The organism is Azospirillum lipoferum (assembly GCF_024170005.1).
GTDB lineage: Bacteria > Pseudomonadota > Alphaproteobacteria > Azospirillales > Azospirillaceae > Azospirillum > Azospirillum lipoferum.
The window spans coordinates 283,900-340,807 of sequence record NZ_JALJXJ010000011.1 but is presented as its reverse complement, the minus strand read 5'-3'; the positions used below and the strand labels follow the sequence as shown (position 1 = coordinate 340,807).

Below are 56,908 nucleotides of genomic sequence, written 5' to 3'. Positions count from 1 at the left end.
GGCTGGCCGGCCATCCTGGGGGCGGTGCGGGAACTGGCGCAGGTGGATTCCTCGCTGGCCCACCTGTTCGCCTTTCATCACCTGATGGTCGCTTCGGTCCTGCTCTATGGCAACCCGACCCAAAGGGCTGGGCTGTTAACCGCCACCGCCCGGCGTGGCCTGTTCTGGGGCAATGCGCTGAACCCGCTCGACCGCCGCACCCACCTGACACCGGCCAGGGAGGGGGCTGGCGAGCGGGCGGAGGAGAGTGACGAACCCGAAAGCTGGATCCTGAACGGCACCAAGAGCTTCTGCTCCGGCGCCAGCGATTCCGACCTGCTGCTGGTCTCGGCGGATGGGCCGGACGGCGTGCTGCGGGTGATGGTGCTGCCGACCGACCGTGCCGGCATCGCCGTGCTGGACGACTGGGATGCGATCGGCCAGCGCCAGACCGACAGCGGCACCGTCACTTTCACCGACGTGGCGGTGTCGGCTGTCGACATCCTGGGACCGCCGGGGCCGTTCGGCGACGTCGCCTCCAGTCTGCGCCCCTGCATCGCCCAGTCGATCCTGGCCAGCCTCTATCTCGGCATCGCCGAAGGGGCGCTGGCGGCGGCGCGCGGCTTCACCCTGACGGAGGGGCGGCCGTGGCGGGCGTCGGGCCTGGCCAGCGCCGCCGAGGACCCCTATCTGCTGCATCATTTCGGAGAGTTGCAGCTGGCCATCGCCGCGGCCGACGCGCTGGGCGGGGTGGCGCTCGACCGGCTGCAGCGGGCATGGGAGCGCGGGCGATCGCTGGGGGCGCAGGAGCGGGGCGAGACCTCGCTTGCCGTCGCCACCTTCAAGGTCGCCGCCGCCCGTGCCGGTCTGGATGCCGCCGGCCGGCTGTTCGATATCACGGGCGCGCGGGGGGCGGCTGGGCGCTATGGCTTCGACCGCTTCTGGCGCAATGTCCGCACCCATTCCCTGCACGATCCGCTGGACTACAAGCTGAAGGAGCTGGGCGTCCATGCTCTGACCGGGGCGTTGCCCGAGCCGGGCTTCTACTCCTGATCCGCCCTGGCGATCCGGCGTGACCGGGTCGCCAGGGCTATCGCCTTCAGAGTGTCAGGAACAGCGCAGAGGTCCACACCCGCGACTGGTCGCGCTGGCGGCCGGTGAGGAACAGCGGATGTTCGCGGCCGTCTGCCAGTTCCAGCCCGGCGAGCGGGATGCGGCCGGCAAGGTCGCGGGGCAGCGGCGCCTCGGTGACGCGCTCCACCGTCACCTCCAGTTCGGTTCCAGGCAGCACGCGGGTGACGGTCCCTGCGGAGGATTGGGCTTGGTCGAGCAGCGCATCGCCGTCGATCTCCAGCGCCGCCTCAGGTGCATGGGGGTTGGGCGGTGGCGTCAGCGGGTTGCCGACCTTCACATAGGTGCCGATGTCCAGATGCACCCGGATGCGGGTGCCGGCCAACTGCGACAGCGTCAGCTCCACCCCGTCTGTGTCGCCATGGGTGACGGTGCGCAGAGCCACGGTGGTGGCGTCCTGCCGCCAGCAGCCCTGTTCGGGATGGTCGAAGCCGAAGGGTTCGGCCCGTTGCACCGCCGCCCCGGTGACGGTGATGCCGCCGCTCCAGTAGGCGCCGCGGTAGCGGTCCTTGATGCGGGCGCCGCCCAGCCGCAGGCGGATGCGGCGTTCCGACAATCCCAGTTCGCGGTGCAGGTCGCGCTCCCACAGCAGAGTCTCGCCATCGTAGAGCCTCAGGCTTTCCCAGCCGCGGTCGCCGAGCAGCCGGTAGTCGAGCATATCCGCTGTCGACGCCGTTACCACCTCGCCCATCCAGGTGTCGCCCAGCCGCAGGCTGGCGAAACTGCGCTCGCCAGTGGTGGCGAAGGTGCGGCGCGCCCGCAGCGCGCGCCCGACGGTGGCGCGGTCGAGCCGGTCGGCCAGCACCCCGGTCAGCCCGCCGCGCGCGCCGAACACTGCGGTTGCCGGCGCCCCGCCGCCGCAGCGGCCCTGATGCTCGTCGCTGCTGGCCGAGGCGCCAAGCCGGTAGCCGCGGGCCAGCGCCTCGGCATAGACCCAGTGGAACTGGCCCCAGGCGGAGCCGATCTCGATCAGCCGCTCCAGCTCGGGATGGTGCCAGTCGAGATTGCAGCGCCGTCCGCCGACATGCGGGATCAGCAGATGGCCTTCCGGGTCGTCCTGATAGGCGGCATAGAGATCGTCGAGCGGCCAGGCGCCGGGGCGCAGCTTGCCGCGCGTGGACTCGTTCCATTCAAAGGAGCGGACCGGCTGCCCCCGGCTGTCGGTGGGGAATTGCGGCACGCCGTCGCGCAGGAAGACGACATTGTGGTCGCCGCCCGCCGCCGAGTTGCCGCACCATTCGGTGCCGGGATAGCAGACGAAGCGGCCGGCCTCGTTGAAGCGGTCGATCAGCCCGACCGCCTCGCTCCAGGCGCGTTCGGTGATGTTGAAGTCGTTGGCGGTATAGCCCAGCACGTCCAGCCCGGCGATGTCGCGGCCGTAGGACAGGTTGTAAGCGGTGTCGTTGGTGCCGACCGTGTCGTTGGAATGGACATGCAGGTCGGCATAATAGGCGCGCGGCGCGTTCTCCTCGACGGTGACGAAGGCCTCGGCCGGGACCAGCCCGTCGGCCGTGGCGGCGATGCGCCAGTCTCCCTCGGACAGCGCCGTTTCCTGGCGATGGACCAGCCAGCCATAAATGTCCGGGTTGGGTGAGAGCGTCAGTTTCCGCGTGGTCTCCCCCTGCGGTCCGGCCAGCGCCAGGGTGGCATCGATTGAGCCGCCGGTGCAGCAATTGCCCCAGACGTCCTCGGCGCGCAGCAGCAGGCTGGCCGGGCCGGGTGCGGTCAGGCGCGGTGCCACCAGACGCAGGGCGGCCGGCGCGCCGGGAACGATGTCAAGCACGCAATCGCCCGGCACCTCGGCATATTTCTGGCTGCCGAGCGGGTCGATGAAGACGCGGAAGCGGAATCCCTGCTCGACGAAGCTCTGCACCCGGGTGCCCGGCCCGCCGCGCCGCCGGTCGCCCAGCCTAATGACGATGCGGTCGCCGGGGTTGAGGTAGCCGTCGATCACGTCGATGACGATGGCCTTCTGATAGGGGCGCTCGTGGCCCTTCTGGTCGAAGCGCACCTTCAGCGCCTGGATCGTCGCCGGGCTCTGGCCCGGCACCAGCGGCCCGGCCTCATACTCGGCCGAGACATAGTTGGCGGCCTGCGGGTCGCTGGTCTGGAACAGCGCCCAGTCGGAATAGAACTTCATCGCCAGTTTGATGCCGGCCCCGTCGGCGAGGCCCGACGCGCCGACCTCGTAGACCAGTTGCAGTTCGGTCCATTCGCCGGCGACCAGCCGGCGGTGCGAACAGCTGGTGGAACCCAGAAAGGGGCGGTCCTTGTTGCGCTCGTACAGCCCGACGGGGGCGATGTGTCGGACAAGTTGCGTGGCTTCGGACATGGCGGCGTTTCCTCCGGCTTTCTGTGAGTTATCGGGTCAGGCGAGATGCCAATGGCGGTAGCGCCGCTCGATGCGGCGGAAGACGAGGCCTTCGGTGATCCAGGCGGTCATGCCGATGATGGCGACGCCCAGCAGCACCTGGGTGGCGTTGCCGATCTGGCCGCCCATGGCGACCATCCAGCCGATCCCCTGCGAGGCGCCGAGCATCTCGGCCGCCACCAACGCCCGCCATGCCTGACTGAAGCCGATGCGCAATGCCGCGGTCAGGAAGGGCAGCGAAGCCGGGAGATAGACGTGGCGGATCAGCTGCCAGCGGCGGGCGCCCAGCACACGGGCGGCGCGCAAATTGCCGTTGCGGATGGCGAGGAAGCCCTCCTGCACCGTCACCGCCATCGGGAACAGGGCGGCGACCACGATCACCATGGTGATGGCGACATAGCCCAACCCGAAGAAGATCATCGACAGCGGCGCCCAGGCGATCGGCGGGATCGCCATGAACAGGCCGGTCAGCGGGGCGGAAAAGGCGCGGAAGCCCGGCGACAGCGCACCGGCCAGTCCCAGTGCCAGCGCGCCCAGCACGGCCACCGCGAAGCCGCCGGCTTCGCGCAGCAGGCTGGCGCCGACATGGGCGGCGAGCTGGCCGCTGTCGAGCCAGCGCACCGCCTCCGCCGCCACCGCCCAGGGCTGTGGCAGGACATAGGGCGGCAGGTTCCAGGCGGCGGCGCTCCAGACCAGCAGCAGCGACGGGAAGGCCGCCCAGCCGTAAAGCCGGGTCCGCATCAGCGCCCTGCCCGGTGGAGATAGGAACTGTCGACGATGTCCGCCGCCTTCATCGGCGCCGGGATGAAGCCGAGCGCCAGCGAGCTGTCCATCAGCCGCTGGATGAAGGCGAGGTCGCTGTCCTCAAGCCGGTCCGACCAGCCCAGCCGCTTGCGCGCCTCCGCGGCTACCGCGGCCGGGGCGATCTCCGTGCCGTCGGCCCGCTTCGCCGGCTCCAGCTTGAACGCCTCGGCGATCAAGGCATCGCCTTCGGCCGGATGGTCGGACAGCCAGGCGATGGCCTTGGCATGGGCGCGCAGCAGCTTCACCACATCGTCCGGCCGCTCTGCCAGCGTCTTCTTCGGCGCCATCACCACGTACCAGGGATAGCCGGGCAGCGCTTGGTTGACGTCGAACAGCACATGCGCGCTCCCCCGGAGCACCTGCTGGCTGATGAAGGGTTCCCAGGTGAAGGCGGCGTCCATCGTGCCGCTGTCCAGGGCGGCGTTCATGTTGCCGACCGGCATCGACACTACCGACAGGTCGCGGTCGGGGTCGAGGCCGGCGGCCTCCTTCAGCACGACGCCGCGCAGCAGCACGTCCATCCCGCTGCCGCGCGCCACCCCGGCGACCTTGCGGCCGCGCAGGTCGGACAGCTTGACGATGGCGGGGTTGTTGGCGATCACCGCCGCCTGCCCGTAATTGACCTTGGCCAGGATGCGGCTGTCCAACCCGCGCGCCGCCCACTGGTAGACCGGCGGCGTGCCGATATAGGCGACATCCAGCTCACCGGCGGCGAGCGCCTGCTGGATCACCGGCCCATCGCCGAAGGGCTTGGCCTCCACCGCCAGCCCCTCTTCGGCATAGAAGCCCTTGCGGTCGGCGACCAGCGCAGGAGCGTTGGCCATGGCGAAGACCCAGCCAACCCGCAGCGGCCGGCTGTCGCCCGTGGCGGCGGCTCCGGCCGGGGCGATGCCGGCGAGCAGGACGATGGAGCCATACAGGGCGGCGGACAGCGCCGCGGCGAACATCCGGTTCATGCGCGAAATCCTTTTGGTCGGGGGCTGGCAGGGGGATGGTCCCGGCCGCGGCTCAGGCCGCGGCGACGATGGCGGAAATCCGCTCCAGCAGCGTGTCGGTCAGGGTGGTGAAGCGTTCCAGCCGCCGCGTCTCGCGCAGATGGCGCGGGCGGGGCAGGTCAATGGCCAGTTCGCTGTGGATGCCGGCCGGGGCAATGCCGAGCAGCACGACGCGGTCGGCCAGGAACACCGCCTCTTCCACGTCGTGGGTGATGAACAGGACCGTCTGGCCGAGCCGGCCGCACAGCCGAAGCAGTTCCTCGTTCAGGGTGGCGCGGGTGATGGCGTCCAGCGCGGCGAACGGCTCGTCCATCAGCAGCAGGCGCGGTTCCAGCACTAATGCGCGGGCCAGCGCCACCCGCTGCTGCATGCCGCCCGAAAGCTGGTGGGGGAATTTGCCGGCAGCGGCCTCCAGCCCGACCAGCGACAGCACCGCCATCGCCTTGTCCCGCTGTTCCGCATCCGGCAGCCGGCCGGCCATCCGCAGGCCGAAGCGGACATTGTCGAGCACGTCCAGCCAGGGAAACAGCTGCGGCGACTGGAAGACATGGCCGAGGGCAGGCATTTCCGGCGTCACCGTCTCGCCGTCGATGGTGATGCGACCGGAGTCGGGCGGCAGGAAGCCGGACAGCAGGTTGAGCAGCGTGGTCTTGCCGCAGCCCGACGGGCCGAGCAGCGCCACGAACTCCCCCGGACGGGCTGACAGTGTCAGCGAGCGGAACATCGGGAGCGCACCGTCATAGGTGAAATCCACGCCATCGACGCGGAAGGCGGCTCCGCCGGGGCGATCATTGGAAAAATCACCGAGACGGTTATCAGAAAGAGATGTCGGGATTTCACAGTCCATATCCGTTCTATCCCTCCGATCAACCAACGCAATTAGATAATACAATATAATACATATTATAAAATACGGGGCAACTAGGGAATTGAAGCGGATTCACGCAACCGGCAACGTGGCGGCATTGAGGCTTGAGCCGTCCCATCGCCGGTGGCATCAAGGCGGCCTCGATCCGTTGGTCGGATCAATCAGGGAGGGAAGCCAGGGTGCCCGTGGTGCGAGACAACGCGACGGCGCTGTACCGGCAGATCGCCGACCGGCTGCGCGACGAGATCGCCGCCCGTCTGTTCGAGCCGTCGGGACGGCTGCCGACGGAAAGCGAGATCGGCGCCCGCTTCGGCGTCAGCCGGGTCACCGTCCGGCTGGCGCTCGACCGGCTGGAGGCGGACGGGCTGATCGAGCGCCGCAAGGGCAAGGGCACCTTCACGGCGGGCAAACGTGTCCAGCATCCGCTCGACCGCCTGCGCAGCTTCCACGAATCCCTCCGATTGCAGGGGCTGGACGCCACGATGCGGCCCTTGTCGGCGCGGGTCGTCGCGACGCCGGCAGACCTGCGGGAGGATTTCGGTCCCCGTTGCCTGGAGGTGTGCCGCCTGCATCTGGTGGATGGCGAGCCGGTGGCCCTGGGCCGCAGCCTGCTGCCGCCGGCCCTGGAATCCATTGACTGGCAGGCGACCGGGCACAGGCCGATCTACGGCATCCTGCAGGATGTCGTCGGCAAGCCGGTCGGCGGCGCCGACATCGAGGTGAAGGCGGCGGCGGCCGATGGGGAAGTGGCGGCGGTGCTCGGCCTGCCGGGCGGCGCGCCGGTGCTGGTGATGGACCGCCGCTCCGTCTTTGTCGGCGGCGGCTGTGCCGACCGTTCGGTGTTCCACGTCCGGTCCGAACGCTACAGCTTCGTCCTCTCCCACCGCTGGGAAGGGTAGGGGCGGACGGAAGCCGGCGCCGTTCCGGCAATCGTCTCGGCCACTCAAGGCGCTACACGACACCACCAGCAGAATGTCGTGCAACGGGTACATCACCTTGCACGCTTGGCGCGGCGCTCGTCGCACTCGATCCGGCGCAGGCGGTTCGATCGCCTTCCGGTCGGCCGCCTTTGCATCGGCGGCATATAAATCCCCTATATTTCCGGGCTTCACGTCCCCCATCGCATTTATACGCAGGACAGCCTTCTTCTCAGGGAGATGCCGGTCGCCGGCCGGTCATTGGATTGCGAGGTTGCCATGTACGGTAAATCGCCTCATGCGCTGCTTGATCGGGCTGCACTCCCCCCGGCGCAAATGGATGGACATGATCCGCAGGCGTCGGCCGAGGCTTCCCGTGAGGTGTTTCCCTCTCCGCGCGCGGTGCTGGGCGAGGCGGCGTTCACCGTCGCCGCCTTCCTGCTGGTCGCACTGGCGCTGCAAGTGCTGGTCGCCTGGATCGGCGCCTGAGTCCGGCGACGGCACCCCTGGGAATGGCGGATGCGACGCCCTCGACGGGCGGGATCTGGAGATGTCCCATGATCGTCGATTTTGCCCCGGCCGCGATCCTGTTCGCGTTGAACGGTGCCTGTATCGGCCAGCGCCCTTGGGTGGCATGACCGGCCGCAGGCGCATCGCTCGCCAGGTCGAGTGACCGGTGGCTTCATATATGCCGCCTATATTTTCCGGTATCGGCACCCCCCATCGAATTTATACGCGGCTCCGGCACATCCTCACGGGGTCGGATCTTTCCCAAGCCGCTACGGCAGCGGACAGGAGTTCCGGCCCCGTTCCGTTTGACCCGTGGCCTTCCGCCGTGCCGAGCCGGCGTGGCGGGCCAAGAGGGCGCAATCCCGGAGACCCGAACCATGCTCGACCTTCTGTTCCTGGCGCTCACCGTCGGCTTCTTTGCCGCGGCGGTCGCCTATGTCCATGCCTGCGACCGGCTGTGAGGGGGACGGCGCCATGACCCTCGACTATGCCCTGGCCGGTCTCGTGACCGCCGGGCTGCTGGCCTATCTGGTCTATGCCCTGATCCGCCCCGAACGGTTCTGAGGAGTTCCATCCCATGACCGCCAACGGCTGGATTCAGATCCTGGTCTTCCTCGCCCTGGTCGTCGCGGTGACGCGGCCCCTGGGCGGCTTCATGACGCGCGTCTTCACCGGCGAGCGCACCCTGCTTTCCCCCATCCTCGGCCCGGTCGAGCGCGGACTCTACCGGCTGGCCGGCGTGAATGAGCGGGCCGAACAGCATTGGGTGACCTACGCCGTGTCGATGCTGCTGTTCAGCGCCGCCGGCATGCTGCTGCTCTATGCCCTGCAACGGCTGCAGGACGTGCTGCCGCTGAACCCGCTGGGCATGGCGGCGGTGCCGGCCGACCTCGCCTTCAACACCGCGGCCAGCTTCACCACCAACACCAACTGGCAGAATTATGGCGGCGAGACCACCATGGGCCATCTGGTGCAGATGGCCGGGCTGACCTTCCACAACTACGTTTCCGCCGCCACCGGCATCGCGCTGGCGGTCGCTCTGGTCCGCGGCTTCGCGCGCAGTTCTGCCCGCACGGTGGGCAATTTCTGGGTCGACCTGACCCGCTGCACCCTCTACGTCCTGCTGCCGCTGTGCATCGTCTATGCGCTGTTCCTGGTCTGGCAGGGCGTGCCGCAGACGCTGGCGGGCGCCGTCGACGCCACAACGCTGGAGGGGGCGAAGCAGACCATCTCGCTCGGCCCCGTCGCCTCGCAGGAGGCGATCAAGATGCTGGGCACCAACGGCGGTGGCTTCTTCAACACCAACTCGGCGCACCCCTTCGAGAACCCCAACGCGCTGACCAACCTCGTCCAGATGCTGTCGATCTTTGCGCTGGGCGCCGGCCTGACCAACCTGTTCGGCCTCATGGTCGGAGACGAGCGCCAGGGTTGGGCGATCCTCGCCGCCATGGGGCTGCTCTTCGTTGCCGGCGTCTGCGTCGCCTATTGGGCCGAGGCCCAGGGCAATCCGGCTTTCGCCGCCTTCGGCATCGATGGCAGCGCCGGCAACATGGAAGGCAAGGAGACCCGGTTCGGCATCGCCGCCTCCGCCCTGTTCGCCACCGTGACCACCGCCGCCTCCTGCGGTGCGGTGAACGCCATGCATGACAGCTTCATGCCGCTGGGCGGCATGGTGCCGATGATCAACATGATGCTGGGCGAGATCATCGTCGGCGGCGTCGGCGCCGGCCTCTACGGCATGCTGCTGTTCGCCATCGTCGCCCTGTTCGTCGCTGGCCTGATGGTCGGCCGCACCCCGGAATATCTCGGCAAGAAGCTGGAAGCGAAGGAGGTCAAGATGACCATGCTCGCCATCCTCTGCCTGCCGCTGATGATGCTGGGCTTCACCGCCGTCGCGGTGGCGCTCGACACCGGCACAGCGTCGATGGCCAATGCCGGGCCGCACGGCTTCTCGGAGGCGCTCTACGCCTATGTCTCGGGTGCCGCCAACAACGGCAGCGCCTTCGGCGGGCTGACCGGCAACACGCCCTGGTACAACGTCACGCTCGCTGTTGCCATGCTGGTCGGCCGCTTCCTGGTCATCGTGCCGATGATGGCGATCGCCGGTTCGCTGGCGGCCAAGGCCCGCGCACCGGTCTCGGCGGGCACCTTTCCCACCCATGACGGGCTGTTCGTCGGTCTGCTGGTCGGCGTCATCCTGATCGTCGGCGGCCTCACCTTCTTCCCGGCTCTCGCCCTCGGCCCGGTGGTCGAGCATCTGGCGATGACCGCCGGCACCCTCTTCTGATCGGGAACGCTCCCATGCATGCCAAAAGCAAACGGTTGGGCCGGTCTTCAGCCAGCACCCTGCTGGACCCCGCCATCCTGGTGCCGGCCATCGGCGGCTCCATCGCCAAGCTTTCCCCGCGCCAGATGATCCGCAACCCGGTGATGTTCTGCGTCGAGGTGGTGGCGGCGCTCACCACCCTGCTGGTCCTGCGCGATGCGGTGAGCGGCGCAGGTGTCTCCGGCTTCGCCGTCCAGATCGTCGTCTGGCTGTGGTTCACGCTGATCTTCGCCAACTTCGCCGAGGCGGTGGCGGAGGGCCGCGGCAAGGCCCAGGCCGCGAGCCTGCGCAAGACCCGCACCGAGACCAGCGCCAAGCGGCTGGAGAACGGCACCATCCGCACGGTGCCCGCCACCGATCTCAAGCCCGGCGACCTCGTGCTGGTCGAGGCCGGCGACATCATCCCGTCCGACGGCGAGGTGGTGGAGGGCGTCGCCTCGGTCAACGAGGCCGCCATCACCGGTGAATCCGCCCCGGTCATCCGCGAAAGCGGCGGCGACCGCTCGGCGGTCACCGGCGGCACCCAGGTGCTGTCCGACCAGATCACGGTGCGGATCACCGCCGCACCCGGCTCGACCTTCCTCGACCGCATGATCGCGCTGGTGGAGGGTGCCCAGCGCCAGAAGACCCCCAACGAGATCGCGCTGAACATCCTGCTGGCCGGGCTGACCATTGTCTTCGTCATCGCGGTGGCGACCATTCCCAGCTTCGCCGCCTATGCCGGCGGCTCGGTCGGCGTGCTGGTGCTGGTGGCGCTGTTCGTCACGCTGATCCCGACCACCATCGGCGCGCTGCTGTCGGCCATCGGCATCGCCGGCATGGACCGTCTGGTACGCTTCAACGTGTTGGCCATGTCCGGCCGGGCCGTGGAGGCGGCGGGCGACGTCGACACGCTGCTGCTCGACAAGACCGGCACCATCACGCTGGGCAACCGGCAGGCCGCCGAGTTCCTGCCGGTCGCCGGCGTCAGCGAGGAGGAACTGGCCGACGCCGCCCAGCTCGCCTCGCTGGCCGACAAGACGCCGGAGGGCCGCTCCATCGTTGTGCTTGCCAAGGAGGAGTACGGCATCCGCGCCCGCAGGATGGAGGAGATGCACGCCACCTTCGTCCCTTTCACCGCCCAGACCCGCATCAGCGGCATTGACACCGGTGGCACGGTGATCCGCAAGGGTGCCGTGGACGCGGTGCTCGCCCATGTCGGCGGATCGCAGCGCGTGGCGGTGGCCGGTGGGCGCGGTGTGACCGCCCTGCACCCGGCCGCCGGCCCGGCGGAGCGCGAGACCCTCGCGATATCCGAACGAGTGGCCAAGAGCGGCGGCACGCCGCTGGCGGTGGCGCGCGACGGCCGGCTGCTCGGCATCATCCATCTGAAGGACATCGTCAAGGGCGGCATCCGCGAACGCTTCGCCGCGCTGCGCCAGATGGGCATCCGCACGGTGATGATCACCGGCGACAATCCGATGACCGCCGCCGCCATCGCCGCCGAGGCCGGGGTGGATGATTTCCTCGCCCAGGCAACGCCCGAAGCCAAGCTGCAGCTGATCCGCGACGAGCAGGCGAAGGGCAAGCTGGTCGCCATGTGCGGCGACGGCACCAACGACGCGCCTGCGCTCGCCCAGGCCGACGTCGGGGTGGCGATGAACACCGGCACGGTGGCGGCGCGCGAGGCCGGCAACATGGTCGATCTCGACAGCGACCCGACCAAGCTGATCGAGATCGTCGAGATCGGCAAGCAGCTGCTGATGACCCGCGGTGCCTTGACCACCTTCTCCATCGCCAACGATGTGGCGAAATATTTCGCCATCATTCCGGCGATGTTCCTCGCCTTCTACCCGCAGCTCCAGGCGCTGAACGTGATGGGGCTGCACAGCCCGGAAAGCGCCATCCTGTCGGCGATCATCTTCAACGCGCTGATCATCGTGGCGCTGATCCCGCTGGCGCTGCGCGGCGTGCGCTACCGCGCCGTCGGTGCCGCCTCGCTGCTCCGTCGCAACCTGCTGATTTACGGCCTTGGCGGCCTCGTGGTGCCCTTCATCGGCATCAAGGCGATCGACCTGATCGTCACCGCCGCCGGCTTGGTTTGAGGAGTCTTCCATGATGAAGGATCTGCGTCCCGCCCTGGTGATGACCGTCGCGCTGACCGCGATCACCGGGCTCGCCTACCCGCTGGCCGTCACCGGCGCCGCGCAAGTCCTGTTTCCGCATCAGGCCAACGGCAGCCTGATCGAGCGGAACGGGACAATCGTCGGCTCCAGCCTGATCGGACAGGATTTCACCGGCGAAGGCTATTTCCATCCCCGCCCGTCGGCCACCACCGGCGCCGACCCCGCCGATCCGGCCAAGACCGTGCCGGCCCCCTACAACGCGGCGAACTCGATGGGCTCCAACCTTGGTCCGACGAGCAAGGCACTAATCGACCGCGTGCAGGCCGACGCCGAGACGCTGAAAGCCGAGAATCCCGGCACCCCGGTCCCGGTGAATCTGGTGACCACATCCGGCAGCGGCCTCGACCCCGACCTGTCGCCGGCGGCCGCCGACTTCCAGGTGCCGCGCGTCGCCAAGGCCCGCGGCCTTCCGGAGGACGCCGTGCGCAGGCTGGTCGCCGAAATCACCGCACCGCGTCCGCTCGGCTTCCTGGGTGAACCGACCGTCAATGTCCTGGCGCTCAACCTCGCCCTGGATCGGGCGGACGGCAAAGCGGCAGGGGGCAAGTAGCCGGCCGGGGCTGTGCAAAAGGACTGTCGGAATCGGCTATCCTCCGCAACGGCCGGCGGAGTAATCCATAGCCGGGCTTGAGGCCGGGTTTGGGACAGCATCTGGAACGGCGGGGAGCGGAAAGGGACGATGCCATGACCGACGAACAGGGCGACCGCGCCGGCCGGCCATCTCCCGACGCGCTGCTGCGCCAGGCGGCGAAGGAGGCGCAAGGACGGCTCAAGATCTTTCTCGGCGCGGCCCCCGGCGTCGGCAAGACCTTCGAAATGCTGCAAACCGCCCAGGCCAAGCGCCGCGATGGCGTCGATATCGTCGTCGGGGTGGTGGAAACCCATGGCCGGCGCGAGACGGAGGCTCTGGTCGCCGGGCTGGAGATGATTCCGCGCCGCAAGATCGAGCACAAGGGCCATCTGCTGACCGAGATGGACGTGGACGCCATCCTCGCCCGCCACCCGAAGATCGTGCTGGTCGACGAGCTGGCCCACACCAACGCCGACGGGGGCCGCCATCCGAAGCGTTATCTCGACGTTGAAGAGCTACTGGCGGCCGGCATCGACGTCTACAGCACCCTGAACATCCAGCATGTCGAGAGCCTGAACGACGTCGTCGCCAAGATCACCCGCGTCCGGGTCCGCGAGACGGTGCCGGACTCGATCCTCGACCGGGCCGACGACATCGAGGTCATCGACATCGCGCCCGACGACCTGATCCAGCGCCTCCAGCAGGGCAAGATCTATCTCCCGCGCACGGCCGAACGGGCGATCCGGCATTATTTCTCCCCCGGAAACCTGACGGCACTCCGCGAACTGGCGCTGCGGCGCACCGCCGACCGCGTCGACGAGCAGCTTCTGACGCACATGCAGGCGCATGCCATCTCCGGTCCCTGGGCCGCCGGCGAGCGGCTGCTGGTCTGCATCAACGAGGACGCCAGCGGTGGCGCCCTGGTGCGCTACGCCCGGCGTCAGGCAGAACGTCTGCGTGCCCGCTGGGGCGCCATCCATGTCGAGACGAGCCGGGCGCTGCGCCTGAGCGAGGCCGACCGCGACCGCATCGCCGACACGCTGCGTCTGGTGGAGCGGCTGGGCGGCGAGGCGGTCACCGTGCCCGGCAGCGATGTCGCCGACACCGTCGTCGACTATGCGCTGACCAACAACGTCACGCACATCGTCATTGCCAAATCCACGCGTCCGCGCTGGTCCGAACTGCTGCACGGGTCCGTGGCGCACAGCCTGATCCGGCGGGCGGGTGACATCAGCGTGCATGTCATCGCCGCCAGTTCCGGCGCCCCGCTTCCCGCCAAGACGGTCAGGACGGAAGCGGCGCGGCAGCGGGCCTTCGCCTGGTGGCCTTATGTCGCCAGCACCGGCTATGTCGCGGCGGCGCTGGGTGCCGGGCATGTGCTGCATCGGGTGCTGGCCCTCAACAACATGGCGCTGGTCTTCCTGACCGCCGTGCTGGCGAGCGCGGTCACCGGCGGGCTGGCTCCGTCGCTCTATGCCAGCGTGATCAGCGTTCTCGCCTTCAACTATTTCTTCCTGCCGCCGCTCTATACCTTCACCATTTCCGATCCGGAGAACATCGTGGCATTGCTGGTCTTCGCCGTCGTCTCGGTGATCGCCAGCAACCTGACCGCCCGTGTCCGCGCCCAGGCGGTGACCGCGCGGCTCCGCGCCAAGACGACGGAGGACCTCTACCAGTTCAGCCGCAAGCTGGCCGGCGTGGTGACCATGGACGACCTGCTGTGGGCAACCGCCTATCAGATCGCCGCCATGCTGAAGGTCCACGTCGTTCTGCTGCTGCCGCAGGACGGCCCCGGCGAAGGCCACGTGGCGGTCCGGGCCGGTTACCCGCCCGAGGACGTCATCGAGGACGCCGATCTGGCCGCGGCGGTCTGGGCATGGGAGAACAACCGGCCCACCGGCAAGGGGGCGGATACGCTGCCCGGCGCCAAGTGGCTGTTCCTGCCGATGCGCACCGGGCGGGGGGTCGTCGGAGTGGTCGGCATCGACACCGGCGGTGGAAAGGGGCGGACCGGCGGTTACCTGACACCGGATGAACGCCGGCTTCTCGACGCGCTGATCGATCAGGCCGCCCTGGCGATCGAACGGGTCACGCTTGCCGAGGATGTCGACCGCAGCAAGCTGGCGGCGGAAACCGAGCGGTTGCGCTCGGCCCTGCTCACCTCGATCTCGCACGACCTGCGTACGCCGCTGGCCTCCATCCTGGGCTCGGCGACCAGCCTCGTCGGCTATGGACCGATGATGGATGAGGATGACCGGCGCGACCTCGCGGCGACCATCCAGGAGGAGGCGGAACGGCTCAACCGCTTCATCGCCAACCTGCTGGACATGACGCGGCTGGAATCCGGGGCCATCCGGCCGCGCACCGGTGCGGTCGACCTGTCCGAGGTGGTCGGCAGCGCATTGGAGCGGGTGTCCCGCATTCTCGCCGGCCATCGGGTCGAGGTCGATCTTTCCGCCGGTCTGCCGATGGTGGACATCGATGCGGTGTTGATCGAACAGGCGCTGTTCAACCTGCTCGACAATGCCGGCAAATATGCGCCGGCCGGCTCCCTGATCACCGTGCGGGGACGGCAGGACGGCGGACTCGTCCGCATCGAGGTGCTGGACGAGGGCGGCGGCATTCCGCCCGAGGATGTGGAGCGCATCTTCGACAAGTTCTATCGTGTTCACGCCCAGGACCGGCAGCGCGCCGGCACCGGGCTTGGACTGGCGATCTGCCGGGGGTTCGTCGAGGCGATGGGGGGGACGGTCACGGCCGGCAACCGCCGCGACCGGAGCGGCGCCGTCTTCACCCTGACCCTCCCCAAGGCTGCCGATGTGTCCGGATATGAAGAGGAAGCCGCCGCATGAAATCGGACTCCATTCCGTTGCGGGTTCTCGTCGTCGATGATGAACCGCCGATCCGGCGCTTTCTGCGCACCAGCCTGACGGCCCAGGGATACGACATCGTCGAGGCGGAGGATGGGACCAAGGCGCTGGAGGAGGTGCGGCGACGCTCCCCCGATCTGCTGGTCCTCGATCTCGGGTTGCCGGGCATCGATGGGCTGGAGGTCATCCGGCGCCTGCGCGGAAGCGGCGTGACCCTGCCCATCATCGTGCTGTCCAGTCGGGTGGACGAGGCCGGAAAGGTCGAGGCGCTCGATCTCGGGGCGGACGATTATGTGACCAAGCCTTTCGGGGTCGAGGAACTGCTGGCCCGCATCCGCACGGCCATGCGCCACAAGCTGCAACAACAGGGGGAGCGGCCGCTGTTCCGCAGCGGCGACCTGACGGTCGATCTGGTCCGGCGCATCGTCACCGTCCGCGGCGAGGATGTGAAGCTGTCGCCGCGCGAATACGACCTGCTGCGGCTTCTTGTCGGCCATGCCGGCAAGGTGTTGACCCACCGCTTCATCCTCAAGGAAGTGTGGGGCGGTGAAACCGACATCCAGTATCTGCGGATATACATTCGCCAGCTGCGGCAGAAGATCGAACCCGATCCGGAACGACCTCACCACATTCTGACCGAGACGGGGGTCGGCTACCGGCTGCGGACACCGGATTGAAGCAGATAGGTCTTCTTTGGGGTTGCTCCGGCCTGCCGGATGGGTGCCCGTAGGGGCAATTGTTGCGGGCAATTTCATCTGCTTGGCCGGCCGCACCAACAATCCCGGAAGGGGTTCACTCCACAGGCCCGTCTTCCCGCGTCTTGCTGGAACGCTGCTTGCGAAGTGGCTTTTTGGATTCCGCATCGCCGGGCAGTCGGCTTGGCTTCTCCCGATTCCGATGGGCGTGACCGGGATGTGCAGCTATGTGGTGTACTCGCGGCCCGAACTCCAGGAAGCTGGTGGCGAACAGCGCCAGCACCAGCGCCGTGTAGCCGAAGATCGGCCAGCGCGCGAAAGTCGGCAGGATGGAGGAGACGAAGCCCGTCGCCGGCAGGAAGATGATGTAGACCTCCGGATGGCCGAAGAACCAGAACAGGTGCTGCTACAGCAGGGCGTCGCCGTCCTCAGAGATGGTTCTGTTAGGCGCTCAAAGAATGCATCGCGTAACGATTTCTTGTTAAGAATGAGCAGATTTTCAATTAATGGTAACGGTGGAACGCGTTGCACGGTTGGTGCGGACCATTTTGTCGTAATGCAAAAAAAGGGGCGCGAGGCCTAGATGGTGGAAAATCCAGTCGATCAGGATCGGGTTGCGGTCACTCCTTCCGGCTCCACCTTTGAATCCGCCGTCGTGAAGATGCTCCAGCTTATTCCAGGGATTAGAATCTTCACATATCCTCATATGTCGAGAGAAGACGGCGATCTGTTTATCGAAGATGGAACTCCGATCGGCATTCCGGGTCCGGTAAACGTCGAAGTGAAATTCAGTAATCTATCAATTGGCTTCGAGACGATCCGAAGATCGAAGGCACAAGCCCGTTCCGGAAAAGGGAGGGCCGCTTGGCTCCTGATCGCGAACAGCGATTACACCCGAGCCGCGAGGCAGGCTTCTTCAGGCAATATCATCCTGTGGGGTGCGCAGGAAATTGAAGGATTGCTGAGACGATTTCCTATGGCGGCCGATCCGATACGGTCGTTTCTGGTTAATGCCGGTGACACCGACTCTGCTCCCCTTCTATATCGGCCGACCGTGTCGGTAGCCCGGACCGACAAGGGATGGATGCTGGAGGCCGACGCGTTCGTTTTGCCGTTGGGCGTCGGTGGAACATTGACCGGAGCGACATATCGGTCATTGGCAAATGACCAAAGCGATGAGGTGATGTTCGATAGCATTCTGGAAAGTGCTATGCCGCCGGAATTTGGGACGAATACACCTGTTGTCTTGAAGAGGAAGACAGGAAACGTCGATTATCTGATCCTTGCAACGGCATATGGTGAAAAAGGTATTGTTCCGGGAGAAGCACTGAAATCCATTCTCTCGCTTCCGAACACGTTTCGCCGGATCGTTCTTCCATTGTTGGGCGCAGCGCAACTCAGCATCGGTCAGGTGCTGGACGAATTTTATTCCATCCTTAACGGCACCCGGCTCACCACCCCGCTCCACATTATTCTGGTGGTTATCGATCGTGATGCCGAAGCAATGGCAAAGCGGCGGTTCGTCGGGTTCGAAGATGCCCGGCCGCAGCCCGTTTCGGCCAACCAGCCTCACTTCACCAACGACGCGGTCGATAGCAAAAATGCCAGGGACTGCCTTGGCATCGAGATGGAGGCCGAGACGTTCGCCCGGCTGCTGGCGTCCCGTAAGGTCACTCTGCCTTTGGCGATCGGGCTTTTCGGGAATTGGGGCAGCGGTAAAAGCTTCTTCATGAAGCTGATCCGTCAAAGAATGGAAAATATCGCCAGGGAGGAGAAAGAGTCTCTGACTGAGGCATACTGTACCAATGTTGCCCACATCACCTTCAATGCATGGCATTATCTGGACAGCAATCTTTGGGCATCTCTGGCGCTTCGCATCTTCGAAGGTGTGGCGGCGGAGCTGTCCAATGCCAACCCTGAAGAACCTTCCAAGGAAGCCACCAGGATTCGCCGGGCTTTGGCCGAGAAGATCGAGTCCAGCCGACGCGCGAGACTGGAGGCGGAGGAGGCCATCGCCGCGGCCGAACAGGCCCGCCGGGCCTGCGAGGATCGGGTCGCCGAATTGCAGCAGCAGCGCGAGAAGGTGACGCGGGGCCTGTTCCTGTCCGACGTCCGCCTGATCAAGCCCGAAGTGATGAGCGCGATCACGACGCTGGGCCTGGGCAAGATCGACGATGTCGAGAAACTCGAGAAATCCCTCAAGGAGGGGCAGGCGATCCTTGCGAGCCTTTCCGCGCTGATTCCCGGCCCCATCCGGCGGTTGCCGGCGGCATTGCGGTTCGGCGCGATTCTGCTCCTCGGATTGATCGTCGGCGAAGCCGTGCTGACGTGGTTGCCCGAACTCGCCAAGGGAGTCTTCTCGCCCGTATCGGTCTGGATCGCCACGGCCACCGCTTTCACAAGTTGGGCGGTCAAAAGGCTGGCATCGGCCCGCGACGCGGTCAAAACCCTGTCGGAAGCAGTGACCCGTGTCCGCAAGGTGGCTGCGGGAAACGTCGAGGCCAATTCCGACAATGCCATCATCACTGAACTCCGAGAGATCGACCAGGAAATCGCAGCCAAGCGCCAAATCGCGCAGGCCGCCGAAAAGGACCTCGCCGAAGCGGCGGCGCGGTTGCAGAAGATGGAGTCGGGCGCGCTCGTGTATGAGTTCCTGACCAATCGGTCGGCCGAGCGGCACTATACGGACGGCACTGGCATCGTCTCCGTTCTTCGCCAGGATCTTGAACTGTTGAAAAAGAAACTGGATGAACTGAACGTCGGTCGTGAAAGAAGGGTCGAACGGATCGTCCTTTATATCGACGACCTTGACCGGTGTGACCCGGCGCGCGTGGTCGAGGTGCTGCAAGCGGTGCATCTGTTATTGGCCTTTGACCTGTTCGCCGTCGTCGTCGCCGTGGACGCGCGCTGGCTTGAACGGTCCTTGTACGTGCGCTATCTGCCGGGCTTCGAGAAAATGACGGAAGACGAACGGACGGCCAGCGAGTTCAGCCCGCAGAACTACCTGGAGAAGATTTTCCAGGTTCCCTACCATGTGCCGGGCATGGGGGCCGATGGATTCGGCAAACTCATCGATGCCCTGACCCCGAGGGAAGCACCCCAGGCCGTCCGTAGACCAGAGCCGGTGTCGCCGACGGACGGTGCAATTGGCGGCGGCTCCCCGGATGGCGGGGGCGCAGAGCCCGGCCCCGACGTGCCATCGCAACAGACCGCCGAGCAACGGTTGCAGCCATCCCCGCTGACCTTCACCGACCACGAGGCCGCGGCCATGAAAGAAGCCGCACCCTTCATCACGACTCCCCGTGCCGCCAAGCGGCTGGTCAACGTCTATGCCCTGATCCGCATGCAGGTGAACGAGGACGATCTGAACAGGCTGGTATCGCCGTTGTCGTCCGATGCCAAGGCTCTGGTCATGCTGCTGGCAATCGACATCGGCCTGCCGCGGGCCGCTCAGGTGCTGCGCCGGGAGATGCGCCTGTCAGCGCATCCCATGCCCGAACTGGTGGAGGACATCATCGGAAGATGCGGCAACGCCCAGAGCGGATTGCGGCAGCAGTTGAAGGCGTTGAACGTATTGCTTGGCGCCATCGACCCCGTACCCGCATCGAAGGAGTTCGGCCGTTGGCTTCCATATGTCGACCGGTTCAGCTTCCATAAACCGGAAGCGCTGAGGGCGGCCGTCGAGGAGGCGACACCTGCATAGATGCCGAAAGTGTTGCTTCTGCGTCATTCCCCGTACTGTCACCGCGACAGGGCGGCACGCCCGGCACCGGTCAGGATCATGTCATTCTGCGGGGCGTGGACACGGGCGCACAGGACGTCGCGGTGATGGCGTTCCAGCGGGTTGTCGCGCGACAGGCCGGGGTTGCCGGTGACCTCAAGCGCTCGCGCCACCGCGTCGATGGCGTTGTTGGTCACCGTGTATTTCACCAGCAGACTGTCGCTTTGCGAGGGCGGAGCGCCGTTGTCGACCGCCGCCGACAGGGAGCGCAGAAGGATGCGGTTGGTCAGCAGCAATGCTTCAATCCCGCCCAGAGCCTCTTGCAGGCGCGGGACGGTGGCGAGCGACGAGCCGTTCAGCCCCGTCGGCTTGCGGGCGTGCAGGAAGCCAACCAGCCAGTCGCGGGCGGCGCGGGCGATGCCGTCATAGACGCCGCTGAACAGGGTCGCCATCCAGGCGGTGGCGACCGCATCGGGGGCGGCCCACCCGGCGGGCGGGCGAAGCTCGCCGGCGTGGTCGTCGGGGACGAAGACGTCGTGGAATATCACCTCGTGGCTGCCACTCGCCCGCATGCCGATGTGGTTCCAGGTCTCCCGCACCTCGATCCCCTGTTCGGCGAGACCGGCGCCGCGCGGCACCACCCAGGTGCCGACCAGCGGTTCGGCATCGTCGGTGCGCGCCCAGACGCCGAGCCAGGACAGTGCCGGAATGCCGGTGGAGTAGATCTTGGTTCCCGAAATGCGCCAGCCGCCCGGCACCTTGCGCGCCACCGTCGCCGGCAGGCCGCCACGGTGGGGCGTGCCCAGTTCCGGCTCCACGCGCAGGATGTTGATCAGGGCGCCGTCGGTCGCGGCGGAGCAGGCGATGCGGTCGCGAAGCGCCTCCGGCCAGGCGGGCCCGCGCCAGAGCTGGTTGTGGATGACATATTGCAGCACCAAGACCAGTGCAGTGGACGGCTCGCCATGGGCAATGCCGTTCACCACCGCCAGCGCATCCCTCAGCCCGCCGCCCTTGCCGCCTGCCGATTCCGGCGTGACCAGCGCCGGAAGCCCTTCGCCCGCCAGCCGGTCGAAATTCTCGAAGGGGAAGCTGGCGGTGGCGTCATGCTCGGCCGCGCGCTGCGCGAACTCCGCCGACAGGGCGGCGATCAGCGACGGATCGACCGCCGGGGCAGTGCCGGCTTCACCGAACGGGGTGGACGGAAAGGGCAGGTCGTCGAAGGGCATGGCAGGCGGTTCCGCTACAATGGACAGGACTCAGGCGAGGTCGACCGTGATGCGCCCGGCGAAGCGCTGGCTGTCGGTGGAACGCTTGATGACGGACACGCTCTTCAGCTCGTCGGTGTAGAGCGCCAGCTGCTGGCGCAGCTCGTCACCGATGGGGGTGACGTTGTGGGCGTGGCTGCGCAGCATCGCCTCCAGTTCCTCCACCGGGAATTTCGGGGCGAAGGGGGCATAGGCCGCGGCGGCGGCGCGCAGGTCGGCATAGGCGGCGTGCTGCGCCTCGATCAGGGCGGTGGTCAGCGCCTTGGCCGCCGGGCGGTTGTCGCGCAGCAGGCTGCCGCGCACGCCGACGAGGCAGCAGGTGCGGGTGGCGAACTCGCCGCAGACGTTGTTGGTGATCTCCACCATCTGCGGGTTCTTGGTCTGGCTCCACACCAGCGGGTCGCCGTCGGCGATGGCGTGGATTTCCCCCTTCTCGACCGCCAGACCCAGCAGGTCGGCGGGGAACTGGCGCCATTCGACATCCTTGTTCGGATCAAGGCCGAACTTGGTCAGCACGACCGAGAAGAAGTTCTTCGACGGGCTGGCCATGTCGCTTACGCCGATGACTTTGCCCGGCAGGTCCAGCACGGTCTTCACGCCGGCCGCCTTCGCACCGAACAGCCGCATGCAGCCGCCATGCAGGCCGGCGGAGATCTTCACGTCGAAACCCTGTTCCAGCGGTTTCAGCCAGCGCAGCGCCATGCCGACGCCGGCATCGGCCTTTCCGGTGGCGATGGCTTCCAGCAACTGGTCGGTGGAGCCGGTGAAGTTGACCAGCTCGACCTCCAGCCCGTGCTTCTTGAACAGGTCGAGCTGGAAGGCCAGCGGCACGGCGGAGAAGCAGACGGCGCCGGCATTCCAGGACAGGCGCAGCGGTTCCGCCGCCACCGCCCGGCGGCGCAGGACGAAGGGGGCGGCGAGGGTGACGGCGCCAGCGGTGATCAGGCCGCGGCGGGAAAGAGGGCGGGAAAGGGTGGGGGCCGGATTCGCGGTCATCATTATTATGCTTTCGCGAAAGAATGGGACGGAGGTGGGTCAGTCGAGCAGGTCGGGTTCGGCCGCCACGATCCATTCCCACAACGGGTGGAAGTTGTAGGCGCCGCCCTGGTGGGTACCGACCTGGGAGCGGGTCAGCAGCGCCGTCTCATGGTCGATGGGCTGGGGCCGGCCGGCAGCTTCGGCCAGCAGCTGGGTATGGGCGGCGTTGTCGGCGCTGATGAACCACCAGGCTGCGGCCTCCACCGTCGGGCCGACGGTCAACAGGCCGTGGTTCTTCAGGATCGCCAGCTTCCTGTCGCCCAGCGCCTCCACCAGCCGCTTGCCCTCGCCTTCGGTCAGAACGACACCGGAATAGGGATCGAAGATCACCTGATCCTCGTAGAAGGCGGCGGAATCCTGGCTCAGCGGAGCGAGCGGCTGGCCGAGCGCCGACCATGCCTTGCCGTAGGTGGAGTGGGTGTGGGCGGCGGCCACCACCTCCGGCAGTGCCCGGTGGATGGCGGAATGGATGGTGAAGCCGGCCTGGTTGATGGCGCGGTCGCCTTGCAGGATGGTGCCGTCGCCGTCGACCAGATGCAGGTCCGACACCCGGATGGTTCGGAAATGCTGGCCCAGCGGGTTGATCCAGAAGCGGTCGGGATGTTCGGGATCCCGCGCGGTGACATGGCCGGCCAGCCCCTGGTCGAAGCCGTAACGGCCGAACAGGCGGAAGGTGGCGGCGAGGCGCTGCTTGCGGTGCTGCCGCTCCTCCTCGACGCTGGTGTAGCTGACCGGATCGACCGGCGGCCAGAACTTCCGCGGTCTGGGTTGGATATGGGTCATCGGGCAAGGGCTCCGTCGGGAATGGGGTCAGTAGCCGGTGTCGGCGTTCACCACGTCGCGCAGCGGTTCGCCGCATGCGTAGGCGTCGAGGTTGGCGAGGATGCGGTCGGCCAGCCGCCGGTCGAAATCGGGGGCGGACCACGAGACGTGCGGCGTCAGGCGGATGGCGGGGTGGCGGTAGAAGGGATGGCCGGCGGGCAGCGGTTCGGGGTCGGTCACGTCCAGCGTGGCGCCGGCGATCCGGCCGCTCTCGATGGCGGCGAGCAGTGCAGCCTGATCGACCAGCGCGCCGCGGGCGACGTTGACCAGATGCAGCCCCGGCTTGGACCGGGCCAGCAGGTCGGCCCCGACCAGACCGCGCGTGGCCGCCGTCAGCGGCATGGCCAGCACCAGATGGTCGCTGGCCGCCGCCAAATCCTCCAGCCGGCCGAACGGCTCGACGCCCGGTTCCGGCCCGACCCAGCCGGAGCGGCGCACCGCCCCGACGTTGAGTCCAAAAGCGAGCGCCCGCTCGGCCACTGCCCGGCCGATGGCGCCGAAGCCGGCCAGCCCCAGCCGCTTGCCGGACAGGCTGCCCAGCGTCTCCCGCCGCCAGTCCTCCGGCCTGCGCAGGCGGATGGCATCCCACCGCTTCTCGAAGGCCAGGATCGCCGTGATCACGTAATCGGCGATGGCGACCGCCGACACGCCACGGGCGCAGGTGACCAGAGGCGCACCGTCGAGCAGCCAGGGCGGGTAGAAGTCCATGCCGGTGGAGGCTGACTGAATCCAGCGCAAGCCTTCTCCCCAGCCGGGAGGAGGGAGGTCGGGCGCCCCCTCCCACCCGATCAAAGGGCGGGTCAGCAGAACCTCGACACCGGCCGGCAGGTCCCAGGGCATGCGGCCGGCCTGATGCTCCAGCACCGTCGGCCGGGAAGGATGGGCGGCGATACGCTCCCCCACCACGGGACCCAGCTGGTTGAGGATGATCGGGGACCGGCCCGCCACCTTGGCCTCACTCCGCCGCGACGGCCTGGGCGCGCTGGCGTTCGGCCACCAGCTGGCGGACGCGCGGCAGCAGGTCCCGCCCGTAGGAGATGGCGTCGGGCAGCGGGTCGAAGCCGCGGATCAGGAAGGTGGTAACGCCGAGGTCGTAATAATCCAGCAGCGCGTCGGCGACCTGATCCGGCGTGCCGACCAGCGAGGTCGAGTTGCCCTTGGCCCCGGTCAGGGCGGCGATGGCGGTCCACAGACGCTTGTCGTGACGGTGGCCCTTATCGGCGATGGCGAGCAGGCGGCGGGCCCCCTCGTTGTTCGGCAGGTCGCCGCGGGTGAAGCCGGTCTTTTCCAGCAGCGCCTTGGCCTTGTCGTAGATGGCCTCGGCCTTGGCCCAGGCGGCGTCTTCCGTCTCGGCAAGGATCGGGCGCAGCGACAGGCTGAAGGCCGGCTGCGGACGGCCCGCCTTGGCGACGGCGGAGCGCACGCGGGCCAGCAGCTCGCGCACCTGATCGTGGGTCTCGCCCCACACCGCATAGGTGTCGGCATGGCGCCCGGCGACCTCGACGGCCGCCGCGGAGGCACCGGCGATCCACACCGGGATGCCCGACGGGTCGTAGGGCTTCACCTGGGAGAAGGCCTTCTCGACCTGATAGAAGCGGCCCTGATAGTCGAAGGGCTTGTCGCTGGTCCACTCGGCGCGGACGATGTCGAGGAATTCCGACGTGCGGGCGTAGCGGTCGTCCTTGTCGTCCACCGTGTTGCCGTCGCGGGCAAGCTCGCTGCGCTCCGCACCGGTGATGACGTTGATGGAGACACGGCCGCGGCTCAGCTGGTCGAGGGTCGCGAGCTGGCGGGCCAGGATGGTCGGCGCCTGGAAGCCGGGGCGGTGGGCGATCAGCACGCCCAGCCGGTCGGTGACGCTGGTGATATGCTGGCTGACCTGAAGGCTGTCCGGTGCGTCGGCATGAAAGGCCTGGAGCACCGAATCGAAACCGCCCAGCTCATGTGCCTTGGCGACCGTCTCGATATAGTCGCGGTCCACCACCGGTCCCTGGCGCGGGATGATCTCCGACGCGTTGTGGTTGCCGACGAAGCCGACGAAGCGCAGGGGGTGGGCCGACGTGGTGTGGGAGGCGGAATGATGAGTGGCGGTCATGGCGGTGTTCCCCATTTTATGGCTGGCGAGGGATCGGGATGGCGCCGGCTCAGCTGAGCGGACGCGACAGGATGTCGGTGAAGCGCCGGTCGAAGGCCGGGGCGATGTCGATGCGCCTGGGCAGCACGCCCAGCTGGTGAAAGGTGTCGGCGACGTTCTGTGCCGAGGCGACGTCGGCATCGGTGATCGGTGCCAGATCGCGCTGGCGGGAGTTCCTGCGCAGGATTTCCAGATCGGTTTCGACCGGCACGCCGATGGCGGCGGAATGGACCTGGGCCCAGCGCTCCAGGTTGGCGGCGCGCCAGGCGAAGGCACGGCGCAGCCGCAGGAAATAGTCGCCGATGGCGGCCGACTTGCCGGGATCGACGAGTGCCTCGGGGGAGGCGAGATACAGGTAATTGCCCGACAGGTAGCCGTTGGAGGTGATGAGGACCCGCGCGCCCTTCTTGATGGCGAAGGGCACCGAATAGCCGTAGATCGCCCAGGCATCGAGCGCGCCCTGTTCGAAGGCGGCCTGCCCCTCCGACGGGGTCAGGCTGACCGGCTGGATGTCGGTGAAGCGCAGGCCGGCCTCGCCCAGCATCTTCGCGAGGTAATATTGCGTGGTGGTGGCGCGGACATAGCCGACGCGCTTGCCCTTCAGGTCGGCGACCGACCTGATCGGGCTGTCCGGCGGCACCAGGACCACCTGCCAGTTCACGTCGTCCTTGATGACGGCGACGATCGACAGGCGGGCGCCGGCGGCGATGCCGAAGGCCGGCGGGATCTCGCTGCTGGAACCTACGTCGATGGAGCCGGCATTGATCGCCTCGACGATCAGGTTGCCCGACGCGAACTCGGCGAACTGCGACCGGTAGGTGGACTGGGCATTGCCCGACGCCTCCAGCGACAGCCCGTCCAGCGCCTTGTAGTCGGCGATGCGCAGGACGGTTTCGGTGGTGGGGCCGGAAGCGGCCTGCGACAGGGAAGGCAGGCCGCCGAACGCCAGGGCGCCGCAGGCTCCGGCGGCACCGCGCAACAGGCTGCGGCGGCCGATCGGGGCGGAGGGAAGGCGGACAAAATCGGTCGTCATGGCGGGCGGGATCCGTCGGCTTTGAGAATCAGAGGCTGGGTGCGGCGGCAGCACCGGCGGGAAGGCCGTAGCCGCCCGGCTTTGCGCCGGACGCCCTGGCGTCGGTGCGTTGCGGTTCCCGCGCGGCCAGATGTTCCTCATCGACGCCCAGCTCGGCCAGCAGGCGGGAGCGCAGAGCGATGAAGCCGGGGTCGCCGTGGCGGCGCGGGCGGGCGAGCGGGATCGGGATGTCGGCGGCGATCCTGCCGTTCGCCATCACCACGGCGCGGTCGGCCAGCAGCAGCGCCTCGTCCACGTCGTGGGTTACCAGCAGGACGGCGGGAGCATGGGCGTGCCACAGCGTCTCCACCAGACCCTGCATGCGCATCCGGGTCAGGGCGTCCAGCGCAGCAAAGGGTTCGTCCAGCAGAAGCAGGCGCGGTTCACGGACCAGGGCACGGGCCAGCGCCGCCCGTTGTGCCTCGCCGCCGGACAGGGTCAGCGGCCAGGCGCGGGCGCGGTGGGACAACCCGACCTCCGCCAGGGCTGCGAGGCCGCGCTCTTCCGCATCCGGATGGCGCAGGCCGAGTGTGACGTTGCGCAGCACCCGCATCCAGGGCACCAGCCGCGGCTCCTGGAACACCACGGCGCGCTCGTCCGGCAGTTGCACGGTGCCTTCCGGCGCCGGGTCCAGCTTCGCCAGCGTGCGCAGCAGCGTGGACTTGCCGCAGCCGGAGCGGCCGAGCAGGGCGGTGAAGGAGCCCGGCTGAAGGTCGAGCGACAGGCCGTCCAGCACATTGCCGTTGCCGAAGTTGCGGACGAGGCCGCGGACGCTGACGACCGGCTTGCCGATGGTGGATTGGGGAGTGGCGATCCGGGAAAGGGCGTGGCTCATCGAGGGTCACTCCTTGATGAAGGCCGGGCGCCAGACCAGCGCCGAGCGTTCGATGAAGCGGACGATCAGGTCGGCGAGCAGGCCGAGGATGGCGTAGACGATCAGGGCGACGATGATCACGTCGGTGCGCAGGAACTCCCGCGCCGTCATCGCCAGATAGCCGATGCCGCTGGAGGCGTTGATCTGCTCCCCCACCACGAGGCTGAGCCAGGCGACGCCGAGCGCATAGCGCAGGCCGGTCAGGAAGGCGGGCAGGGCGCCCGGCAGGATGACCTGGGCGATCATCTCCCACCGGGTCAGGCCAAGGGTGGAGACGGCCTCCACCACCTTGGCGTCGACGGTGCGGATGCCGGCGAACAGGTTGAGGTAGATCGGGAAGGCGGTGCCGAGCGCCACCAGGGCGATCTTCGGCGTTTCGCCGATGCCGAACCATAGGATGAACAGCGGCACCAGCGCCAGATGCGGCAGGGTGCGCAGCATTTGCAGCAGGGCGTCCAGCGCATCCTCCCCCCGCCGCGACAGGCCGGCGATCAGGGCGCAGATGGTGCCGGCCGACACGCCGATGGCGAGCCCGGCGCTGACCCGGCCGAGCGACACCAGCAAATGCACCGCCAGTTCGCCGCTGACCGTCAGGTCCCAGAAGGCAGTCAGGATCTGGCTTGGCGAGGGGATGGAGCGGGTGGAAATCCATCCCAGCCCGACGCTGGCCTGCCACAGCACCAGCAGCGCCATCGGCACCGCACAGCGGCGCAGACCCGCCGGAAGCGTCCATATACGGGATCGGTTGCCCGTCCTTTGGGTCGCGGTGGCTGCCGTCATGGTCCCTCCCGAGGCCGTTCAATTGCGTTGGCTACGGGAAAAAGCCTATCCCTATTGCGTGAATAGGAAAAACAAAAAACACAAACTACACTGTTGAGAAAAACTTAAGTAACATAAAACAAATGTTATTAATGCGCGCCTGCGTCGCGCAGAACCGCAGCCAGTGAGTCAGCCAGGATCCCGTGCAGACGGTCAACCGCCGGGTTGGCGGCGGAAGGTGCGCGATGCAGTTCCAGCGGAACCGATCCCAGTTCCGGCAGCCCGACATGCGGATCAAGGATCGCCAGCGTGTCGGGCAGCCCGAGCGGCGTGCGGATGGTGATGCCCAATCCGGCCTCCACCGCCGCCCACAGGCCGGACAGGCTGGGACTGGTGAAGGTGATGCGCCAGGGTCGCCCGCCGCCGTCCAGCCGCTCAATGCCGTGCTGACGGAACATGCAGGGTGAGTCGAGCAGAGCCAGGGGTAATGGGTTCTCCACGTCGATGTGGAAACCGCCGGGCGCCACCCAGGCCACGGGAAGGTGGGCCAGCGTCACGGCGCCGAACGCCGTTGCGCCCGGATTGCCGCCGATCTCGCCGAAGGCCAGGGCGAGATCCAGCGCACCCTGCGCCACCCGCTCGCGCAGTTCGCGTCCCCGGCCGACCTGGGCCTCGACATGGATGCGCGGGTGATCGCGGTGGAAGGAGCCGAGCACGGCGGGGAGCCAGCGTTCCGCCAGATCCTGGGGAAAGCCGACGCGCACGGTACCGTCCATCGCCCGGCCGCGGGCGGCCGAGAGTGCCTCGTCGTTCAGGGCGACGATGCGGCGGGCATAGCCCAGCAGCAGGTCCCCGGCATCGGTCAGCGCCACCGTGCGGCCGGCCTTGCGGAACAGGGGCTGGCCGACCTGCTCCTCCAGCTTCTTCATCTGGAGGCTGATCGCCGACTGGGTCCGCCCGAGCCGTTCCGCGGCGCGGGCGAAGCCGCCATGCTCCATGGCGATCACCAGCGCCCGCAGTACATCCATGTCGAGGTTGGTGGGGAGCATCGCCATTCCGCGCTCCGGCGTCGTCAAACCGGCAGCGCGCTGTTGAAGCCGGGATCGAAGATCGCCGCGGCATCCAGCCGTTTCGGGATGATGCCGAACTCCCGCCAGACATCGGCGGTTGCCTGCTGGTCGGCGATGACCGAGGTGTCGATGGCGACCGGCCGAGCCCGTTCGACGCCGAAGGTATGGCGGGCGATGGTGGGATCGACGCCGACCGCCTTGGCCCAGATGTCGGCATAGGCGTTGCTGTTCTCCAGCGCCCACAGCCGGGCGGCGGCGGTGCGGCGGATCAGGTCAGCCAGCGCCTCGCGCTTGGTGGCGATGGCCTCCAGCGTGGCGGACTGATAGGACAGGCCGCTCATCAGCCCGGTGCCGGTGACGACCGCGCGGGCGCCGTCCACCAGCAGCGCTTGCGACACGTAGATGCCCCAGGTCGACCATGCGTCGATCGACCCGGCGGCGAGTGCCGACTTGGCGTCCGACGGCAGCAGGAAGGCGATCTTCACGTCGTCGGGCTTCAGGCCGTTCGCCTTCAGCGCCGCCAGCACGAGGTAATGGCCGATGGAACCTCGCCCGGTGCCGACGGTCTTGCCCTTCAGGTCGGCGACGCTGCGGATGGGGGAGGCGCCCGGCACCAGGATGGTCGTGCTCTGCGGGTTGGAGCGGACGGCGCCGATGATCTTCGCCGCGGTGCCGGCCGCCAGCGCGAAGGTGGTCGGCGCGTCGCCGGCATAGCCGATTTCGATGGCGCCGGCATTCAGCGCCTCCAGCAGCGGGGCGGCTGCCGGGAACTGGCTCCATTCGATGCGGTATGGCAGGTCGGCCAGAAGCCCGGCGGCCTCCATCACCGACTGCACGCCGCCCTTCTGGTCGCCGACCTTCAGCACCGTGCCGGCGGGAATGGCCGCCCGCGCCTGCCGCAGGGGCAGGAGGCCGGTGGCGAGCGCGCCGATGCCGAGACCCAGGGCATGGCGGCGCGACAATGACGGGAGCGTGTCGGGGAACATGGTCATGCCGGCCTCCGTCAGATGACGTGGAAATTGTGGGCGCCGTCGCGCTTCAACTGATCGACCAGTTCAAGCTCCCAGTCGATGTAGCCCTGCATGGCGGCGGCGCTGTTGTCGGTGCCCTCGTAGGGGCGCTTGTAGACGTCGTCGGGTTCGCCCCCCAGCCGGTCGAGGTCGGTGCTGAGCGGCAACCCAGCCGCCACCCAGCCCTTGGTGCCACCTGCCAGCAGCAGTGGGCGCCGACCGCCTGAAAAATCAGTGGGGGGGAAGTCGGCGATGGCGTAACGGGTCAGTGTGCCGTCGCCGCAGGTCAGCACCGGCCGTACGCCCTTGGGCAGGCGGGCGATCGTTGCGGCCAGCCGGGCGCGGGTGGAGAAATACGCTCCCGGAATGTGGCCGGCGCGATAGCGCGGGCTGCGGGTGATGTCGATCACCACCGCCTCGCCGCTCTCCAGCAGGGCCAGCAGGTCGCGCGGGGCAATAGTCTCCGCTCCCACCTCCGGTTCCGGCGGCAGGCGGCGGCGGTCGAGGCCACTCTCGCTGCCCAGGGCCGACACGTCGCCCTCCAGCACATGCGCCTCCCAGCCGAGCTGGGCGAGCCAGGAGGCGGTCATGTCGGCGCGCGGACCGCCGCCGCCGGCCGGATCGTCGGCCAGAACGATGCGGGCGCCGCGCACGGCGACATGCTCGTCGGTCGCCTGGACCAGCTGGCCGCCGGCGGCGTGGCGGAAGCCCGGCAGATGGCCGGCCTCATACTCCTCCGGCGTGCGCACGTCGAAAAGGTGGAGCGTGCGGCGCTCGTCGCCGCGGAAACGCTCGAGCGTCTTCGCGTCGATCCGGCCGACGCCGGCCCGGTCGGCCACCGCGCGCGCCGCCCGTCGCCCGGCGGCGTCGCCTTCTGCCGAGACCTCGGGGAAGCGGCCCTCGCGACCGCTGTCCAGCGTCAGCCCGGCCAGTGTCCAGCCGATGGTGCCGTTGCGCAGGGCAGCCACCCGGTTGGGGATGCCGGCATTGACCAGCGATTGCGTGCCGATGATCGACCGTGTACGGCCGGCGCAATTGACCACCACCAGGGTGTTGGGGTTGGGGGCGATGTCGTGGACACGCTTCACCAGTTCAGCGCCCGGCACGCTGATGCCGCCGGGGATCGACATGGTGCGGTATTCCTCGAAACGGCGGGCGTCGAGGATGACCAGATCGGCCTTGGCGTCGATCAGCGCCTTGACCTCCGCCGCCGGCAGCGAGGGGGTGTGACGGTGATGCTCCACCCACTCGCCGAAGGCCTTGCTGGGCACGTTCACATCCCGATAGACCTCGAACCCGGCGGCGATCCAGCCGGCCAGCCCGCCTTCCAGCAGAGTCACGTCGCTGTAGCCCAGCGCCTGGAGCCGGCGGGCGGCGGGTTCGGCGTAGCCCTCGCCGTCATCATAGACCGTGATCGGCACGTCACGCCGCGGCAGCAGGTCGTAGGCCAGCAGTTCCACCCGGCTGAGCGGGACGGAGACGGCGAAGAGCGGATGGGCCAGGGAGTAGGGGCCTTCCTCCCGCGTGTCGAGCAGGGCGACCTCGTCGCGTTCGATCCAGGCGCGGCGGATGTCGGCGGGACGGCGGGTGGCGAGCGGTACTGCGGCGGTCATGGTGTTTCGAATCCTCAGGCGGCGTGGGAAACGGGCTGCGAGCGGTTCCACAGGTTGGGCAGGGCGCTGTTGGCATAGCCGGAGATGAAGGGTTTGCGCTGGCCGGTCAGCGGGTCGAATACCGAGCGCCGGACGGCGCCGATATTACCGCCATAGACGTGGATGCTGATGGATGTCCGGTCGGCCAGCGCGTTGGCGATGGCATGCACGTCGCCGATGCGGGGCGACACCACCTCCACCGACCCGGCCGTCAGGATTTCGGGCGGATAGGCCACGGGCGGGCCGCCCTGGGGCTGGAGATCGTAGCGTTGCGAGCGTTCCGCCCCGCGCAGGATGCCGACAAGGCCCCAGACGGTGTGGTCGTGAATCGGCGTCCGCTGCCCCGGTCCCCAGACGAAACTGACGACGGAGAAGCGCTCATACGGATCGCAATGCAGCAGATATTGGCGGTAATGCACCGGATCGGGTTGGGCGTAGGCGTCGGGGAGCCAGTCGTCGACTGCGATCAGATCGGCCAGCAGGGCATGGCCGGTGTCCAGTATGGCAGGTTCGTCATTGCCATGCCGCTCCACCAGCCGGGTGAAGTCGGCGATGAAGCCGCGCAGGCGGGGCAGGTTGGGAGCGGATGTGCCGGGAGCGGTGCTGTCGGGCATGGTCGGGTTTCCTCACCAGGTCTCGGCAAGGCCGAGCAGTTCGAGAATGCGGTGGCGCAGCTCGGTCAGAACCGGGTCACCGCGATGGCGGGGATAGGGACGGTCGACGGACAGGTCGGCCTTGATCCGGGCGGGGCGACCGCTGAACACGATCACGCGGGTCGCCATGAACAGCGCCTCTTCGATGTCGTGGGTCACCAACAGGCCGGTGAAGCCGGTGTTGCGCCACAGATCGACAAGCTCGCTCTGCATGGCCAGCCGGGTCAGGCTATCCAGCTTGCCCAGCGGTTCGTCGAGGATCAGCAGGCGGGGGTCGTTGACCAGCGCGCGGGCCAGTGCCGCACGCTGGGACATGCCGCCCGACAGCTGGTGCGGATAGGCCTTCTCGAAGCCGGCCAGCCCGACCAGCGCCAGAGCCTTGTCGATCCGATGGCCTTGCGAGCGCAGCAGGCCGCGCGCCTCAAGCCCCAGGGCGACATTGTCGCGCACGGTGCGCCAGGGATAGAGCGTCGGGTCCTGGAACACGACGACGCGGGATGGGTCGGGGCCGGTGATCGGACGGCCATCGGCCAGGATGCGGCCCCGGCTTGGCGGTTCCAGCCCGGCGACGAGGCGAAGCAGAGTGGATTTGCCGCAGCCGCTCGGTCCCAGCAGGGCGACCAGCTCGCCTGGCTCGACCCGCAGTTCCACCCCGTCCAGCACCGGCAGCGGCGCGCCATGCAGTTCGAAGCTGTGGCTGACGGTCTGCACGTCGATGGTCATGCCCGCAGACTGGCCGACGGTGTCGGTGTTTTCGAGAGCTACCATTTCAACATTCCCTTCTGCCAGGCGAGCAGGCGGTCGCGGACACGGAACAGCAGCGTCACCAGACCGGAGCAGACCAGCGCCATCACCAGCAGGGCCGCATACATGTTGCCGTAGGCGGCCCAGCCCTGGGCCCATTGCAGGTACCAGCCGACGCCGGACTTTACGCCCAGCATCTCGGCCACCACCAGAACGGCGAAGGAGGCGCCCAACCCCATGAACAGGCCGACGAAGACATGCGGCATCGCCGCCGGGACGGCGACCTTCAGCACCAGGAAGCGCGGGGAGGCGCCCAGCGTGCGGGCGATGTCGTAATAGGCGCTGTTGACGCCGGCTACGCCGGACCATGTGAGGACGGTCACCGGAACGCCGCTGGCCAGCGCGATCAGGAAGACGCTGGCGCTCCAGCTGGTGGGAAAGGCGAAGAAGGCGATGGGCAGCCACGCGGTGGCCGGCAGCGGGCCGATCAGCCGCAGCACCGGATGGACCCAATAGCCGACCGCGCGCGACCAGCCGATGGCGACCCCCGTCACCACGCCCAGCACCGACCCGACGGTATAGCCGGTCGCCAGCAGAGTCAGCGAGGCGGCGAAGCAGTCGAGCAAACGCGGCCAGTCGTCGAGATAGACCTCCAGCAGCGCCTGCGGCGGAACGAAGAAAGGCCGCGGCAGCAGGTTGAGCTTGGCGGTCAGGATCTCCCAGCCGGTGACGCCCAGCGCCAGGGCGATCAGCCAGGGAACGGACGCCGACAGGCCCGCAATTGCGGATTCCAACCGGCTGCGCGGCGCCGGATGGATTGCCGCAGCCAGCAGGGCGGTCAGCACCAGCAGCCCGGCTGCGACCACCAGCAGGCTGGCGAACTCGCCGGTCCGCTCCCACTCCTGGGCATCGGCGGCATCGGGCCAGAGGGCCGTCACCCCGGAGGCTGCGAACCACAGCAGGGCGGCCGCGGAAAATCGCAAGGGGAGGCTGGAGGGGAGGAGGCCTCCGATCGGCAAGGTTCCGCCGTTGGCTGCCGGCAGGGCGGCGGCCGTGTCGTTCAGGCTCATAATAGATCTCCGGTTCAGCCGGATGTGGCCGGCCGCTACGGCGTTGGGCTCAAAGGATCACCACCGCTTTCGACTCGTCCAGCCGCGGGGCGCGCGGGCGCGACGGCGGCCCATCGGCATGGCCCAGCGCCACCAGCAGGTTGGTTCGCAGCCGACCGTCGGCGAAGAATTCCGCATCGACCGCTTCGGCGTCGAAGCCGGACATCGGCCCGGCATCCAGCCCCAGCAGCCTTGCAGCCAGGATCAGGTAGCCGGCCTGGAGAGTGCCGTTGCGGAACGCCGTGGTCTCGGCCAGCGACGGTTCGTCGACGAACATCGGCGAGGGGTCGTAATGCGGACTCAGCAGCGGCAGATGTTCGAAGAAACGCCGGTCATAGGCGACGATGGCGATGGCGCCGGCCGTCAGCTTGGACTGGTTGCCGCGGCTCAATGCCGGCCGCAGCCGCTCCTTCGCCTCCGGCGTGGTCAGGAAGACGAAGCGCGCCGGACTGCCGTTGAAGGCGGTCGGCGCCAGCCGGACCAGTTCGTAAAGGCGGTGGAGCGTCTCAACCGGGACCGGCTGGTCGGACCAGCTTTGCGGCGTGCGGGCGCTCAGGAACAGGCGGTCGGCGGCGAGCGCGATGTCGTTGGGCAGCTGATCGGTGACGGGAAGATGGGTATCCGGCATGGGGACGGGCTCCGTCGGGGGATTGGGTCAGGACCACACATGCTTGCGGCGGTCGTCGATTCGCTTGGCTTTGTGGACGGCACGGGGCAGCGTGCCGGGGGCGAGCAGGGCGACCTCCGCCCCGACGCCGGTGGCGGCCTTCAATTGGCGGCGCAGCCGGCCCCGCAGATCTTCCAGATCGCCGTTGAAGCCCTGGGTGTGTTCCGCCTCGACCGTCAGGCGGTCCAGCCGTTCGACCCGGTCCAGCACCAGCCGGTACTCGCCGGTCAGCGCCGGGTCCTGGCGCACCACCGCCTCCACATCGCCGGGGAACAGGTTGACGCCCTTGACGATCAGCATGTCGTCGAGCCGCCCATGCACGCCCTTCAGCCGCAGGGAGGTGCGACCGCAACGGCAGGGCTCCGTCGTCACCGACACGATGTCGCCGGTGCGGAAGCGGATGATCGGGCGGGCGCGCTTGCGCAGGGTGGTCAGCACCAGTTCGCCGCGTTCACCCTCCGCCACCGGTTCGAGGGTTTCAGGGTCCAGCACCTCGACCAGGATATGGTCCTCGGCCCAGTGCAGGCCGTCCTTTTCCACGCACATGCCGGCGCAGGAGCCGAAGATGTCGGACAGGCCGTAATAGTCGTAGACCTCCGCCCCCCACAGCGCTTCGATCCGTTCGCGCGTCTCCGGGATGGAGCCGCCGGGCTCGCCCGCCACGAACAGGCGGCGGACCGCGAGATCGCGGGCGGGGTCGATGCCCTCGCGTTGGGCGGTCTCGCCGAGATGCCAGGCGTAGGACGGCGTCGTCCACAGCGCCGTCGCCCTGAACTGGTTCAGCACCGCCAGCAGCCGTTCCGACGGCAGGGTTCCGGCATGGATGCTGAGCGCACCCAGCTTCTGCGCGCCAAGCACGCAGGGGCCGCCGACGAACAGGGAGAAGTTCAGCGCATGGGCATAACGGTCGGTCGGCCGCAGGCCGCTCGACCAGAACTGCCGTGCCTCATAGTCGATCCATTCTTCGAAATCCTTGGCGGTGAAGGGCGAGGCGGTCGGCACGCCGGTCGATCCGCTGGAGGCGGAGATGTAGACGATCTCCCGTTCTGGGACGGCGACCAGATCGCCGAAAGGCGGCACCGCGACCTGACGGTCGCGGATGGTCGCCTTGTCCAGGAAAGGAAATCGCCGCAGATCGTCCAACGTCCGCAGGTCACCCAGCGACACCCCCTGCGCGTCGAAGGCGGCGCGGTAGTAGGGCGAGCCTTCGTAAGCATGCCGCAGATGATCCTTCAGCAGGTCGAGCTGCAGTTTCCGCCAGTCGGCGCGGCTCTGGGTTTCCAGACCGGGGTGCCAGTACGCGTCATGATCCTGAACCGCCACTTTTTCTTGTCCTTCGAGTGTGTGGAAGCGGCTGCCGGCCCGATCAGGCCAGCGCCGCCAGCGATGCCAGGAGAATGGCCGAGACGATGCCGAGGCCGAGGGGAAGCAGGCCGCGGTCCGGAAGCTCATCGCCGCCGGTGCCCTCCGTCGTATCCGCCGGATGCCCGTCGGGCGGAAGCAGCGGCAGCACGAGCGTGCCGGAGGGGCAGAGAGACGCCATCACCATCCGGTCGAAATCACTCAAACCCTGCATGGCGGAACTCCTTGTCAGGTAGTTTGTGGGTCAGGTGGTTTGTGGCCGTGGCGCTTCCCATCGGCTGCCGGGATATAACAGTCGGCATCTGTGCAAACGTCTTATTGTCTATAGGAAAGTGGGAAAAATCGGCGAGGTCAAGTGCCGCTTTGTGTTTTTCATTGATTCCGGCGGAATTTCTACCGCTCCCGGCCAGCTTGGGGTGAGTGAATACCGCTTCCCGTCAACCTGGGTAGCAAACCAACGATAAGTTAAAACAAGAATTTTTTGTATAAATAAACTATTTCCCTGTAGGAAAGTAGATTTTATGGTGACAACGGGGCGAGCGTCGCTTTAGAGTTCACGGACATTCGGATTTCCGGCGCTCGCATGTCGGCAATCGCACCGTGACGGGGGAAACGACGATGAAGCCCATTCTGCCCACAATCCTCACGGCCGCCCTGGCGATGGCCGCCCCTTTCACCGCCCCTTCCGCGGCAGAGGCTGCGTCCGGCAAGGTCGTGGTCGGCTATCAGACCGACGCTCTGCCGTCCTCGGTCGCCATCGCCAACGGCGATTTCGCCAAGGCGACCGGTTTCGAGATCGACTTCCGCAAGTTCAACTCGGGTGCGGAGATCTTCGCGGCCATCGCGTCGGGCGACGTGCAGGTCGGCTATGTCGGTTCCAGCCCCTTCGCCGCCGCGGTCAGCCGCGGGCTGGACGTGAAGGCCTTCTACCTCGCGACCATCTCCGGCACCGACGAGGCGCTGGTGGTGCGCAACGGCTCCGGCATCGAAAAGCCGGCCGACATCAAGGGCAAGAAGCTGGCCGCGGCTCCGGTCTCCACCGACCATTACCAGCTGCTCGCCGTCCTGAAGCAGGAGAAGCTGACCGAACGCGACGCCCAGGTCTTCGCCATTCCGCAGCCGGACATCGTCGCCGCTTGGAACCGCGGCGACCTGGACGGCGCCTTCGTCTGGGATCCTGCCCTGACCGAGCTGAAGAAGACCGGCAAGGTGCTGCTGACCTCGCGCGAGGTGGCGGACCGCGGAGCGCCGACCTTCAGCGCGTGGGTGGCGACCGCCGCCTTCGCCAAGGACAATCCCGCCTTCCTGAAGAGCTTCGCCGGCACCATCGAGCGCTACAGCGCCTCCTTCCGCAACGACAAGGCGGTTTGGGGGCCGGATTCGGAGAATGCGAAGACGCTGGCGAAGCTGCTGGGCGGCACCCCGTCCGATCAGGCCTCGGCGCTGACCAACCTGTCGCTGGTCCCGGCGGAGGTTCAGGCCTCCGCCGCTTGGCTGGCCGGGAACGAATCCGCCGGTGCCGCCAGGATCCTGAAGGACACCGCCGAGTTCCTGAAGGAGCAGAAGAAGATCACCACCGTGCTGCCCAGCTACGGCGGCTTCGTCACTGCCGACTACGTCAAGGAAATCCGCTGATTTGGCCGCTGATCAGGCAGTCGACAGGAGAGCGCCCATGCTCCAGGTCCGCAACGCCAGCGTCTTCTTCTCCGCCCGTGACGGCCGGGTGGTGCATGCGCTGGACCGCGCGTCTCTCGACATCGACGCCAACAGCATCGTGGTGGCGCTGGGGGCATCGGGCTGCGGGAAGTCAACGCTGCTGAACGCCATCGCCGGTTTCCTGCCCCTGTCGGAGGGGTCGATCACGCTCGATGGCCAGCCGGTCGGCAGTCCCGGCGCCGACCGCGGCGTGGTGTTCCAGAAGGACACGCTGCTGCCCTGGAGCAGCGTCGCCGACAATGTGGCGCTCGGCCTGCGTTTCGCCGGGGTTCCCGCCAGGGAACGGCGCGAGCGGGCGGAGGAGCTGCTGGGGCTGGTCGGGCTGGAGAGCTTCGCCGACGCTTTCCCGCACGAGCTGTCGGGCGGCATGCGTCAGCGCGTCGGAATCGCCCGCGCGCTGGCGACCGACCCGAAAATCCTGCTGATGGACGAGCCGTTCGGCGCGCTCGACAGCCTGACCCGCGAACAGATGCAGGAACTGCTGATCGACGTCTGGGCGCGCACCGGCAAGCGCATCTTCTTCATCACCCATTCCATCGAGGAGGCGCTGTTCCTCGGCACAACGGTGGTGGTGATGTCGCCGCGGCCGGGCCGGATCGTCGCGCGCTTCGATCTGGATTTCGTCCGCCGCTTCGCCGCCGAGCGTGATGTGCGGGCCATCCTGTCGGCACCGGAATTCGCCGAACTCTATGACGAGATCCGCTCCCTGGTGCATCGTCCGCATGCGGAGACGGATACCCCCCGGAAGGTGCTGCAATGACCGACTTCGCCCGCCCCGGCGACAGCGTCGTCGAACCGTTGAACCGGCCGAAGATTGTCCGGCTCCACCCCTTCGGGCTGGACGGTGCGCGCACCGGCCCGATCAGCCTCGCCACCGCCGTCCTGCTGCTGGCGGCGTGGTTCCTGGTAACCCATTACCGGCTGGTGCCGCCGCTGTTCCTGCCGACGCCGCAGGAGGTGGCGACCCAGTTCCTGGCGATCGTCGAGGACGGCTATGCCGGTGCCACCCTGTGGGAGCATGTGTCGGCCAGCCTGTTCCGCATCTTCTCCGCCGCGGTCATCGCCGCCTCGCTCGGCATTCCGCTGGGGCTGGCGATGGGGCTGAACCGCTGGGCCAAGGGGGTTTTCGACACGCCAATCGAGTTCTACTGGCCGCTGCCGCCGCTGGCCTATCTGCCGCTGATGATCATCTGGCTCGGCATCGGCGAGGTGTCGAAGATCGTCCTGCTGACGCTGGCGATGTTCGCGCCGGTCTGCCTGTCGGCCCAGGCGGGGGTGCGGGCGCTGCCGATCGAGCGGGTGAACGCCGCCCTGTCGCTGGGTGCCGGCCGCTGGCAGCTGTTCCGCGCCATCGTGCTGCCCAGCGCCCTGCCGGAGATTCTGACCGGCCTGCGCATCGGCATCGGCGTCGGCTGGAGCACGCTGGTCGCGGCGGAACTGATCGCCGCCACCCGGGGCATCGGCTTCATGATCATGTCCGCCTCGCATTTCCTCGCCACCGACGTGGTCTTCGTCGGCATCGGCATCATCGCCGCCTTCGCCTTCGCCTTCTCTTATGGAATGCGCCTGCTGGAAGCGTGGCTGGTTCCGTGGAAGGGAAAGTCCTGAGGACGGCAATCCATAAAAACACATTCCGCCGAACAACAAGATCTGGGGAACCGCCATGCCAGACATCGCCTTGTCCACCTTCACCGTCACGCCCGTCAGCCCTGCCATCGGCGCACGGGTGGGGGGGCTTGACCTCTCCCGCCCGCTGTCCGATAGCGAAGCGGCGGCACTGGAGCGCGCGCTGGTTGCCCATCAGGTGCTGTTCTTCGAAAACCAGCCGCTGACGCCGAAGGCGCAGCGTGATTTCGCCGCCCGCTTCGGCCAGTTGCACGTCCATCCGATCTACCCGAAGGTGCCCGAACAGCCGGAGATCATGGTGCTGGACACCGGGCCGCACAACCCGAGCGACAACGACGTCTGGCACACCGATGTCACCTGCATCGAAACGCCGCCGGCCATCGTCGCCCTGTCCGGCAAGCTGATCCCGCCGATTGGCGGCGACACGGTGTGGGCCAGCAACATCGCGGCCTACAACGGCCTGTCCGAACCGATCCGCCGCCTGCTGGAGCCGCTGAAGGCCCTGCACGACTTCACCCGCTCCTTCCCGGAATGGCGGCATAACGGCGATCCTGAGACCCATGCCCGCTGGAAGACGGCGCGCGACAAGCATCCGGCGGTGGTCCATCCGGTCATCCGCACCCATCCGGTCAGCGGCGCCAAGGCCCTGTTCGTGAATGAGAACTTCACATCCCGCATCGTCGGGCTGAGCGACCGGGAAAGTGCTGCGATCCTGGAGTTCCTGTACGACCACATCAGCCGCCCGGAATTCACCGTGCGCTGGCGCTGGAAGGAGGACGATCTGGTGCTGTGGGACAACCGGTCGACCCAGCATTACGCGGTGAACGACTACTCGCCGCACCGGCGCATCATGCACCGTGCCACCGTGCTGGGCGACCGGCCCTATTGAGGAAGAACGGAGGCGCGGGTTCAGTCCGCGCCCGGTTCACGCACGACGTAGGTGTAGAAGCGGATCGATCCGTCGGGCTCCGTCTCGCGGTAAAGCCCCTGGATTTCGTTGTCGAAGCCGGGGAAGCGGTTGGCACCCTCCTGGAAAACCTGAAGATACTCGATCATCGGCCGCGCATGGTCGTCCAGCCTTTCGCCGGGGACGATGGTGGCGATGCCCGGCGGGTAGACGACCCACAGGGTGGTGGCGATCCGCCCGGCGATGCGGTCGATGGGAAGATAGTCCACGTCGTTACGCACCAGATGCCGCACCGCCTCGCGTGGCGGCATCACCATGGTCGGCAGATGGTCGGGGCGGAACATGCGGCGTTGCAAATCGTTGGTGCCGCGCTCGCGGTAATAGGCGTGCATCTCCGCGCACAGGTCGCGCAGCCGGCGGCCGGTGTAGCGGCCGGGGCGGCGGGCGACGAATTCCGGAATCACGTCCTCCAGCAGCGCGTTGTCATCGTGCAGCCGCTTGAACGCCACCAGCGCGCTCAGCAGCGTGCCGGCCTTGCTCGATTCCACGCCGGGCGTCAGCAGGAAGAGGATCGAGTTCAGGTCGTTCTTTTCCGGTACGATGCGGTTCTCGCGCAGATACTGCGCCACCACCGGCGCCGGGATGCCGTGGTCCTCATAGGCCCCGGTGTGGCGGTCGAAGCCGGGGGTGAGCAGCGTCAGCTTGTTGGGGTCGGTCATCGCATAGCCGGCCGCTACATGGCGGAAGCCGTGCCAGTCCGCACCTGGCGCGAATTCCCAATGCCGTACGTCGGAGGCGAGCGCGTCGGTCGGCACATCCTCCCACGCCGTCGTTGTGCCGCCGACCTCGACCCGGTCGGGCACGAAGGGGTCGAAGAACCAGCGGCGCGCCGGATCGCTTTCGCGCTCCTCGAACTCGCGGCGGATGGCTCGCAGCTTCTTGCGCAGCTCGATGCCCAGCCGGATCGTGTCGTCCCACAGCACCTCGCCCGACCGGCCCTTCATCATCTGCGCCCCGACGTCGAGCGAGGCGAACAGCGGGTAGAAGGGTGAGGTCGAGGCGTGCAGCAGGAAGGTCTCGTTGAAGCGGCGATGCTCCACCCGGCGGCGCTGGCCCTTGATGTGGCTGTCCTTCACATGGATCTGCGAGGCCTGGGAGAAGCTGGCGAGCTGCTTGTGGGTCGACTGGGTGGCGATGATGCCGGGATGGCCGTCATGCAGGCCGTCCAGCCCCATGGCGAAACGGCCCCTGAACAGCGGGTGGAACTTCAGGAAGCCGGCCCACGCCTCATCGAAGAGGATATAGTCGCAGAGATGGCCGATCTTCGCCAGGATGGTCTCGGCGCTGTAGATGGTGCCGTCGTAGCTGCATTGCTGGATCACCGCTGCGCGGAAGGGCCGCTCGCGCTTCCAGGCGTTCGGGTCCTTGACAAGCGGGTTCCTGCGGATCTTTTCGCGGATGCGCTCCTCGTCCAGCGCCTCGTGGTCGATCGGGCCGATGAGGCCATAGGGGTTGCGGTCGGTCTCCAGGAAGATCGGGATGCCGCCGCCGAGGAACAGCCCGCCGTGGTGGGCCGCCTTGTGGTTGTTGCGGTCGAACAGGACGAGGTCGTCCTCCGCCACCAGCGCCGACAGCACGATCTTGTTGGAAGCCGAGGTGCCGTTCAGCACGAAGTAGGTGCGCTCGGCGCCGAAGATCTTCGCCGCCTCCTTCTGCGCCTTCAGCGCCGGCCCCTCATGGACCAGCAGGTCGCCCATCTCCAGCACCGAATTGTCGATGTCGTCGCGGAACACCGCCTCGCCCAGATGCTCGACGAAGATGCGGCCGATCGGGCTGCGGCTGTAGAAGATGCCGCCATTGTGGCCGGGACAGGTCCAAAGCTGGTTGCCTTCCTCGGCATAATCGACCAGTTCACCGAAGAAGGGCGTCTTCAGCGTCTCGGCATACTGCTTCAGGCGGGAGACGAGGTTCTTGGCAATGAATTCCGGAGTTTCTTCCGCCAGGAAGACATAGCCGTCGACCTGGTTCAGCACGTCGACCGGAATGTTTTCCAGCCGCTGGCGGCGGACCAGCAGGATGATCGGCATCTCCAGCCCGCGCTTACGCGCCAGCGCGATCAGCGAGGCCGGCTTGCCCTCCAGTCCGCGCTTGCCCCAATCGACGATCATGCAGCCGATGGCGGCGTCGGTGCGGATCGCCAGCTCGGCATCCTCCACCCGGCGCGTCCGCACCACCTCGAAGCCGATCCGTTCGACCTCCGCGACGATCTGCTGCACGCGCACGCCTTCCAGCTCGTCGGCGTCGAAAGCCGGGGCGCAGACGAGGAAGGAGAAGCGTCGAAAGAAATCCATGGGGGAACTCCGGGGGATGGAAGCTGTCAGTCGCCGGCCAGGACGGTGCCGCCGCGATGGTCATCGGGAAGTGCGCCATCGGCGGGGCCGAGCGCGCGCTGGAGAAAGACGCTGTCGGTCCAGCGGCCGAACTTGAAGCCGACGGACCGCAGCACGCCAGCCTGATTGAAGCCGCAGGCCTCATGCAGGCGCAGCGACGGGGTATTGGCGCTGTCGACGACGGCGACCATCTGCCGGCAGCCGGCGGCGGTGCAGGCATCGACCAGCGCCGACAGAAGTCCACGGCCGATCCCGCGGCCCTGGAAATCCCTATGGACGTAGATCGAGTGTTCGACCGTGTAGCGGTAGGCCGGCCGCTTGCGGAACGGTGCCGCATAGGCGTAGCCGGCGATGGCGCCGTCCAGGTCCGCCACCAGATGGGGAAGCCGGCGCTTCAGCATCGCCTTGCGCCGGCGTTTCAGTTCTTCCGGATGCAGCGGCTCGATGTCGAAGGGGCCGAGGCCGTGCTGGATGTGATAGCCGTAGATCTCCAGCATCGCCGGCACGTCCGCCTCGGTGGATTGACGGATGACGGGGGGCTGCGAGTCGACCAGGGTTCGGCCGACAGGGTCGGAGATGTGGCGGGTAAAGTCGTATGCGTCCATGTCGTGGGCGCCGGCGGCGGTCTCGGTCCTCACGGTCTGCCCCTATTCGACTGGTGACGCCCGCGCGTTGATGCCGCAAACGCGCGACAAGGTGATGACGGTTTGAAGACGGTCTTGTTGCAGTTGCCCCAAGCGCCCAAGGACAAGGTTGCGCCGCACATTCGCCGGCGTATCCTGGCCGCCGTCCGGCACCCCGCCGGAGAACAGGCAACGGAAGGTTCGCCGGGTATGGCAGGTCCAATCAAGCTCGATACCGGGACCGACCTGATCTGCGGCTATTTCCTCACCCCCGACGCGCCGCCGGTACCGGTGTCCTTCGAGGAGATCGACGCGGCGGAGCAGCGCAGCGGCGGCGTGCTGTGGCTGCATTTCAACCTCGCCTCCGCCCGGGCGCGGGACTGGCTGGACCGCGAGAGCGGGCTCGACGAGTTCGCGCGTGAGGTCCTGCTGGACGCCAACGACGACCGGACGCGGCTGGAGCCGTTCGACGACGGCTTCCTCGCCGTGCTCAGCGATATGCATTACGACTTCAACTTCGAGCCGTCGGACATCGGCACCCTGCGCCTGTTCATGGACGAACGCCGCATCGTCAGCTGCCGGCGGCATCCGCTGAAGGCGATCGACCGCCTGCGCAAGTCTCTGCACGACCAGGGCCGCTACGGCAGCACCGCCGCACTGATGGCCGAGCTGATCGACATGCTGGCCGACACGCTGGGCGAGGTGGTGACGCGCGCCGAAGCCGATCTGGACAAGGTGGAGGACACCGTGCTGGCCGAACGCTACCAGCTCGCCCGGCAGCGGCTCGGCCAGCTGCGTCAGCTGATCGTCCGGCTGCGTCGTCACGTCTCGCCGCAGCGCGCGGCCTTGGCCCGGCTCGCCGGCAGCGGGGTGCCCTGGATCGATGACGACGACCGTGCCCGCCTGGGTCATTCGGTCGAGAAGTTCGCCGGTGTGCTCTACGACATCGAAGCGTTGCAGGACCGGGCCAAGGTCTTGCAGGACGAGCTTCTGGCCCGCGTGGCCGACCAGCAGAACCACAGCCTGCATGTGCTGGCGGTGGTGACCGTCATCTTCGCACCAATGACGCTGATCTCCGGCATCTTTGGCATGAATGTGGCGGGGGTGCCGGGTGTCGGCAGCGTCGAGGATCACGTCTCGCCGCATGCCTTCTGGTGGGTGATGCTGTCGATCCTGCTGTCCGGCCTCGCCATGCTGTTCTTCCTGCGCCCGCGCAAGTGAGAGGGTGAGAACCGCCGGATCGTGGTGACGGTTTGCCGTTCCGTGCCGCCGGACTGGATACTGGACTGAAAGATGGACCGGCGGGTGCGGGCCATGGCAGGCTTTGCCCAGTGGACGGCGGAGGCACCGGGCTGGCAATGGGCATGGATCTCGCTCAGATCATCCGCAGTCACCAGCAGGGCGACCTGCCGCAGGCGGAGGAGGGATACCGCGCCTATCTTGCTGCCGCCCCTGCGACCGACCCCGGGCATCTCCAGGCGCTCCAGATGCTGAGCCTGCTGCTGATGCAGACCCGGCGCCCAGGCGAGGCCGCCAGCCATTTCCGCCGGGTGGTGGAGGCACAGCCCGACAATCCGGACCAGTGGGCCAATTATGCCAGCCTGCTGCGCAGTGCCGGTCGGCTGGATGAGGCCGAACGGGCCTGCCGGCGGGCGCTGACGCTGGCGCCGGCCCATGGGGCGGGAGCCTACAATCTGGCGAATCTTTTGGCCGCGCCGCCGCCGGCCGGCGCCGGGTCGCCGCTTGAAGCGGCCGTCTGGTATCAGCGCATCCTGGCGGTAGTACCAGACCACAAGCAGGCGCGGAACAACCTGGAGGTCCTGCGTCGGAAGGAAGTCGGCCGGCTGGAGGCCGCCGCCCGCCGTGTGGTGGCGCTCGACCCGCAGTCGGTGCGCGGGCACGACGCCCTCGCCCGGCTGCTTCAGTACCGCAGCGGGCTGCTGGACTGGACGCCGGGGAAGGCGATGACGCTCGACCTTGATCTGGCGGTGAAGGCCTTCGATCATCTGCACCGGGTCCAGACGGTCCATCCGGACGAGCCGGGCAGCCTGCGCCTGTGGCTGGCGCTGGCGCTCGACCTGTTCCAGTTGGGGGCGTTCGACGACCGGCGGCTTTCCTGGGCGGCGCGGGCGGCTTGGCGGCGCCTGCGCAGCGATCCCAAGGATGCCCTGGCGGCATCGCTGGTGGGCTATCTGGTCTATCGCCGCGGGCGCCTGGCCCTCGCGTCGAAGCTGCAGATGAGATTCGCCGCCCGCTTCACCGATGCGGAACTGGACGGCGCCGGCGAACTCGGGTCCTGGTCGATGCTGCGGGCCGACGATGCGTTCTTCGAAAGCCTGCCGTCACTGGACAGCGTCATCGCCCGGTTGCCGGAAATGACCATCCTGGCGGATCTGCCGGAGGGGAACGGCCCCGTCATTATGGTGAGTGGCGACGAGCATTATGTCCGCCGTTTCGCGCCGGACCTTCTCCGCTCCATCGGCCAATCAAGTCCGGGGGCATCGGTCGTGCTGAACGTGGTGTCGCCGACGCCGTCGCTGCTGGGGATGCTGGGGGAATGGCGGCGGCTTTATCCGCTGTCGATCGGCCTGTCCACCGAGCAGCCTGACCTGACCGCCTGTTCCCACGCCCAGCGCGTCACCTACTACGCCTGCGCGCGCTTCATCCGCGTCCAGCAATGGCACCGGCATCTCGGACGGCCGCTGATCCTGGTCGATCTGGACGCCACCACCCGCAGCGACCTGCGGATGCTCGCCGCCGACATGGCCGGCTTCGACCTTGGCGTTCTGCACGACCGGCGCCGGCGCGGGCCCTTTCGCGAGATCACCGTCTGCTTCGTCTATTACAACGACACGCCGCTCGCCGGCCGCTATCTGGAGAGTTTGGCGGCCTATATCGGCCATTTCCTGCTGGACGGTCGCGCGCAATGGATGCTCGACCAGACCGCCCATCTGGCTGTGCTGGACTGGTTCGGCCGTCATGAACCGGACCTGCGCATCCACCGCTACGACTTCCAGAGCTTTCCCCACTGTGCCTTCATCGGCGAGAAATAGTGTCAGCGGTTCACGCGGCGACCCAGCGCACAGCGGGCGGCGGCGAGGTCCCAGGCCGCACAGCCGACGCTCTTGAACAGGCGGGGCCGGTCCGTCATGTCGGTGCCGTCAAGTGCGTCGGCCAGCGACCGCGCGGTCGCCCAGTCGAAGCCGGCCTGGATCAGGTCGCCGGCCTCATGCCGCGCACCGGCCGGATCGTCGATGAAGACGTCGCTGCCATGGATGGAGGTTGCGCCATATTCCGCCATCTCCGGCTTGAAGGCGCCGACGCCGATCAGCAGACGGTCCGGCTGCGGTGCTTCGTCATAGACGGGCACGAGGCTGGTGGTCAGCGTGATCACCACATCCACCGCCGGATCGACTGCCCCGGACGTCGGGCGCAGGTCGATGCCGGCAACGTTGGACGTGCTACAGAAGGACTGTGCGGCCCCGTCGGACCGGCCATGCATGTCGACCCGGATGCCGGGATGGAGCGACGCCAGCGCCTCGACATGATAGGCGGCCTGTTTGCCGGTGCCGATCAGGGCAACCCGCTGCGGCGGGCGGCGGGCGAGCGTCCGGATCGCCAGCATCGACACCGCCGCGGTGCGGCGGCCGGTGACGGTCGGCCCGTCCAGGATCACCAGCGGCGCGCCGGTGGCGCCGTCATAGGCGGTGACCACACCATGGATGGTCGGCAGCCCCAGCACCCCGTTGGCCGGACAGACATTGACCAGCTTGTGGATGCCGATATCCGTGGCCGTAGCCGGCATGGACAGCAGAACACCGTTCTGCGCCAGCGGCAGGACCTGCCGTTCCGGGCTGTGGATGCGCCCGGCTGCGTAATCACGGGCGGCATTGGCGACGGCGTCGCACAGTGGTGCGAAGGGCAGCAGTTCGGCCGTTTCCGCGGGCGACAGCATGGACAGGGCGGTTGTGGTCAAGGCGGTGCTCTCCTTGCGGCGGATGGCATCATGAGGGCTTCACGCTAAAAGTTCGCCGCAGCATACGCTACGAAATCGAAAGCCGGAGTGGCAGCGGAAAAGTTGCAGGCCCGCGCAGGAGTTCCGTGACGCCGTCGTAACAAGGAACAGACGCGGCCCCGGATGCCCCCGGATGCCGCTGACCAGTTCATTTGACGGGACGGCGATGACCATGGACGGGAACGCGACACGGCGTACCGACGGATTGCTGCGTCTTGCGGTCCAGCATCACAATGCCGGACAGACCGAGCGGGCGGAGCGGTTCTATCGCGAGATCCTGCGGATCGACCCGACGCATGGCGATGCCGCCCACCTGTTGGGCCATATCGCCTTCCAAAGCGGGCGGCGGACCGACGCCACCCGGCTGTTCGACACGGCGGCGCGTTCCAATGCGCTGGTCGGCTCCTATCATCTGGCGCTGGGGCAGGCCTTGATGGAGGAGGGACGGGTAACCGCGGCGCTTGCCAGCGCCCGCCGCGCTCTTGCGATCAATCCCGACGATGCCGACGTGCTGTGCCTGCTGGGTTCCATCGCCGGACGGCAGACGCGGCCGGTGGTGGCGCTGCGCTGTTACCGCGCCGCGGCGCGTCTGGTGCCAGGGGCTGCCGAACCGCGGCTCGGCATGGGGCACGCGTTGGAGGATCTGCGGCAGGCCGCTGCGGCGATCGGCTGCTACCGTCTGGCGGCAAGGCTGCGGCCACGGGATGCTGCGACCCGCATCGCGCTGGCGAATGCACTGCGCCGCTGGGGTGCGGCGGCCGAGGCTGCCGCCGTTTATCGCGAAGCCATCGGGCTGGGTGCCGATAACGGATCGGTCTGGGCCAACCTCGGCGCCACGCTCCAGGGGCTGGGCCGGCCGGCCGAGGCGGAAACCGCCTATGTCGAGGCCTTGCACCGCCAGCCCGGCCATGCCGAAACCCGCAACAATCTGGGGCTGCTGCTGCATGCACTTGGCCGTCATGCGGAGGCGCGCGAGCGGTTCCGAACCGCGCTGGCGCTCGATCCCTGCCATGTGCCGGCGCTCGTCAATCTCGGGTTGGCGGAATCCGCGCTCGGGGACTATGGCCGTGCGGAGCGGTGGCAGCGCCGAGCCATCGCCCGCGACCCTGGTCAGGCGGAAGCCTGGAACAATCTCGGCAATGCCTGCAAGGCTCAGGCGCGGCGGGTGGAGGCGGAAGCCTGCTGGAAGCGCGCGCTGGCGTTGCATCCCGCCTTCGCCGATGCACTGGGCAATCTCGGTGGCGACCTGTCCGACCGTGAGGCGTTCGCGCCGGCGGTGGTCCAGGTGCGCCGCGCCATCCGGCTGATGCCCGGTCATGCGCCGTTGCACGCCGTGCTGGCCTATGCGCTGAACGGCGCCCAGAACCCCGTGGAGGCCGATGTCGCCTGCCGCAAGGCGCTGGCGCTGGCACCGGCGCTGGCCGACCCGCTCTGCACCCTGGGACTGGCGGAACAGCGCCAGGGCCGCACCAATGCCGGCCGCTGGTTCGAGCGTGCCGTCACCGCCGCCCCCAGCCATGCGCTGGCCCGCTTCAACCGTGGCCTGCTGTCGCTGGAACGCGGTGCGCTGAGCGCCGGCTGGGCCGACTACGCCTTCCGTTTCAAGGCCGGTCGGGTCCGTCCGGAGCGGCGTTTCACCATTCCCGAATGGAAAGGGGAGCCGCTGAACGGCAAGCGCCTTTTCGTCTGGCGCGAGCAGGGGGTGGGGGACGAGTTCCTGTTCGCCTCCTGCTATCCCGACCTGATCAAGATGGCCGGGCAGGTAGTGATCGAATGCGAGCGCCGGCTGGTGCCGCTGTTCGCCCGCTCCTTCCCCAAGGCGACCGTGCGTGCCGAGCAGCCGTCCTGCGGGCTGATGGACGCCGAGACGGTCGATTGCGACTTTCACATTCCGGCCGGGTCGGTGCCGCGTCTGTTGCGGGAACGGCTGTCGGCCTTTCCGACGCGCTCCTGCTGGCTGTTTGCCGATGGCAGCCGCATCGCCGACTGGCGCGAACGGCTGGACAGTGCGGGCGACGACCTGCGCGTCGGCATCAGCTGGCGCAGCCAGTTGATGACCGCCGACCGCCGCAGCGCCTATCTGCCGCTGGACGCTTGGGGACCGGTCTTCGCCGTACGCGGCGTCACTTTCGTGAACCTGCAATATGACGAGTGCCAGCGCGAAATCCTGGCGGCGGAACGGCAGTTCGGACAGCCCATCTATGGCTGGACCGGGCTGGATCTGCGCGACGATTTCGAGGAAACCGCGGCGCTGGTCTCCGCCCTCGACCTCGTCATCGCTCCGGCGAATTCGGTGGCGGAACTGGCCGGCGCGCTGGGCGTGCCGGTCTGGCGCTTCGGCCACCGTGACTGGACGCAGCTCGGCACCGCCGGCCGGCCCTGGTACCCGTCGATGCGCCTGTTTCAGCCGCTCGCCGGCCAGGGCCTGGAGCAGGCGCTGGAGCGTATCGCCGTGGAACTGCGGCGGGTGGCGGGACGCTGACGCGGTGGGAAACCGCTACATCAGCCGCCGTTACATCAGCCGGGGCGGTTGATCGCCATCCTCGTCGAAGCTGCGATCGGACGGCGGCAGGCGGAAGGCCGCGGCAAAGATGCGCTCGGCGAGGTCGGGCGGTGGGCGGTCTTCCGGCTGGCAGAGCGCCAGTTCCATCGTCACCATCTCGTCCAGCATCGCCTGCGCCTTGACCGAGCGCAGAAGGAGGCGCCGCGCATCCCTGGCCGCATCGGTTGGCCAGAGGGCGAGGTCGCCTCCGTAGCGATCGAGCCGATCGCGAAACTCCTCATCCGTCATCGAAGGAATCCCTGGCCGCCTGTGCGCTGGCGCGCAGCAGAAGCCGGAGCTGCTGGCGCGCGCGTTTCAACAGCGACTCTACAGCACCTATGCTGATTTGCATAACGCCGGCGATGTCGGCATTGCTTAAATTCTCGTAATAAAACAGCGTCACGGCGGCGCGCTGCTGCGGCGTCAGCTTGTTCTGGGCGTCGAGCAGACGGGCGGCGACCTGCCGGCGGTGGATGGTGCTGACCGCGTCGGGCGCACTGTCCGACGGCTCCGCCACCGCTTCCAGATCCTGGCCGACCGGCCGGCGCTTGTGGTCGATGCAGCGGTTCACCACCACGCGGTAGAGCCATGTCGTGAAGCGTGCGCCGCCGTCGTCGCTCCATTGGGTGCGGCGCTGCCAGACCTGAAGGAAGGCGTCCTGAACGACATCCTCGGCCTCCGCCTCGTTGCCAGTCAGGCGGCGGGCCAGCGCATAGGTGCGTTTCAGGTGACGATGCACCAGCCGCCGGTAGGCCGTCTGGCTGCCGGAGCGGATTTGCGCCATCAGCGCTTCGTCGCTGTCCTCGTCCGCAGGGGTGATGACGCCGGAGGCACGACCCCGGCTCAGGTCCCCGGACATGGAGAGCCCGACACCGGAATCCTCCCGCGGAAGGTCAAGCCGAGAGTCCGCCCGAGAGTCCGCCATGTGCATGATCCATCGTTCTCCCGACGACGGATGCATGCGGCCCTTTGGCCGTGGCACCGACGACAGTGGATGGCCCGCCGCGTTCTGCGGCGATGGCCTGCCAGCTCTTCAGCATGAAGGAGGTCTGGCGGATGAGCGAATCACAGGCCGCCACCGGATCCTTCCGGCTGGCGGCGGCACCGGCCTGCGCGATCAGCCGGTGGTAGAACCGGCGTAGCGTCAGCGCGACATCTTCATTTTTGTCGAAAACCAGAATGGAATCAAGGCCTGCGAACACCATGATCGCATTTCGGACGGCGTTGTGGTGCGCTTCGAACCGGTGTTCGGCGGCGGCATCGCGGGCCGCATACAGATGGGTCATCGCCCGCTCGTACAGCCGCACCACCGCCACCAGCGGCGGCACCGCGCTGTTGGCGACGGCGTAGGCGTTCAGGGCTTTCGAATAGGCGGAATTGCGCATGGCGCCGTATCCTCATCATTGGATGGACCGTGACCGAGGTCAGCTGTCACTGCTGCTGCTGTCGCTGTAGGTCAGCTGCTTCAGCAGCAGGGCCGCCTGCTCCGCCGCCGCCTCCAGCTTGGCGTAATAGGCGGTCAGGGTGGTGCGGTAGGTCTCTGCCTTGGTTTTGATGTCGTTGGACTTGCTTTCCAGATCGGTATCCCGGGTTTCCAGGTCGTCGATCGCGGTGGCGAGGTCGCTGTCGTAGGTGGCGGACGCATCGTCGATGACGCCGAACAGCTTGTCGGCCAGCCCCTGCGAGAAATCGATGTCGACGCTGCCGCTGTTGCCGGAATAGACCAGCACGATGCCTTCATAGGCCGTGCCGCTGGCACCGATGATGCGGTTGCCGCTGACGGTGAACAGGCTGCTGTCACCATTGACGGAGGCCGAGGTCAGGGTCCCGTCATCGCCGCGCACGATGTCCAGGCTGAAGGACAGCGCCGAGGCGCTGCTGGTGTAGCGCAGCAGCGACATCTGGCTGGACGACGAGGTCATGTTGAGGCCAAGCAGCTGCTTGACCGAGTCGATGTCGGTGCTGAGAATGCTGTTCAGCGTGTCCTCGTCCAGTTCCAGTTCGTTGGAACTGTTGAAGGTGATGCCCAGCGAGGCCATCGACAGCACGGTGCCGTCGTCGGTGGTGATCGAGGTGTTGAGCGCGCTGTTCACCGACCGCACGATCTGCCGCAGCAGGCTGTCGGAAAACAGCGTCGCATCGCTGGAGGCGGTTCCGTCGCTGGTCGTCGACTGCTGCGTCACCACGAAGTCGCGGTATTCGTTGTAGGCATCGACGAAGCTGGAGATCGCCGATTTGATCGCGGACAGGTCGGTCGACACCTCCATCGAGATCGCCGTGTCCGGGCTGGCGCTGTAGAGGTTCAGCGTCACGCCTTCGATGGCGTCGTCGATGGTGTTGGAACTGCGGGTGATTGTGACGCCGTCCACCTCGACGATCGCGTCCTGCACCGCGACCATCTCGTTCTTGATGGCGCCGTCGCTGTCGGTGAGCCCGAGCGAGGAGAGGACGCCGTCGCCGCCGTCGGTCAGCGAAATGGCCTCGCCGGTGTTGTTGGAGGTCAGGATCAGCTGATAGCTGCTGTCGCTGACCTGCACGATGCTGGCGGTGACGCCGCTGGTCGATTTGTTGGCGTTGATCGCGTCGCGCAGGTCGGTCAGGCTGTCGTCGCTCTCCATCGAGATGGTGACGGCGCTGCCGTCGGCAGCCTGGAGCGTGAAGCTGCCGGAATAGCCCAGCGCGTCGGTCTTGCTGCTGGCGCTGTCGGCCGCGATCTTGTGTTTCGTCGCGAGCTGCTGAACCACGACGGAATAGGTGCCGACCTCCGTATCGTCGTCAACCGTGGCGCTGAACACGTCGTCGTCACCAACATAGGCGGTCCGCTGGCCGAACAGGTTGGACGACGCGCCGGTCGAGGTGCTGCGGTTGCGCAGACCGTCGAGGGCGTCGTTGACCGCCTGCAGCTTGTCCTGAAGGTCGGTGTAGGCGGTGATCTTCGCTTCGTTCGCAGTGATCTTGGTGTCGATGCGGTCGGCCTTGCTGAGCCTTGCGTTGACCTTCGCCTCGATCAGCGCGGAATAGTCGATACCGGTTCCCGAACTGCTGGAGGACAGTGCCGAATAGCCGGTGCTCGCGGCCGTGCTGGTGGAGGTGGAGCTGACGGTGGTCATGGCAAGGCTCTCCCGGTTCCGGCCGCGGGCGGGGCGGCGGATGGCGCGGCGGCGGGTTTTGTGGCAATGGTGGAAAGCGGAAGCGGCCGCCGGGGGACGCGCCCCACGAGTGTGTGAGGCTGTGTGGAACGCGCCCTTGCCGGCGGCCTTGCGAACCGTCAGCGGAGAAGGGAGAGAAGATTCTCCGGCATCGAGTTCGCTTGGGACAGCACGGCGATCGCGGCCTGGGTCAGGACCTTCTCAGACGACAGCTTCGATTGCTCCTCGGCCACGTCGACGTCCATGATGGCGGACTGAGCGGCTTCGGTGTTCTCGATGGTGGTGTCGATCATGTCGCTGCGGAATTCGAAGCGCGAGATCAGCGCGCCGACGTCGGCGCGGGCGTCCGACAGGGTGGTCACCGCGGTGTCGAGCGCGGTCAGCGCGGCGGCGGCGGTGGCCGAGGTGCCGACGTCCAGCGTGTTGATGCCCAGCCCGGTCGTGGTGACGCCGGCGATGGTCACGGTGATGTTGTCGTTCGACGTGGTGCCGACGCGGAAGGACACGCCGGTGGACCAGTTGGTAGAACCGTCGAGCAGCGATTCATCGTTGAAACGGGTGCCCGAGGCGATGCCGTCGATTTCGTCCTGCAACTGCTGGAACTCGGCATCCAGATAGGAGCGCTCGTTGTCGGTGACCGAGCCCGACAGTGACTGCGTGGCGAGCGACCGCATGCGCTGAACGATGTCGGAAATGCTGGACATGCCGCCGTCGGCGGTTTGCAGGATCGACGACCCATGCGAGGCGTTGGTGGCCGCCTGGTTCAGCACCGTGACGTCGGACTTCAGCGAGGTGCCGACGGCGAGACCGGCGGCATCGTCCGACGCCTTGGTGATGCGCGAACCGCTGGCGATCTTCGAGACCGAGTCCGACTGGTTGGTCGTGTTGATGTTCAGGTAACGAAGGGCCGAATTGGAAGCCGTGTTGGTCGAGATGACGGGCATGATGTGGTCTCCTGATCGAACCGGGCCGTTTCGGCGACCCTCACTGGGACTCACGGGGGACGGGGCGAAAGCTGGCGCACTTTTTCGATCGGGTTAGCGCTTTTTCGTTTGCCCCCTGCCGCTACAGGTATTTGGACAGGTTGTTCTCTTCGAGGATCTTCATCAGGCTCATGGTCGCCTCAAGCGAGGCCTGGAGCTGCGACAGCTTGGTCGTGGATTCCGCCAGATCGACGCTGCGGATGTCGTCCACCTGGGTTTGCAGCACCAGCTGCTCGTCGACATGGCGGTCGATGGTGTTCTCCAGCGAGGAGCTCGCCGCACCCAGCTTGGCCTGCACGATCGACAGCCCGTCGGTGGCGTCGGAGGCGAGCTGCGTCGCTTCGGCCAGCAGGTTGTCGTCGACCGGGTCGGTCGACATGTTGGCGATCAGGCTGAAGGCGCGCAGGGCCTTTTCGAAGGCCGGCTGATCGGCGGTGACGCCGTAGGACAGCACGAAATCGTCGGCCGACTGGAAATGGGCGACGGTGGAATCGCCCTGGTAATAGCTGGTGTCGGCGCTCGACGGATAGGTCGCGGCGGTGTAGCCGTCGAGGTCTACTGCCGGCTGGTCGGTTCGCCCACCGGCGAAGAGATAGCGGCCGTCCTGCTGCGTGTTCAGCAGCCCGCCGAATTCTTCCATCAGCTGGGAAGCCTCCGCCACCACGCCTTCGACGCCGGCTGCATTGTCGCCCTGCAAACCGGTGATCAGCGCGCTGAGGCGGGAGGTCAGGTCCGACATGCTGCCGGTGGCGTCGTACATCGACTGGATGCGGCCGTTCACGACCTCGCCCTCGTCGATATACTGTTCCAGCCGGCGGTAATGGCTCTCGAGGTTGACCAGCCGACCGCTGTCCGAGGCGATGCCCTTGTAGTCGGTGGAGTTCAGCCCCGACGCCGAACGGACCTGTTCCGCGGCCACCTTGGCCTCGGCCTTCATCATGTACTGGACGAGCGTGTTCTGATGGTTGTAGGTCGCGACCCGTTCCATCGCGGTCTCCTCTACTGGACCATGTCGAGCGCCGTGCTGAACATCTCCTGCAACGTCTTCATGACCGCGGCTGCGGCCTCGTAGGCGGATTGCAGGGTGGAGATCGCGGCGGTCTCCTCGTCGACATTCACGCCGCTCTGCGACGAGAAGGTCGATTCGAGGCTGCTGGTGTAGGTGTTCTGGCTGTCGTAGGCGGTGGATGCCTTGTCGGCGAGCGTGGCCGCCCCCTGGATTACCGCACCGGCATAGCCGGAGAAGGTCGTGCTGCGGGCGCTCAAGGACCCGGCGGCATCGAAGTCGTAGCTGGCGGAAAAGGCTGCCGACAGCGCCTTCGCCACCGACCCTTCGCCGCTGGTCAGCACCGTGTCGCCGGCGGTCAGACCGCTGGTGGAGGACAGGGCGCCGGTGGCGAGCAGGCTGCTGTCGTCGCTGATGCGGGTCGCCACCTTGATGTCGGACGCACCGGTGCCGGTCAGCAGGTCGTTCATGCCGTAGGTGTCGGAGAAGGCGCCCGTGGTTCCGTCATTGGCGTCTCCGCCCAGCGCGATGCCGTTGCTGGCGCTGTTGGCGGAGATCACCAGCTTGCCGTCCGAGGAGATCGAGGCCGTGGCGTTGCTCATCGTATTGATGGCGTCGACCACGTCCTGAAGGGTCGATTTGGTCGACAGGTCGATGTCGAGAACCTCCGCCGCCGTGCCGGAACTGTCGGTGACGGCGACGCGCAGCGTACCGCTGGTCACCTTCAGCGCATCGGTTGCCGAGACGGCCTCGGTGCCGGTCAGGCTTTGCGGGGCGGGGTAGGAGGTGCCCTGGTTCTGGATCGTGTTCAGCGTATCCATCAGGGTGGTCGCCAGCTCGTCCAGGCCGGCCTGCTGCGCCGGCAGATCGGTGTCGCGCAATTGCACCAGCGCGCCCAGCGTTCCGCCGAGCGACGAGCCGGTGACGTCGACCCCGTTCAGCATGATTCCGTTGAAGCCGCTGCTGCCGCTGGCGCTGTAGACCGTGCTGGCGCTGACCGAGGCGGCCGGGGTGTAGGACAGCTCATGAACCTTGGTGTCGAGCAGCGCCTTGCCCGATGCGGTGGAGATGCGCATCAGGCCGCTGTCGTCGACCTGATAGGTGACGTCGATATTCTTCGCGAGGCTCTTCAGCGCGGTGTTGCGCTGGTCTTCCAAGTCGGTGACGTTCTGGCCCAGCGCCTTGCCCTTCACGATCTGGTCGTTCAGGGAATCGATGCTGTTCAGCGATTCATTGATGCTGTCGACCGTGGTGGCGATCTCGTCATCGGCCTGGGCACGCAGCGACTGGATGGAGGAGGAGGTGCTGCGCAGCGTCTCCGCCAGATCCGACAGATCCTGCACGGTGGCGGCCTTGGCGCTCTCGCTTTCGGGGGAGGTCGCAAGCGTGCCCAGCGTGTCGGCCAGCGCGTCGATCATCGACCCGATGTCGGTGCCGCCGCTGTCGTCGCTGCTGACGCTGCCGAAGGCCGACTGCATCTGGTCGAGATAGCTGTTGCGGGTGTCGGTGTAGCCGAGGTCCGACTGGGCCGAGACGAGCGTCTTCAGCAGATAGCGGTCGACGTTGCTGCTGACGGCGGTGACGTCGACGCTGGCGACATTGACGCCGGTGCTGCGGGTGACGTTGGACGCGGTCTTGCGGGTGTAGCCGTCGGTGTCGGCGTTGGCGACGTTGGAGGAGGCGACGGCGATCCCGACCTCGGACGTGCGCAGCGCCGACGAGGCGATCGAACTGGCGACGCGAAGCGACATGGCGGTTTCCTTCCTCTGCTGCCGGCCGTCAGGCTGTCAGACCGTC

At 67.5% G+C, this 56,908-nt stretch carries 51 protein-coding genes (2 of these 51 running past the window's edge); 18 read left to right on the top strand and 33 right to left on the bottom strand.

What is annotated here, in order from left to right; all coding sequences use genetic code 11:
- Positions 1–1,032: the 3' portion of an acyl-CoA dehydrogenase family protein gene (locus J2848_RS24875; protein WP_149233033.1), read on the top strand. It extends 186 nt beyond the left edge of the window; only the last 1,032 of its 1,218 coding nucleotides appear in the window; its start codon lies beyond the left edge, outside the window; it ends in the stop codon at positions 1,030–1,032.
- Positions 1,033–1,078: 46 nt separating this feature from the next.
- Here the strand turns inward: J2848_RS24875 and J2848_RS24870 are convergent, their stop codons facing one another.
- Genes J2848_RS24870 through J2848_RS24855 form a run of 4 tightly spaced genes read right to left on the bottom strand, consistent with a single transcriptional unit; the run spans position 1,079 to position 6,034 of the window.
- Positions 1,079–3,442 (bottom strand): PHP domain-containing protein, encoded by a 2,364-nt coding sequence (locus J2848_RS24870; protein WP_149233032.1) that lies wholly within the window; start codon positions 3,440–3,442, stop codon positions 1,079–1,081.
- 36 nt (positions 3,443–3,478) lie between these two features.
- Positions 3,479–4,222, bottom strand: a complete 744-nt coding sequence (locus J2848_RS24865; RefSeq protein ID WP_149233031.1) for an ABC transporter permease — start codon at positions 4,220–4,222, stop codon at positions 3,479–3,481.
- Positions 4,222–5,241 carry an ABC transporter substrate-binding protein gene (locus J2848_RS24860; RefSeq protein ID WP_149233030.1) on the bottom strand — a complete coding sequence of 340 codons (1,020 nt, stop codon included), beginning with the start codon at positions 5,239–5,241 and terminating at the stop codon, positions 4,222–4,224. Before J2848_RS24860 ends, J2848_RS24865 begins: the two co-directional genes overlap by 1 nt.
- A 52-nt stretch (positions 5,242–5,293) precedes the next feature.
- Positions 5,294–6,034, bottom strand: a complete 741-nt coding sequence (locus tag J2848_RS24855; protein ID WP_246194024.1) for an ABC transporter ATP-binding protein — start codon at positions 6,032–6,034, stop codon at positions 5,294–5,296.
- 293 nt (positions 6,035–6,327) lie between these two features.
- Between J2848_RS24855 and J2848_RS24850 the strand changes: the two genes are divergently transcribed.
- From J2848_RS24850 to J2848_RS24815, 9 genes are all read left to right on the top strand, one after another.
- Positions 6,328–7,047, top strand: coding sequence for a GntR family transcriptional regulator (locus J2848_RS24850; RefSeq protein ID WP_149233028.1), 720 nt, complete (start codon positions 6,328–6,330; stop codon positions 7,045–7,047).
- Between the two features lie 354 nt (positions 7,048–7,401).
- The gene (locus J2848_RS24845; protein WP_170307127.1) at positions 7,402–7,554 is read left to right on the top strand and encodes a hypothetical protein; all 153 of its coding nucleotides are present in this window, start codon (positions 7,402–7,404) and stop codon (positions 7,552–7,554) included.
- Between the two features lie 359 nt (positions 7,555–7,913).
- Entirely contained in the window at positions 7,914–8,036 is a 123-nt protein-coding gene (locus J2848_RS35980; RefSeq protein ID WP_281288605.1) for a hypothetical protein, read from the top strand.
- A 13-nt stretch (positions 8,037–8,049) separates the two neighbouring features.
- Positions 8,050–8,139, top strand: a complete 90-nt coding sequence (locus J2848_RS24840; protein WP_042698952.1) for a K(+)-transporting ATPase subunit F — start codon at positions 8,050–8,052, stop codon at positions 8,137–8,139.
- A gap of 13 nt (positions 8,140–8,152) precedes the next feature.
- The gene (gene kdpA, locus J2848_RS24835; RefSeq protein ID WP_149233027.1) at positions 8,153–9,862 is read left to right on the top strand and encodes a potassium-transporting ATPase subunit KdpA; all 1,710 of its coding nucleotides are present in this window, start codon (positions 8,153–8,155) and stop codon (positions 9,860–9,862) included.
- Between the two features lie 14 nt (positions 9,863–9,876).
- Positions 9,877–11,985 (top strand): potassium-transporting ATPase subunit KdpB, encoded by a 2,109-nt coding sequence (gene kdpB, locus J2848_RS24830; RefSeq protein WP_149233026.1) that lies wholly within the window; start codon positions 9,877–9,879, stop codon positions 11,983–11,985.
- A gap of 10 nt (positions 11,986–11,995) precedes the next feature.
- Positions 11,996–12,616 carry a K(+)-transporting ATPase subunit C gene (locus J2848_RS24825; RefSeq protein ID WP_149233025.1) on the top strand — a complete coding sequence of 207 codons (621 nt, stop codon included), beginning with the start codon at positions 11,996–11,998 and terminating at the stop codon, positions 12,614–12,616.
- A 134-nt stretch (positions 12,617–12,750) separates the two neighbouring features.
- A complete protein-coding gene (locus J2848_RS24820; RefSeq protein WP_149233024.1) occupies positions 12,751–15,489 on the top strand; it encodes a DUF4118 domain-containing protein in 2,739 nt (912 codons plus the stop codon).
- Entirely contained in the window at positions 15,486–16,184 is a 699-nt protein-coding gene (locus J2848_RS24815; protein WP_149233023.1) for a response regulator, read from the top strand. Before J2848_RS24820 ends, J2848_RS24815 begins: the two co-directional genes overlap by 4 nt.
- Positions 16,185–16,299: 115 nt before the next feature.
- Here J2848_RS24815 and J2848_RS24810 read toward each other — a convergent pair whose 3' ends face one another.
- Positions 16,300–16,602 (bottom strand): cbb3-type cytochrome c oxidase subunit I, encoded by a 303-nt coding sequence (locus tag J2848_RS24810; RefSeq protein ID WP_281288610.1) that lies wholly within the window; start codon positions 16,600–16,602, stop codon positions 16,300–16,302.
- Between the two features lie 183 nt (positions 16,603–16,785).
- Between J2848_RS24810 and J2848_RS24805 the strand changes: the two genes are divergently transcribed.
- A complete protein-coding gene (locus tag J2848_RS24805; RefSeq protein ID WP_149233022.1) occupies positions 16,786–19,905 on the top strand; it encodes a P-loop NTPase fold protein in 3,120 nt (1,039 codons plus the stop codon).
- Positions 19,906–19,943: 38 nt separating this feature from the next.
- Here J2848_RS24805 and J2848_RS24800 read toward each other — a convergent pair whose 3' ends face one another.
- The 17 genes from J2848_RS24800 to J2848_RS24720 form a co-directional block, all read right to left on the bottom strand.
- Entirely contained in the window at positions 19,944–21,149 is a 1,206-nt protein-coding gene (locus J2848_RS24800) for an acyl-CoA dehydrogenase family protein (protein ID WP_149233021.1), read from the bottom strand.
- Between the two features lie 30 nt (positions 21,150–21,179).
- The gene (locus J2848_RS24795) at positions 21,180–22,184 is read right to left on the bottom strand and encodes an ABC transporter substrate-binding protein (protein WP_149233020.1); all 1,005 of its coding nucleotides are present in this window, start codon (positions 22,182–22,184) and stop codon (positions 21,180–21,182) included.
- Positions 22,185–22,223: 39 nt separating this feature from the next.
- Positions 22,224–23,009: a class II aldolase/adducin family protein gene (locus tag J2848_RS24790; RefSeq protein WP_149233019.1), complete on the bottom strand. Its 786-nt coding sequence runs from the start codon at positions 23,007–23,009 to the stop codon at positions 22,224–22,226.
- Positions 23,010–23,036: 27 nt separating this feature from the next.
- Positions 23,037–23,996, bottom strand: a complete 960-nt coding sequence (locus tag J2848_RS24785; RefSeq protein ID WP_149233018.1) for a D-isomer specific 2-hydroxyacid dehydrogenase family protein — start codon at positions 23,994–23,996, stop codon at positions 23,037–23,039.
- A 7-nt stretch (positions 23,997–24,003) separates the two neighbouring features.
- Entirely contained in the window at positions 24,004–25,143 is a 1,140-nt protein-coding gene (locus tag J2848_RS24780) for an LLM class flavin-dependent oxidoreductase (RefSeq protein WP_149233017.1), read from the bottom strand.
- Positions 25,144–25,192: 49 nt separating this feature from the next.
- A complete protein-coding gene (locus tag J2848_RS24775; RefSeq protein WP_149233016.1) occupies positions 25,193–26,215 on the bottom strand; it encodes an ABC transporter substrate-binding protein in 1,023 nt (340 codons plus the stop codon).
- 28 nt (positions 26,216–26,243) lie between these two features.
- Positions 26,244–27,089, bottom strand: coding sequence for an ABC transporter ATP-binding protein (locus J2848_RS24770; protein ID WP_149233015.1), 846 nt, complete (start codon positions 27,087–27,089; stop codon positions 26,244–26,246).
- 6 nt (positions 27,090–27,095) lie between these two features.
- On the bottom strand, positions 27,096–27,908 hold the full coding sequence (locus J2848_RS24765) for an ABC transporter permease subunit (protein WP_149233014.1): 813 nt from the start codon (positions 27,906–27,908) through the stop codon (positions 27,096–27,098).
- Positions 27,909–28,036: 128 nt separating this feature from the next.
- On the bottom strand, positions 28,037–28,942 hold the full coding sequence (locus J2848_RS24760) for a LysR substrate-binding domain-containing protein (protein WP_149233013.1): 906 nt from the start codon (positions 28,940–28,942) through the stop codon (positions 28,037–28,039).
- A gap of 17 nt (positions 28,943–28,959) precedes the next feature.
- On the bottom strand, positions 28,960–29,949 hold the full coding sequence (locus J2848_RS24755) for an ABC transporter substrate-binding protein (RefSeq protein ID WP_149233012.1): 990 nt from the start codon (positions 29,947–29,949) through the stop codon (positions 28,960–28,962).
- Between the two features lie 11 nt (positions 29,950–29,960).
- Complete coding sequence (locus J2848_RS24750; RefSeq protein WP_149233011.1) at positions 29,961–31,580, bottom strand: rhodanese-like domain-containing protein; 1,620 nt, start codon at positions 31,578–31,580, stop codon at positions 29,961–29,963.
- Between the two features lie 14 nt (positions 31,581–31,594).
- Positions 31,595–32,233 (bottom strand): cysteine dioxygenase family protein, encoded by a 639-nt coding sequence (locus J2848_RS24745; protein ID WP_149233010.1) that lies wholly within the window; start codon positions 32,231–32,233, stop codon positions 31,595–31,597.
- A gap of 12 nt (positions 32,234–32,245) precedes the next feature.
- Positions 32,246–33,040 (bottom strand): ABC transporter ATP-binding protein, encoded by a 795-nt coding sequence (locus J2848_RS24740; protein WP_149233009.1) that lies wholly within the window; start codon positions 33,038–33,040, stop codon positions 32,246–32,248.
- Positions 33,034–34,086: an ABC transporter permease gene (locus J2848_RS24735; protein ID WP_149233008.1), complete on the bottom strand. Its 1,053-nt coding sequence runs from the start codon at positions 34,084–34,086 to the stop codon at positions 33,034–33,036. Before J2848_RS24735 ends, J2848_RS24740 begins: the two co-directional genes overlap by 7 nt.
- Positions 34,087–34,135: 49 nt before the next feature.
- On the bottom strand, positions 34,136–34,753 hold the full coding sequence (locus tag J2848_RS24730) for a malonic semialdehyde reductase (RefSeq protein WP_149233007.1): 618 nt from the start codon (positions 34,751–34,753) through the stop codon (positions 34,136–34,138).
- A gap of 27 nt (positions 34,754–34,780) precedes the next feature.
- Positions 34,781–36,115 (bottom strand): phenylacetate--CoA ligase family protein, encoded by a 1,335-nt coding sequence (locus J2848_RS24725; protein WP_149233006.1) that lies wholly within the window; start codon positions 36,113–36,115, stop codon positions 34,781–34,783.
- A gap of 43 nt (positions 36,116–36,158) precedes the next feature.
- On the bottom strand, positions 36,159–36,368 hold the full coding sequence (locus tag J2848_RS24720; protein ID WP_149233005.1) for a hypothetical protein: 210 nt from the start codon (positions 36,366–36,368) through the stop codon (positions 36,159–36,161).
- A 404-nt stretch (positions 36,369–36,772) separates the two neighbouring features.
- On the opposite strand from J2848_RS24720, the gene tauA reads away from it, so the two are divergent.
- From tauA to tauD, 4 genes are read left to right on the top strand one after another with little or no spacing between them, the layout of a single operon-like run.
- Positions 36,773–37,789: a taurine ABC transporter substrate-binding protein gene (gene tauA, locus J2848_RS24715; RefSeq protein ID WP_149233004.1), complete on the top strand. Its 1,017-nt coding sequence runs from the start codon at positions 36,773–36,775 to the stop codon at positions 37,787–37,789.
- Positions 37,790–37,826: 37 nt separating this feature from the next.
- Positions 37,827–38,630 carry a taurine ABC transporter ATP-binding protein gene (locus tag J2848_RS24710; RefSeq protein ID WP_149233003.1) on the top strand — a complete coding sequence of 268 codons (804 nt, stop codon included), beginning with the start codon at positions 37,827–37,829 and terminating at the stop codon, positions 38,628–38,630.
- Positions 38,627–39,478 carry an ABC transporter permease subunit gene (locus J2848_RS24705; protein WP_149233002.1) on the top strand — a complete coding sequence of 284 codons (852 nt, stop codon included), beginning with the start codon at positions 38,627–38,629 and terminating at the stop codon, positions 39,476–39,478. The genes J2848_RS24710 and J2848_RS24705 overlap by 4 nt, the downstream gene beginning before the upstream one ends.
- A gap of 55 nt (positions 39,479–39,533) precedes the next feature.
- A complete protein-coding gene (gene tauD, locus J2848_RS24700; protein ID WP_149233001.1) occupies positions 39,534–40,385 on the top strand; it encodes a taurine dioxygenase in 852 nt (283 codons plus the stop codon).
- Between the two features lie 20 nt (positions 40,386–40,405).
- Here the strand turns inward: tauD and J2848_RS24695 are convergent, their stop codons facing one another.
- Both J2848_RS24695 and J2848_RS24690 read right to left on the bottom strand, forming a co-directional pair.
- Positions 40,406–42,754 carry an Orn/Lys/Arg family decarboxylase gene (locus J2848_RS24695; protein ID WP_149233000.1) on the bottom strand — a complete coding sequence of 783 codons (2,349 nt, stop codon included), beginning with the start codon at positions 42,752–42,754 and terminating at the stop codon, positions 40,406–40,408.
- Between the two features lie 26 nt (positions 42,755–42,780).
- Positions 42,781–43,347, bottom strand: a complete 567-nt coding sequence (locus tag J2848_RS24690; RefSeq protein ID WP_281288609.1) for a GNAT family N-acetyltransferase — start codon at positions 43,345–43,347, stop codon at positions 42,781–42,783.
- 279 nt (positions 43,348–43,626) lie between these two features.
- On the opposite strand from J2848_RS24690, the gene J2848_RS24685 reads away from it, so the two are divergent.
- Both J2848_RS24685 and J2848_RS24680 read left to right on the top strand, forming a co-directional pair.
- Positions 43,627–44,637: a CorA family divalent cation transporter gene (locus tag J2848_RS24685; protein ID WP_149232999.1), complete on the top strand. Its 1,011-nt coding sequence runs from the start codon at positions 43,627–43,629 to the stop codon at positions 44,635–44,637.
- A 143-nt stretch (positions 44,638–44,780) separates the two neighbouring features.
- Entirely contained in the window at positions 44,781–46,469 is a 1,689-nt protein-coding gene (locus tag J2848_RS24680) for a tetratricopeptide repeat protein (protein WP_246194023.1), read from the top strand.
- 2 nt (positions 46,470–46,471) lie between these two features.
- Here the strand turns inward: J2848_RS24680 and lhpI are convergent, their stop codons facing one another.
- Positions 46,472–47,392: a bifunctional Delta(1)-pyrroline-2-carboxylate/Delta(1)-piperideine-2-carboxylate reductase gene (gene lhpI, locus J2848_RS24675; protein ID WP_246194022.1), complete on the bottom strand. Its 921-nt coding sequence runs from the start codon at positions 47,390–47,392 to the stop codon at positions 46,472–46,474.
- Between the two features lie 172 nt (positions 47,393–47,564).
- Here lhpI and J2848_RS24670 point away from each other — a divergent pair, with 172 nt between their 5' ends.
- Positions 47,565–49,913, top strand: coding sequence for a tetratricopeptide repeat protein (locus J2848_RS24670; RefSeq protein ID WP_246194021.1), 2,349 nt, complete (start codon positions 47,565–47,567; stop codon positions 49,911–49,913).
- A 30-nt stretch (positions 49,914–49,943) separates the two neighbouring features.
- On the opposite strand, the gene J2848_RS24665 is transcribed toward J2848_RS24670, so the two are convergent.
- The 8 genes from J2848_RS24665 to J2848_RS24630 form a co-directional block, all read right to left on the bottom strand.
- Positions 49,944–50,222 carry a hypothetical protein gene (locus J2848_RS24665; RefSeq protein WP_149232997.1) on the bottom strand — a complete coding sequence of 93 codons (279 nt, stop codon included), beginning with the start codon at positions 50,220–50,222 and terminating at the stop codon, positions 49,944–49,946.
- Positions 50,212–50,832: an RNA polymerase sigma factor gene (locus J2848_RS24660; RefSeq protein ID WP_246194020.1), complete on the bottom strand. Its 621-nt coding sequence runs from the start codon at positions 50,830–50,832 to the stop codon at positions 50,212–50,214. The genes J2848_RS24665 and J2848_RS24660 overlap by 11 nt, the downstream gene beginning before the upstream one ends.
- Before the next feature lie 34 nt (positions 50,833–50,866).
- The gene (locus tag J2848_RS24655) at positions 50,867–51,358 is read right to left on the bottom strand and encodes a flagellar export chaperone FliS (RefSeq protein WP_149232995.1); all 492 of its coding nucleotides are present in this window, start codon (positions 51,356–51,358) and stop codon (positions 50,867–50,869) included.
- 39 nt (positions 51,359–51,397) lie between these two features.
- Complete coding sequence (gene fliD, locus J2848_RS24650; RefSeq protein WP_149232994.1) at positions 51,398–53,083, bottom strand: flagellar filament capping protein FliD; 1,686 nt, start codon at positions 53,081–53,083, stop codon at positions 51,398–51,400.
- A gap of 158 nt (positions 53,084–53,241) precedes the next feature.
- The gene (locus J2848_RS24645) at positions 53,242–54,066 is read right to left on the bottom strand and encodes a flagellin (protein ID WP_149232993.1); all 825 of its coding nucleotides are present in this window, start codon (positions 54,064–54,066) and stop codon (positions 53,242–53,244) included.
- Between the two features lie 121 nt (positions 54,067–54,187).
- Complete coding sequence (locus J2848_RS24640) at positions 54,188–55,093, bottom strand: flagellin (RefSeq protein ID WP_149232992.1); 906 nt, start codon at positions 55,091–55,093, stop codon at positions 54,188–54,190.
- Positions 55,094–55,104: 11 nt separating this feature from the next.
- The gene (gene flgK / locus J2848_RS24635) at positions 55,105–56,862 is read right to left on the bottom strand and encodes a flagellar hook-associated protein FlgK (RefSeq protein WP_149232991.1); all 1,758 of its coding nucleotides are present in this window, start codon (positions 56,860–56,862) and stop codon (positions 55,105–55,107) included.
- Between the two features lie 36 nt (positions 56,863–56,898).
- Positions 56,899–56,908, bottom strand: the final stretch of a protein-coding gene (locus J2848_RS24630; protein WP_149232990.1) for a hypothetical protein. 539 nt of this gene lie beyond the right edge of the window; only the last 10 of its 549 coding nucleotides appear in the window; its start codon lies beyond the right edge, outside the window; its stop codon occupies positions 56,899–56,901.

What these genes read in the sequence shown, in the direction of transcription:
- J2848_RS24760 (WP_149233013.1), bottom strand. Translation starts at nt 28,942, where the DNA reads ATGGCGATGCTCCCCACCAACCTCGACATGGATGTACTGCGGGCGCTG.
- J2848_RS24815 (WP_149233023.1), top strand. Translation starts at nt 15,486, where the DNA reads ATGAAATCGGACTCCATTCCGTTGCGGGTTCTCGTCGTCGATGATGAA.
- J2848_RS24845 (WP_170307127.1), top strand. Translation starts at nt 7,402, where the DNA reads ATGGATGGACATGATCCGCAGGCGTCGGCCGAGGCTTCCCGTGAGGTG.
- J2848_RS24800 (WP_149233021.1), bottom strand. Translation starts at nt 21,149, where the DNA reads ATGCCCTTCGACGACCTGCCCTTTCCGTCCACCCCGTTCGGTGAAGCC.
- kdpB (WP_149233026.1), top strand. Translation starts at nt 9,877, where the DNA reads ATGCATGCCAAAAGCAAACGGTTGGGCCGGTCTTCAGCCAGCACCCTG.
- J2848_RS24840 (WP_042698952.1), top strand. Translation starts at nt 8,050, where the DNA reads ATGACCCTCGACTATGCCCTGGCCGGTCTCGTGACCGCCGGGCTGCTG.
- J2848_RS24750 (WP_149233011.1), bottom strand. Translation starts at nt 31,580, where the DNA reads ATGACCGCCGCAGTACCGCTCGCCACCCGCCGTCCCGCCGACATCCGC.
- J2848_RS24780 (WP_149233017.1), bottom strand. Translation starts at nt 25,143, where the DNA reads ATGACCGCCACTCATCATTCCGCCTCCCACACCACGTCGGCCCACCCC.
- kdpA (WP_149233027.1), top strand. Translation starts at nt 8,153, where the DNA reads ATGACCGCCAACGGCTGGATTCAGATCCTGGTCTTCCTCGCCCTGGTC.
- J2848_RS24670 (WP_246194021.1), top strand. Translation starts at nt 47,565, where the DNA reads ATGCCGCTGACCAGTTCATTTGACGGGACGGCGATGACCATGGACGGG.
- J2848_RS24805 (WP_149233022.1), top strand. Translation starts at nt 16,786, where the DNA reads ATGGTGGAAAATCCAGTCGATCAGGATCGGGTTGCGGTCACTCCTTCC.
- J2848_RS24740 (WP_149233009.1), bottom strand. Translation starts at nt 33,040, where the DNA reads ATGGTAGCTCTCGAAAACACCGACACCGTCGGCCAGTCTGCGGGCATG.
- J2848_RS24765 (WP_149233014.1), bottom strand. Translation starts at nt 27,908, where the DNA reads ATGACGGCAGCCACCGCGACCCAAAGGACGGGCAACCGATCCCGTATA.
- J2848_RS24795 (WP_149233020.1), bottom strand. Translation starts at nt 22,184, where the DNA reads ATGACCGCGAATCCGGCCCCCACCCTTTCCCGCCCTCTTTCCCGCCGC.
- J2848_RS24860 (WP_149233030.1), bottom strand. Translation starts at nt 5,241, where the DNA reads ATGAACCGGATGTTCGCCGCGGCGCTGTCCGCCGCCCTGTATGGCTCC.
- J2848_RS24660 (WP_246194020.1), bottom strand. Translation starts at nt 50,832, where the DNA reads ATGTCCGGGGACCTGAGCCGGGGTCGTGCCTCCGGCGTCATCACCCCT.
- tauD (WP_149233001.1), top strand. Translation starts at nt 39,534, where the DNA reads ATGCCAGACATCGCCTTGTCCACCTTCACCGTCACGCCCGTCAGCCCT.
- J2848_RS24745 (WP_149233010.1), bottom strand. Translation starts at nt 32,233, where the DNA reads ATGCCCGACAGCACCGCTCCCGGCACATCCGCTCCCAACCTGCCCCGC.
- J2848_RS24825 (WP_149233025.1), top strand. Translation starts at nt 11,996, where the DNA reads ATGATGAAGGATCTGCGTCCCGCCCTGGTGATGACCGTCGCGCTGACC.
- J2848_RS24755 (WP_149233012.1), bottom strand. Translation starts at nt 29,949, where the DNA reads ATGACCATGTTCCCCGACACGCTCCCGTCATTGTCGCGCCGCCATGCC.
- J2848_RS24640 (WP_149232992.1), bottom strand. Translation starts at nt 55,093, where the DNA reads ATGGAACGGGTCGCGACCTACAACCATCAGAACACGCTCGTCCAGTAC.
- J2848_RS24705 (WP_149233002.1), top strand. Translation starts at nt 38,627, where the DNA reads ATGACCGACTTCGCCCGCCCCGGCGACAGCGTCGTCGAACCGTTGAAC.
- J2848_RS24790 (WP_149233019.1), bottom strand. Translation starts at nt 23,009, where the DNA reads ATGACCCATATCCAACCCAGACCGCGGAAGTTCTGGCCGCCGGTCGAT.
- J2848_RS24720 (WP_149233005.1), bottom strand. Translation starts at nt 36,368, where the DNA reads ATGCAGGGTTTGAGTGATTTCGACCGGATGGTGATGGCGTCTCTCTGC.
- J2848_RS24820 (WP_149233024.1), top strand. Translation starts at nt 12,751, where the DNA reads ATGACCGACGAACAGGGCGACCGCGCCGGCCGGCCATCTCCCGACGCG.
- J2848_RS24665 (WP_149232997.1), bottom strand. Translation starts at nt 50,222, where the DNA reads ATGACGGATGAGGAGTTTCGCGATCGGCTCGATCGCTACGGAGGCGAC.
- J2848_RS24695 (WP_149233000.1), bottom strand. Translation starts at nt 42,754, where the DNA reads ATGGATTTCTTTCGACGCTTCTCCTTCCTCGTCTGCGCCCCGGCTTTC.
- J2848_RS24735 (WP_149233008.1), bottom strand. Translation starts at nt 34,086, where the DNA reads ATGAGCCTGAACGACACGGCCGCCGCCCTGCCGGCAGCCAACGGCGGA.
- flgK (WP_149232991.1), bottom strand. Translation starts at nt 56,862, where the DNA reads ATGTCGCTTCGCGTCGCCAGTTCGATCGCCTCGTCGGCGCTGCGCACG.
- J2848_RS24710 (WP_149233003.1), top strand. Translation starts at nt 37,827, where the DNA reads ATGCTCCAGGTCCGCAACGCCAGCGTCTTCTTCTCCGCCCGTGACGGC.
- J2848_RS24770 (WP_149233015.1), bottom strand. Translation starts at nt 27,089, where the DNA reads ATGAGCCACGCCCTTTCCCGGATCGCCACTCCCCAATCCACCATCGGC.
- J2848_RS24655 (WP_149232995.1), bottom strand. Translation starts at nt 51,358, where the DNA reads ATGCGCAATTCCGCCTATTCGAAAGCCCTGAACGCCTACGCCGTCGCC.
- J2848_RS24730 (WP_149233007.1), bottom strand. Translation starts at nt 34,753, where the DNA reads ATGCCGGATACCCATCTTCCCGTCACCGATCAGCTGCCCAACGACATC.
- J2848_RS24775 (WP_149233016.1), bottom strand. Translation starts at nt 26,215, where the DNA reads ATGACGACCGATTTTGTCCGCCTTCCCTCCGCCCCGATCGGCCGCCGC.
- J2848_RS24870 (WP_149233032.1), bottom strand. Translation starts at nt 3,442, where the DNA reads ATGTCCGAAGCCACGCAACTTGTCCGACACATCGCCCCCGTCGGGCTG.
- fliD (WP_149232994.1), bottom strand. Translation starts at nt 53,083, where the DNA reads ATGACCACCGTCAGCTCCACCTCCACCAGCACGGCCGCGAGCACCGGC.
- J2848_RS24685 (WP_149232999.1), top strand. Translation starts at nt 43,627, where the DNA reads ATGGCAGGTCCAATCAAGCTCGATACCGGGACCGACCTGATCTGCGGC.
- J2848_RS24680 (WP_246194023.1), top strand. Translation starts at nt 44,781, where the DNA reads ATGGATCTCGCTCAGATCATCCGCAGTCACCAGCAGGGCGACCTGCCG.
- tauA (WP_149233004.1), top strand. Translation starts at nt 36,773, where the DNA reads ATGAAGCCCATTCTGCCCACAATCCTCACGGCCGCCCTGGCGATGGCC.
- J2848_RS24865 (WP_149233031.1), bottom strand. Translation starts at nt 4,222, where the DNA reads ATGCGGACCCGGCTTTACGGCTGGGCGGCCTTCCCGTCGCTGCTGCTG.
- J2848_RS24645 (WP_149232993.1), bottom strand. Translation starts at nt 54,066, where the DNA reads ATGCCCGTCATCTCGACCAACACGGCTTCCAATTCGGCCCTTCGTTAC.